Source organism: Methanococcoides alaskense (assembly GCF_027594145.1).
GTDB classification, from domain to species: Archaea; Halobacteriota; Methanosarcinia; order Methanosarcinales; family Methanosarcinaceae; genus Methanococcoides; species Methanococcoides alaskense.
This window is the reverse complement of the sequence record NZ_JAQFFK010000003.1, coordinates 1-57,671: the sequence shown is the minus strand read 5'-3', so window position 1 is coordinate 57,671 and position 57,671 is coordinate 1. Positions and strand designations below refer to the sequence as shown.

The window sequence follows — 57,671 nt, the reverse complement described above, 5'->3', positions numbered from 1 at the left end:
GAATAACAGTTCTTTCAAAACTGCTGGTACCATTTTAAGCATAGTCAGTTCATCACATGGCTCATCACTATTTTGCGTGAGTGAGCCAGACCATCTTGTGAATCTACCTTACTTCTATTTTTTCAGAATTCATGAACTGTTTTTTAATATTTGCCCTGTGAGAATTTTGAAAGAGAGCAAGATCAAATTTGAAATGTTTTGGTTTATTCATTCCAAAACATCTCATTCATCATCTAAAATAAACACATCTTCAATGGCTAAATCAAAAATCTTTGCAATGGTATAAGCTAATTTCAGGGAAGGGTTGTACTTTCCCTTTTCCAAGAACAAAATAGTTTCTCTCCTGACCCCTACTTTTTTCGCAAGCTCTTCCTGAGTAAGATCATATCTGGCCCGGAGTTCTTTGATCCTGGTTTTCATGGGTCTGTCTCATAGCCTTTTTTATCATAATACCATCTCAGAATGAGCCATGATCCCGTCGCGATAATAGCTAGAGGCGCACTCACATCTTTGTAAAGTACTTCGGTGAACCAGTTTGTTATTGTCAAGATCGAAATACATATTAAAAGTATCAAGAAGGCATGATAACCGGCTTTTTCATTAATTCTTACAGTTCTTTCGTCACGTATAAAATATTCCCGAGGTTTTGTAGCGGCGTGCAAGAATATTACCGTGAGCATTAAACCCATAAAAATCAATGATGCACCGCCCCCGTAGAATTGGAATTGCCACAAAACAAGACCTAAGACCAGCATTCCCAAAATTAGAGCCAAACCTCGCAAAGTGTATTTATCTTTTCTGATCTTCATACAAATTCTCCTTATAGTTCCTTTGAATTGTAGTAGCGACGAAAAGCTATTAGCGATATCAGTAAAGTGATAAATAATATTGAGATCGTTGCAGGCGTTCCCATTTTGAACAGATCGAAAATATCTCCATAACCGATCAAGGCCATTGCCAACATCAGCACAATAATAGTGTTATGTGCAGCTTTTCCTGCCACGTTTTCTGTCCTTTCATCCTGCTCAGGCTCTTCAGATCTTTTACGCTTCCTGTTGAGAATTAAATATCCTGTTGCTAATCCAATTAATATCGGTATGAATTCGATTATATCCACTGCCATTATGTCCCTCCATACGATTCAGGCAATTCAAATTTGGTATCGGAGATATCCTACGAAACAGAGGTACACTCACATTTTTATAAAGTACTTTGACGCATCTATCTATTTTTGATAAAATTGGAAGACACATTGCCAACATCCAGAAAGTATGCTTGCCTTTCCTAATTTCCATGCAAATCCCTCCTTAAAAGTCCTTTGAATTGTAATAGGTGACAAATCCCAGCATTGATAGCATCAAAACAGGAAACAGTATTGCCATCGTTTCGCGTGTTTCCAGTTTGAACAAACCAAAAAAATCTCCATAGAGAATCACGGCACAAGCAGCCATCAGCACAATAATCGTGCTTTTTGCAGCTTTTCCTGTCACTTTTTCTGTTCGTTCATCATGTTCAGGCTCTCCGATTTTTTTGTACCTGATGTCGTAAATGGTGGAAATTGAAAGTCCTATTGAAGCTCCAATGATCAGTAAAACCGGATATATTATCGCCAGTGCTTCGCATGTTTCTGATTTGAACAAACCGAAAGTGCCTTCACAGATGATCAAATCCCAGAGAAAAAGGTTAAATACCGACGTTAACACAAAAATCGTACATATTATGACTATTCCTCTCACTTTTTCTGTCCCTGTCCTTTCATCATGTTCATGATATCCGGTTCTTTTGCGCTTGATGCCGATTCTCCTACGCCTGATGTTGTAAATGGAATAAAGTAAAATTCCTGTTGAACCTCCAATAATTCCCGGTATATTCGCAAAAATATCCATTTCCATTGTCCAGTCTCCTAAAGTTATCTAATTCAAACTTAATATTAGATATACACAACATTCAATATTTATAGCTAATGCCATCTTGTTTTTTTAAGATGAAGTCGGAGAAAAGTAGAGGAGAAAACATGGAAGAAGACATTTCTTCAATGCCCCTCGAAAACCTGCTATCACTTCTTGCAATGCTATCTGTATTTGAATAGCGTCACTAAATGGAATAGCCAACAAAAGCTGCATTGAAATAAATAAAAGAAACAGTAGTTGAAACGAAATAGGAGCAATAAGAGATAAAACATATCAAGCAATTTTCAGAATCGAACAAAAACAGATAAATCAGATTCAAATTAACCAAAGTCCGCTTGAGCAACGCGAAACGGACTCGCGCTCAAGAAGCGTAATCTTGTGATGGGGCCGCTGAGATTTGAACTCAAGTCGCAAGACCCCCAGCCTTGCAGGATGGACCAGGCTACCCTACGGCCCCACGGGGTCGGTCAATAATAGGACTTTTCAGTATATCATTCTTTCTGAAAAAAGATGGGAAAATGGAGTGAAAACAAAGCTTTAAGCTTGCTCCCACTGCTCGTATGCGTCAACTATCTCCTGTCCTTCGAGGAAGACCAGGCCATGCAGTTTGGCATACTCTTTTGCGTCTTCTTTTGACAATGCTCTGCCATTGGAATCGTCCAGCATCTCACAGACCACCATTGCAGGGGTCACGTCTGCCATCTTTGCGATTGCAATGGAAAGTTCGGTCTGGCCTTTGCGGTCATGGACCAGACGGTCGGCTGCACGCAAAAGAGCGACATGTCCGGGTGTCCTGAACTCGGAACCAAAACTTACATCCTCGCCTTTCATGCACTTTTCCGTGATATTTGCGAGCTCGTTTATGGTCAGGGCCCTGTCGTTGTCAGGGATGCCTGTACGTGTTTTCCTGTGGTTCACCCAGATGGAAAATGAGGAACGGTTGTCATAAGCGAGGTCTCCGCCTTTCTCGACAGTGTTTCCAAGAGCAGGATTTGCCTTTGCTTCATCACGCAGAACATCGGATATGAATGGAAGACCAAGTTTTTGTGAATTTTCACTATCAATAGCCACGCAAATAAGTCCACCGCCATCTCTGCGCATCCAGCGCACGTCATCGGGAGTTACAGAAGAAGCAGTAATCACAAAATCGGTTTCACCCTCTCTGCTATCTGAATCGTAAATGAAGAACATTTCCCCATTCTGTGCAGCCTTTATCGCATTCTTGATATTATCAGTGTAATTTTCGTTTGTCATAGGATCACTCACATGCACTGCGGTCTTCGATCGTAATCTTCACTTCATCCCCGTCACTTAGTTCTAAGGTCTTACGAAGATGAACAGGGGATATTATCTCCAGCAGATCGTGGGGGTAATGGCTGCGTTCGGGGGTCACAACGGCTCCCCTCACTCCTTCTACCTCCACAAAATAACAATTACAGCCTCCAAAAGTGCGCTGTCCGTCAGTAAAACCGGATATCGAAATGATATTTTTCAGGCTTTTCCTTTTCAGTATGTCTGCACTGTGACTGGTAAGCCTGATATTGAGAGTACCCGGATAAGGCTTAAGATCCAGCTTTTCTTCGAACTGTGATCTGTAGCCATCCTGTGCAATGTAATATTGCCCTTCCCCAAGACCCGTTATCACATGCCCATAGAGCTCAATTTTATCTTCGTCGCCACAGAAGATGTGCTTATAATCACTGAACTCAGTCTCAAGCCACTTTCGCCCCTTTTCCGTAATGGATATCATCTGGCCTTCAGGAATGATCAGACGATCGATCAATCCCTCTTCCTCAAGCTGCTTTAGTATCCTTGCGGCTGTTTTAGAACCTGTGGAAGTATATCTGGTAAACTCACTTGATGATATCTTTACAGGTTTCTTAAGTGCGCCCAGAAGAGCCAGATGTTTCAAAGAGTTGATGCGATGCATTTTTGGTACCTTTTTGTTATCCTGCCTCAATTATGAGATGCATCTCAAATATGAGACGGAAAGAAAATAAAGCTTTTGATTAATATATGGTCAATATTCAGAATGATTTATATTATAATAGAGAGAATATTATTCCCAGGTTCCTACATAGTATACAATTCCGGAACATAAACTTATGATCTTGATATAGAGGATTGAATGATGAACAGATGGAACAGGGATTCGGAAAACCGTTCAGAATGTGAAGGGTGGCGTTCATACCTGTACAAATACATCTTCGAAGCCAGTACCCCTATTGGAAAATACTTTGACATAACCCTTATAATAACGATCGTTCTGAGCGTCATCGTCGTTATGCTGGACAGTGTTCATTCAATAAACTCAATTCATCATCAAAAGCTCTACATGGCGGAAATAATCTTCACCTTCCTTTTTACAATTGAATATTTACTGAGGATGGTATGTGTAAAAAGCAAAGTCCGCTATGCTACCAGCTTCTTTGGGATAATCGACCTTCTGGCCATCATACCAACCTATCTTAGTCTGTTCTTCCCAGGAAGCCAATACCTGCTGATAATCAGAGTGCTACGCTTGCTCAGGATATTCAGGGTGCTTAAACTTGTCCAGTACCTCTCAGAGGCTGATATGCTGGTACAGGCTCTTAAAGACAGCAGCAAAAAGATAACAGTTTTTACATTCACTGTCCTGAACCTTGTAATAATATTAGGTTCCCTGATGTATGTCATTGAAGGGGAGCATAACGGATTTACCAGTATCCCACGAAGTGTCTTTTGGGCTATAACAACACTGACAACTGTGGGATATGGGGATCTCGTGCCTGTTACGCCACTAGGGCAGGCAATGGCATCCGTTGTTATGTTACTCGGTTATTCCATAATAGCGGTTCCCACTGGCATCATCACCCATTCTATTATAAACACCAGCATGGCAGCCAGACCTATAATCATATCTGAAAAAACGAAGGACGTTGCCCTTAACATCGCCTGTCACAATTGCGGATTGCAGGGTCATGATACTGATGCTTTTTTCTGCAAGAGCTGTGGAGCAAAACTATAAGAATAATATTAAATTCAACCAGTGATAAAAATGGATATATTAATCACCACGATCATCGATAGTTTAATTGTCATCGGTCTTACCGCTGGCATTCTTTTTTTTGATATTCTCATACGAAAAAGTCTTAAGATGGACCTTTCAGGAGCCGCTCCAGATCTTACAATTGCCGCATTAGCAATTCAAATATCTGTTATAGCAGCACTTCTGATATCCGATGTCACACCCGACATTGCAGCCGATTCGATCATTCTTGTCTTTTTTGCTTTCCTTTGGGTAATGACAATGTGGCAAAGCTCAAAAAGAAGAACAATGAATCACAATCTTTCGTTCATAATTGGTTCAGTAGCATTTGCAGTCTCGGCATCCCATCTTATGAACCTTTATGACCCTATCATATTCAGTGTGGTCGTAGCAATTGCAACCGTTCTGGGATATGTGGCAGCAGCCATTACAAGGAACCTCTACAACGAAAAAATAGTACGTAGATTTGAAGAAATGATGGGAAAGATCACCTCATACGACCTTATCGAAGCTTCATCAAAACACAGTACCAGAGATGTCGATGATCCTCTTTCAGCTGCTGTTGACAGTATAAGATATGCAATTCGGAACAATGATGAGGACATCTTCAAAAAAGGATTATACAAGATAACCGTTACAGCAAAGAATCTCATGACAGGTGGCAGGGACACTACTGCCATTGCAAAACATATGAATTCCCATTTGCTCGAGATGGGCTTTATTGCGACCTCAAGAAACGAAACCGCGACAATATGTGTTGTTCGTTCGATCGGTGTTATCGGAAAGGCCGCTTCAAATCACGGAAGCCAGGATGGAGCTGTGCGATCATTAGGATCATTGACGTCCCTTTTCGATGTTGTAAAAAGAACAGCTTCAACACAGCTAAACCAACAATTTGTAAGCTCGATAGGGGATATTACAGAAGCTACTGCCGGATCTAGACAGGAAGAAGCGGTCGAAAAAGGGTTGTTGCTGCTCAAAGATATTGGCAACAATGCAACCTTTGCACAGGACACTTCAACCATGATAACCGTAATAAAACAGTTGCTGGAACTGGCGAGAATATCAACAAGATATGAGCGTGCAAATTACAGTCGTCTTATAGTTCTCACAATGCGGGATATCGGTATTCGTTTTATTCAAGAAAAAACTCAGGAAGGACAAGACGGTTTCAAAAAATTAGTGGGTTCTTTGCGTAGCATGGGAAAGTTCTTCGACCCTAAAGATGCACTGGAAGTCATCCGGACAATGCAGGACATTGGTGTGATAGCTGCACGTGATTATCGTGAAGAGGAATTGTTACATGTCATTCATGAACTGAACGATGTGGGCCTTGCTGCTCTTAAAAATGACTCTGAGGAACTGATGCAACAGACCGTTGTTTCAATGAAGGATATCTGTATTGCTGCAATGCGTTCAGAACTTGAGGGACCTGTAAAGGCCATTGCGAAACTTTTTTCCAAAATGGGAAAACAAGGACATTTTGCCGTTATTGTCTAGGATGCTGTCATGGATATAGGTGAACATCGCACTCATGACGATACATTCTACATCCTTTTTTTGCGAACATATGAAGGTACAGGGGAGTGAACTTTCTAAACAGAAGAGTATATGTATAATGCATTGCAAATATTTCTAATCCAAAGTGAAGTTGTTACTAATATATTTCTGTATTTATATGTAATATCTTCAAAAAGGAGAAAGCTGCATGAAAAAAATGATCACGTTGATACTAGTGTTTGTGATAGCAGTATTGAGTTCCGGATGTATGGATTCCGGAACCATGAGCAAATACGACATTTACATTCAATTGTACGACAATGATGTAGAAGAATATAATCCTGTTATAAATGAACTTATTGAAAAACAGGAAAACTACACTGCTGCATATGAGGCTAACATTAATACATCTGATAAGGACACGAAAGAAAATGAACTCGATGAAGCATTGGATCAATTGATAACTGCAGAGAATAATTACAGATCCGCTGCAAACAATATATATAGGCATCTTAACGAGTTTGAGTCCTTTGTAATATCCAATGAAGATACGCTTGAACGCAAAGGTGTTGACACAGTTCAGCTTAAAGTGGATATTCAAGATTGGAAAGAAGAGATCCGATACAACCTCAACCAGTTCCAGTTGAATTTGTGAAAATGTTAGCCATCATTATGGATGGATGGTAATTCTTTACAGGTTAACCAGATCCAAAGATCGTACTGTATTTTAATAGAAGGTCACTCTGGACATGCTCCACGTGGGAGATTCAGGACAGTTTGCCGTTATTGTCCAGGATGCTTTCATTGATATGGGTGAGCCTCAAACCCATGATGATAAATTCTACATCCTTTTTTTGCGAACCTATGAAGATACAGGGGAATGAATTTTTTAAATATCGAAAGATATATTAGTATGTTCCAACTAGTTTTGACAAGTAATCCAATATGGAGCTATAAACATGATAAAAAGCCCTTTAGCAGTTGATAACACCTACAAAATACGAGATAATCAATTATGGTACAACGACTTCAATTTTTTCGAAATGGTGAAGAATAAAGCAGCTATCGACGTGAATATCGAGGGTCTTGGCATTCGCACTCTTACACACTCTGCAATTGGAAAGGATGAGCGACCCACATGCTCCTATAAACTTCCCTCCCGTGAAGACTGAAAATGGTGGGAAGCACATCGTGGTGAGTTTGTTAAACTGGAGTTACTGAGTGTTGAAGAAAAAAGTTGAGGCTGCAAAAAATACTCCTTCTAACCAAAGGAAAAGAGACCTATCCACTTTTACCTCTATTGACTCCTGTTTGTTGTAGCACATAAATGAAGATGTGCTCGACAGACACTTGACACAATTCTTCCAAAAAAACATTGCTTAAAATTGTCCACAACTTCATAATCTTTGATACTGGAATGAAGAAAATATTTATTCAAATAAATCTATCATTGCATTCAAATAAGCTCTTTTTCAAATTAATTATTGCAAATCTACTATCTATCGCTATGGACACAACATATATGTATTGTAATTGTATTGTAATTCATACTAAAATTCAATCATGTAGGTGTTGTAATGGAACTAAATGGAGTAGAGATCGAAGATACATTTGCAGAGGCATTCCCAATCAAAATTTCACGAATACTGATCACAGCCGCAACAAAGCGCTGGGCAACTGTTGCAGCACAGGAAGCGACAGGATTCGGAACATCAGTCATTGGATGTCCTGCTGAAGCCGGTATTGAGAAGTACGCGGATGCAAGTGAGACACCAGATGGCAGACCAGGTGTTTACATACAGTTATGCACCTTCGGATTCAAGTCACTTGAAGGACAGCTTTTAGAGCGTGTCGGTCAGTGTATACTCACAGCACCAACAACCGCAGTGTTCAACGGCCTTCCAGATGCAGAGAAGCAGTTCGATACCGGACGCAAGCTCAAATACTTCGCAGATGGAACAGAGTCTGAAACAGAGGTTGGCGGTCGCAAGATGCACGTTATCCCAATGATGGAGGGTGACTTCCTTGTAGAGGACACACTCGGTGCAGTAACTGCTATTGCAGGTGGTAACTTCTTCATCTTCGGTGACACACAGATGACAACACTTACCGCAGCAGAGAACGCAGTCGATGCAATCGGAGCTGTTGATGGTACCATCACACCATTCCCAGGCGGAATCGTTGCAAGCGGTTCAAAGGCAGGCGCAAACAAGTACAAGTTCCTCAAAGCAACTGCAAACGAGAAGTTCTGCCCAAGCATCAAGGACAAGGTAGAAGGCTCAGAGATCCCTGCAGACGTTAACTGCGTCTATGAGATCGTTATCAATGGTCTTGACTTCGAATCCATTGCAAAAGCAACCGAGATGGGAATCAGAGCAGCTGTCGCTGTTCCTGGCATCAAGAAGATCACCGCAGGAAACTACGGCGGAAGTCTCGGGCCACACAAGTTCAACCTTCATGACCTTTTCTAAGGTCAACCATTTTTTATTTTCTTTTTTTAGGTCCTCGTTTGTCCATAATTCCCGTTCATAACGCTTTATAATATCTACTCTTACTGATATCAGGCTGTTAGTATGCAAGAATATCTACGCTCCACAGAGATGATCGACTGGGAACCCCCCCAAATTCAAAAGCTTGCAAAAAAGCTTGCATTGGGATCGGATGATCCTGTTGAGATCACAAAAAGGTGTTTTGAATGGGTAAGGGATAGTATCTATCACAGTCATGATCATTGTTTGAACCCTATCACCCTGAAAGCTTCCGATGTCCTGGAAGCAGGAACCGGTTATTGTTATGCTAAGAGTCACCTTCTGGCAGCTTTGCTCAGGGCAAATGGCATTCCCGCTGGATTATGCTATCAACGTCTTAGCAGGGATGAGAATGGAGAACCATTTTGCCTCCATGGCCTGAATGCTGTCTATCTGCCAAACATCGGTTGGTACCGTATAGATGCCAAGGGAAACAAAAAAAGTGTGAATGCACAATATGCTCCACCTGAAGAGATACTTGCCTATGAGATAAAAGTAGAAGGTGAAGCCGACCTGCCGGAGATATGGGCAGACCCACTACCTGTTATAGTCGATCTCCTGACAGTATATGACAGCTATGAAGATGTCTGGGAAAATCTGCCGGATATTCCATTGATAGAGCAGACAAAAAAATGAAGATAAATTAAAAAAAACAAAAAACGGTTGGATAGATCGAAAAATGATCTATCCTTAGACCTTTTACAAACCTATCACTGACAGACCTGCACTGATTATATCTCTTGGATCGAGACCTGTTATCTGTACCATCACATAGACACCAAGGAAGGTCCCTATGGTGCTTCCGACATTAGCAAGTGCGGCTACAAAGACAACTCTGAAGAAATTGTTCTTCTGAAGCTCTTTGAAGCTATCGAGTTTTACCATTTCCTTCAGATCAGCGGTAGTTGGACTCCTTTGTTTAGCTTCCATAAGACCTGCAAACCATCCGGCAGCCATCATTGGATTCAGGGAGGTCAACCATGCCACAAGAAATGCAGTAATAACTGAGTATGGATGACCTTTTGCAAGAGCAGCCCCTGTCGCACTGAGAACGCCGTTGATAATGAACCACCAGCCAAATGCCAAAAGCAAAAGCTCGATAGGTGTTCCTGACATGATGATCAAAATGAATGTTGCAAGGGCTATTCCCACTATTCCGATACCAATTATCTTCATGAAGCTGAACCGTTTTTGAGGCAATTCCGTCAGTGAAGAAATAGGAGGGAGGGACTTCGGGTTCTTAAGGTATCTTTCAACTCCCTGCTTGTGGCCTGCACCTAATACTGCTATTATCTTCTTGTTGCCACCATTGGCAAGTCTTAAAAGATTTCCTGCAATATAGGCATCCCTTTCATCAATGAGCACGGTAGCCGCATTCGGAGAAGCTTTGCGAAGCTCATTGATAAGACTCGTTACCATGTCCTGATCAGTAATATTATCAATATCGATATTCTTGGAACCGCCAATTCCCAGAGCTGAAGAAATAAGTGCAACTAGCATATTGAACTTTTCAAAGATGCTCATCTTGCTCCAGAAACGCTGCAAAGTAAGCTGTATATCACGGTCAACAAGCGCGACCTTGGCCCCATTGGCTTCTGCTACATCGATGGCAGTTATCATTTCAGCACCTGGCTGAACTCCCATCTCATTGCCGATCTTCTTCTGTACGTATGCCAAAAGCAGGTGCACCAGGAAGTAATAGACCTTTCCGCCACTCAGGATATCCTTTATGGGAAGGTCTGAATCTTTTACCTCCCCTTTAAGCGAATCATATCTGCCTTGGCAGAGCTCGACTGCCACAATATCCGGCTTTTCATTTTCAATAGCGCTTGTTACTTCATTGACGCTCTTCTCTGAAACATGGGCTGTACCCACGATTATTATTTCGGAAGGCTTTGCTTTGACAGGATCAACTCTTTCCGTTGAAACAAGGGAAGGTGTCTGTGAAAAAGTAGCACCTCCATTTCCGGAATAAGTTGAGCCTGAACCTATATCGTAATTATAACCAGAAGCAGCAGTACGGGAATCGGTCATCAACTGACTTTCCTTTAACTGTACTTCTTTATCTGTCGAACTTTCCATTGTTCACATCACTCGTTCAATAATGTCATAGTATGCATCAGATCGGTCCTGGAAAGAATACCTGCCACAGAACCATCTTCATCTATCACCAATACTCTGCCGATGTTGTTAAAACTCATCAGCTTGAAAGCATCGGAAGCAGTCGCTTCTAATGGAATCGTTACTACATTATGTGTCATTAGATCGGATACCAACACACTGTAACGTTCCAGAGGTATTACCCTGCGCACATCTGTAAACGTTATAATACCTTTTAAAGTATTATGTTCCATCACTGGATAGCCCATGTGTTTTTTTTCGAACATGAATTGTGTTAGTTCATCAATTGTCATGGAAGGTTCGACAGAAATAACCTCTTTTGACATAACATCCTTAACAGGTATTTTTTCAAGTGTGATCGTAACAGCTGTGGACCTGTCTTCTCCGGATGCACCCATGTAAACAAATATTGCAATAAATATAAGCCAGGGATTCCAGGGGCTCGAGACCAATCCCAGAAAACCGAGAAGTAAAGCAAACATCTTGCCTACAGATGCTGCTGTGTGAGTTGCCTTTATATAACTCATCTTTCTTGCAAACCATGCCCGAAGGATACGTCCTCCATCCATTGGAAATGCCGGTAGCAGATTGAATATACCAAGAACTATGTTGATAGAGCCGAGCATTTGTATGATCCTGAAAACAACATTATCTCCAAATGTAACGAACGTATCAGCCAGAACAAAATTGAGCAGGAGCAGTGATGTACCTATAATGAAACTTACAAGAGGACCTGCAAACGCCATTTTTGCTTCCTGAGAAGGATCCCTTGGGATCTCTTCCATTGAAGAGACACCACCTATCAGGAACAAAGTGATATCTGTTATCTTAACACCATATTTTTGTGCCAGATAGGAATGCCCCAACTCATGAAGGACCACACATACGAAAAGAAGAAGTGTTGTCACAAATGCAAGCAAGTATCCTAGCGATACCGGTTGAATATCACTAAAGCCAAAAGGTGCAGGATTGGACGCAAATATAAATGCAAAAACTGGCAGCACCAATAGGAATGTGATGTGGATTTTGATAGGAATACCAATAATAGTCCCAATTTTGAAAGAATTTTGCATGACTAAATTCTCATCTTTATGATATTTAGTACTATCTGGTTGTTTCATCGATTTCTATAATACTATTTCTGTTGATGTTTACCATTGAATTGTCTAAATTTGCCTTACAGAACACTTTCACCCCGCTTGGCTCAACTGTATATATGCTCAGATCATATTTAGTATCAGACACGGACCCGTTGATACACGTCTTTACAAGTTTCAAGGCTAGGTATCATCGGTTCATCCCCTCTCCGTGAAAAAATGAAAAACGATATTGAAAAACGATTATTTCAAATTTTTTTACTTAACCGCTTTTGCAAGGTCCTTCAAAAATAGTTCTATCGTTTCATTTTTGATGTGAGGCATTATAACGATCCTAAGAGCACGGGGGTCACGTGTAATAGATACATGCCATCCATGTTCATCAAGCAATTTTTTTCTCACAAGATCAGCTTCAGGAACATCCAATGCAACAATATTCAAAACCGGATCGATAACAGTACCTATACCTAATTTGTCTGCACCTTCGACCAATTTTTTTGTGACAGACATACAATCTGAAACAACTTTTTTGTAACCTTTTCTTCCAAGATGTTTCATGACAGCATAAGTTGAAGCCACTGCTCCACCACTTCGAGTTCCTGTTAGTGAATATTGTTTATTGACGCTTAAATAAGGTGTGTGTATCTCAAGACATTCAAAATATTCAGGTTCTTTGAACAAAAGGCCACCTGAAGGAATTGTGCTAAGAGCCATTTTATGAGGATCTATTGTCATTGAAGTTACGCCTTCAAGTTTAAAATCATAGGAATAATCAAGATCCATAAAAGGAATTACAAAACCACCAAATGCTGCATCAACGTGCAAAAAAATATTTTTTTCAATAGCTAGCTCTGATAATTCATCGATGGGATCAAGTTGGCCAAATTCTGTAGTACCTGCAATACCAACAAGACCAATTGTGTTTTCATCAATAAGTGATCTTACAGAATCCAAATCAACTTTAAGCAAATTATCAAGAGAAGCTTTCCTAATTTCGATCCCTGAAAGATTTGCAACTTTATCGAATGAAAAATGAGCTGATCGTGCTATTATAATGTTAGGCTTTGGTATATCATGCCGAAAATTTTTCATTGATCTTATTGCTTGTATATTAGATTCGGTTCCTCCGGTTGTAAGATAGCCAGCTTTTTCAGGACAATTTTTGTGATGTAACATTTTTCCAAACATAACAAGAACTTGTCTTTCAAGATCGAATGTACCAGGGAAAAGACCTGGATCTCCCATATTTGACTCTATGAATTGTGTATGTGCTAAAACTGCAATTTCATGTGGATAAGTACACATTGAACTTAGAACACGCTCATAATTTGTATCAGCTGCTTTGGCTTTTTTAAGAAATGCTAATATTTCTTCTTTTGTTTTGCCGTTTTCTTCCATGAATTCTCAAGCTAATTACATACAACCTGTTTAAAATGATTGTGTTTAAATTATCTGAAAATAGAGATAAATATAGTTAAATCATAGATGAAATTCTTAAAAATAAATTTTATCAGTTTGCTGTCATAAATATTTTGATACTATTAAACTTATGCTAAACAAAATAAAGAACACAAAAAAGTATTAAATTAAATTATGGAACAATATTTTTGGGAATACTTATGTGCTTATATTTTAATGTTTAATTTTTACAGAATTTAGCTGAATTTAAACTTGAGGAACTCTAGGGGTCACCCCATTGTTTCGACTGGAACATTTCAGTCAATTTTGGAAATTTTGTTCTTAACTACTGGAAAGGTTTATTAACTATTAATTATATCTTTACAACACCTTCTTTTTTTAGTATTATAAAAAATATATCTCTTATTTTTTTTCTGCACTCCAGTTGAAACCATGGGGTCACTGTCCTTTATATAGTTTCCAAGGGAAACAAAGGGGTGTATTTCCAAAAGAACTCTTTTTAATGTTTTTTGTTATAAAGTAATTTTTGGGACTAATTCGAAAATAATTCGCTTGACTTTTGTTTTAGCTTTATATATACATTTTTATAAAATGTTCCAGCCGAAACGAAGGGGTTCTAACCATAAATGTTAATAAGGTACACTTCCATTGCATCAACTGGAAATAATAATGTTCACAAATTTTGGATTTAAAATTTTAAAAGTAATTAATAATGTTCTGCAAAATGGTGTATAAAAATGAATGATTTAATATTCTACTATCATAAAAAAAATCTTTTTTTTTAACTATTTTTCTGCATTATTAATATGATTAGTCTGATTTTGAGTTCATTAAAAATTTTAAGATGTAAACGTATATATTGTCTTCGAAAATTTTTGTTTACAGTAACTGATTAAAATGTATATACATGAAAAATTTTGCTGTCACTGAATAATTGTATTGTTTATTATAATCTTGCCGTTAGAATAAATGTTGTTTCATAATCATTATTAATAAGTCTAAACTTATTGGAAGGTTCAAAATATGGAGAATAAATCATTAGGTGGATTATTTGAAGATTTATTACAGAGTGAATCACTATTTAAAAACAAGGAAGTTTTGAGACCTTCTTACACACCTGCTTCACTACCTCACAGAACCGAACAGGTAAACAATCTTGCTACTATCCTTGTTTCTGCACTTAGGGGAGATACTCCATCAAATATTTTGATTTACGGGAAAACAGGTACAGGTAAAACAGCTGTTGCACGATATGTTGGTATCGAACTAGAGAGGAAAAGTGAAGATCTGGATGTTCCATGTTCTGTACTCTATCTTAATTGTGAGGTTATCGATACACAATATAGGTTATTGGCAAATCTTGCTAAGCAGTTTGGTGAAGATATTCCAATGACAGGATGGCCTACCGATCAAGTATTTTCAAAATTCAAAGAAGCGATCGATTCTAAAAAGCAGGTTATAATGATCATTCTGGATGAGATCGATAAACTTGTGAAAAAGGGAGATGATGTTCTTTACAATCTTTCTCGTATAAACACTGATCTTAAAAATGCAAAGCTCAGTATGATAGGTATATCAAATGACCTCAAATTTACAGATTTTCTTGATCCAAGGGTAAAAAGTTCACTTGGAGAAGAAGAGATCATTTTCCCGCCATACGATGCTGAACAGATAAGTGATATCCTAAGGCAAAGAGCAGCTATTGCTTACAAAGATGATGTTCTTGATGAAATGGTCATTCCTTTGTGTTCTGCTTTTGCAGCACAGGAACATGGTGATGCAAGACGTGCACTGGATCTTCTAAGAGTTGCAGGTGAGCTTGCTGAACGTGAGAATCAGGATCATGTAGCAGAAGAGAATGTCAGGAGAGCTCAGGAAAAGATCGAGATCGATCGTGTCGTTGAAGTGGTCAGGACACTTCCGACACAATCAAAATTGTCACTTTATAGTGTAATGGTCCTAAGGGATAACGGACACAGAAATGTTACTACAGGAGAGGTCTACAACGTTTATCGTCAGTTATGTTTAAGTGTGGATATGGATATCCTGACACAAAGAAGGGTCACTGATCTTATATCTGAACTGGATATGCTTGGTATTCTCAATGCAGTCGTAGTCAGTAAAGGACGTTATGGAAGGACAAAGGAAATAGTATTGAGTGTTCCTATCGAAAGTACCAGGCGTGTTCTTCTGGAAGATTACAGGTTAGGAATGCTTGCAGACTTCAAACCGGTAATAACAGCACAGATGCATCTGTGATGCATCAATTTTTAATTTGTTGTAAAAAAAGTGAAAAATGTAAGGATATTTAGGATATGAGCAGTCTCAGATGACCCAGATATGGTATTCTAAACTGTGCTGTTCCTATTATCCATTCTTCTTTAATAGGTTTATTTTCGCTTATAGAACCTTGCTGATCAAAATAGATGTTCGTTCTTATATTGTCACCTTTTGTGATATAACCACTGTGAGGAGCAGCAGGACCGTTAATCCACATAGGTTCTCCCTCTTCTACATAGTACATAGCCCGATGTATGATAGGTGTAACTCCTTCCTGACCATAAGGACGGTATAGAATAACATCACCCTGCATTTTAAATGAAATATGTTCTGTAGAAGTATCCTGATTGGTTATTATCTGTGTCCGATCAATACTTTTTATGAAAATAATGTCACCGATCTGCATATGTGGTTCCATGCTGCCGGATTCTACCGCAACCATAGGTGTCCACATTCCAAATACGATCTGTGAGATCACTGCAAAAGCCAGTACAGCCAGAAGCACAGATGCGAGATCTCTTGTAATAGAGATCCAGAAATTCTCACTTGTTCTAAATGTGTGAAATGATTCTTGTAAGGTCATATTGATCCAAAAGAAGAAAGTATCTGATTGGTTAAAAGAATATTGTATTTAGCCCTTATCTATTATCTTTGTACGCAGCATTTTTATTTGTAGGAATGCTTTTGTTACCACGACTCAAATTTTGCTCAGTATATTCGTAATTTCGTCAACTTCGATCTGAGTTTTATTTTCAGTTCTATTATTTAAGTTCAGGCCATATTATGAAAGATATCAAGGTTCAGGAAGTCTTTTTGGAAGCAGGTTATCAGATAAGCCCTAGGGCTGTGGAAATGATCGCTTTACATAGTGCACCAAATGACCTTATTTCCTACATACTCGAAAATATCGATGAATCCCTTTTTGTCATTGAAGCTGAACATATTGATATTGAAAGTTTTGAAAAAGAATATCTGGACCTGCCAAAGGAATGTCTTGATGAGGTACCGTGTTCCAATGATACTTCAATATCTCAAGTATCCTTAGTTCCTTCGGCCCAATCTTCTGCACGGTCTTCAATATCTTCAACACCTTCTCCAACATCATCTTCAGTCACTTTACGAGATGAAAGATGTTTTAGTGATTCCAACGGGCAGATGAACAATATCAATATCATGTCTGACATTACAGATATGTCAACCTGTGTTGGTGAGTACATGGAATTTGTCCAGTATTTCAGGAACCGTTACACTAAATTGAGTAATATCATACGTGGAAGGGTCACTGCCCGACCTATTGAAAGCCTTAACAAGAACCGGAAACAAAGTAGCGGCATAAGGCGTGGAGGCGGTGGGGATTATAATGAGGCATCTATCATAGGGATGGTCTCTGAGATGAGGACCACTGCCAATGGTCACAAAATGCTACAATTGGAAGACCCCACAGGTTCATTTCCGGTGCTGGTGCATCAGGCGGAAAAGGACTTGTTCGAGGAAGCAAGCAAACTTATTTTGGATGAGGTTATCGGTATAACTGGTTCAATGACCAATGATGGTAGTCTTCTTATCGCTAAAAAGTTGGTATTTCCAGACCTTCCCAATATTCCAAATAGGAGAGAAGGTACCTGGGGCAAAGCGATCTTCACATCAGATATCCATGTAGGCAGCTCTACTTTTCTTGAAGAAGAGTGGTGTGGGTTTCTTGATTTTCTTAACGGCAAGACCGATAATGAGCAGCTGAAAAAGATATCAGAAGAAATACGTTTTCTTGTGGTTGCAGGCGATCTTGTTGATGGCATTGGTATATTTCCGGGACAGGAACATGAGCTTGATATACTTGATGTTTATGACCAATATAGAAAAGCTGCTGAGTATTTCGATTAGGTACCTGAACATATAAAGATAATTATTTCTCCCGGTAACCACGATGCCGTCAGGCAAGCAGAACCCCAACCACGTTTTCCAGAACGTATCACTTCCCTTTTCTCTGATAGGATAACGTTTGTGGGAAATCCTGCACTTGTAGATCTTGATGGTGTTAAGGTGCTTATGTATCATGGACGTTCGATAGATGATCTAGTAGCATCTGTTCCGGGAGTTTCATACCAAGAGCCTGAAAAAGCTATGGCGGAAATGGTAAAACGAAGACATCTTTCACCAATATATGGGAGCAGGGTTTCCATTGCACCGGAAAAACAGGATCACTTCGTAATTGACCCGGTACCCGACATACTACATTGTGGTCATGTACATACTGTTGGTATTGGTAATTATAAGAGTGTACTTCTTATAAATTCAGGCACATGGCAGTCTCAAACAGAGTTCCAGAAAAGGGTTAATTTAATGCCTACTCCTGCAAAAGTTCCGGTAGTGGATCTATCTACTCTCAGAACAACACTCCTTCAGTTCTAATGATTTTATCACAATGTATGGGGAAAAATTTAAGCTATTTTTTTATTTCCGATTACTATATATACTGCAAAAAAGAAGTATGTATCAAATGTCTTTAAAAGATAAGGGAGATCTGATGGTCCTTCCTGAAATAACTGATTTTGAATCTTTGCTAAAAAAGCAAAAGTACAGTCTTGCAGGCACTCATTCAGCTGTTAAGACATGTCTTTGGCTTAGCCGTTCAATAAAAGATCAAGGTGACTGCTATAAGTCAACGTTCTATGGCATAACCTCTCATTGTTGTTTACAGATGACACCCACACTGAGATGCAATCAGCGTTGTTTACATTGCTGGAGGCCTACTGAGTTCGAAGTACCTCTTCCAAATAGTTGGGATTCTCCAGTGGAAATAGTGGGGTCATCAATTAAGGCTCAACGAAAACTTATCACAGGGTTTGGACATTCAGCACCAAGAGAGCGCTGGATAGAAGCCAATGAACCAAAACATGTCGCTATCTCTCTTTCAGGTGAACCTACATTATATCCGTATCTTCCTGAACTTGTAGAAGAGTATGAAAGCCAGGGCTTTACTACTTTTGTCGTAAGTAATGGTACTGTCCCTGAAATGATGGAAAGGATAGAACCTTCACAGCTTTATATGAGCTTGGATGCACCTGATAAAGAGACGTATGAAAAGGTTTGTTTACCGAAATCTCCTGCACTGTGGGATAAGATCAACAGGTCTCTTGAGATCCTTGGTACGAAAAATAACAGAAAGGCTATTCGCATAACATTGATTAAAGGTTTGAACATTTTCGACGCTGCAGGTTATGCCCGACTTATCGAAAAGGCGGACCCGGATTACATTGAGATAAAAGCGTATATGCATCTGGGCTTTTCCAGAGGCCGTCTTCCACGTGAAGCCATGCCTGCACACGATGAGGTTCTGGAATTTGCAAAAGAGATCGCCGGTCATATTGGATACAGTGTTGCGGATGATGTGGAAATTAGCCGTATAGTTCTGCTCTCGAAAGATGGAAAAGTTTCGGATCTTGAGTGAACTACCACTCATTAAAATGGGTGGCTTCCTGCTTCATTGATTACCTACCGGAATCTCCACAAGCTTGAAATGGGGCAGTCCCTGCCCTACTATGTCTTCGTTCCTATCTCGATTCGGCTTTACGTGTTTCGAGCAAGAACGACACTTTATCCACGACCTTATTCGCCTTGTAGGTGGACATATCTTTCAGAGGTTGCTTGTTTCTCACAACCAGTGACTAATGTAAGATACGACTACGTACTATATACGCATACTTATAGACAGTATTCATTAAGTCATTTAAACAAAATAACAGCAATCCATCCACTAGTTAAAACGGGTGGTCTTATTGCTCATTTAACTATAAAATTTAGACAAAGGTTATGTAACCAGTCATAACCTATATTTATACCCTTGTTCACATAGGTACATCTGTATAGCTAATAGCATCAATGTTCAATGTAGAACATTATCATCAGGTTGCGTGATGCAACTATAATCCCAATTGATCCTAATTATGGAGTATTCCTACAATGGCTGAACAATCTTCACATCAGAAATACGAGTTTAAAAAGAAACTGGAATCTTTAAGGGGAAAAAAAGGTCGTGGTACCGAACTTATTTCTCTGTACATACCTCCTGATAAACAGATCTCAGATGTTGTATCACAGCTTAGGAACGAACATAGCCAGGCTTCCAATATCAAATCCAAGCTTACCAAGACCAATGTACAGGGAGCCATCGATTCTATTATGTCAAGGCTCAGGTATGGTACAGTTCCGGAGAATGGGATCGTATATTTTACTGGTGCAGTAGATGTTGGTGCGAACAAGACCAATATGGAGACCACCATTGTTGAGCCACCACAACCCATTATCACTTACAGATATCATTGCGATTCGTCTTTTTTCCTTTCCCCATTGGAAGATATGCTAAAGGAAGCAAAGACCTATGGTCTGCTTGTATTGGACAGGCGTGAAGCTACGGTTGGTCTTCTCACGGGTAAACAGATAGAAGCATTCCGTAAACTTACATCCACTGTACCCGGGAAACAGAGAAAGGGTGGTCAGAGTGCTCACAGGTTCCAGCAATTGCGACTTATTGCCATACATGATTTCTACAAACGTATCGGAGATGCTGCAAGTGAGGTCTTCCTTTCAGTAGACCAGAAAGATTTCGAAGGAGTGCTTATAGGTGGTCCGTCACCCACAAAGGAAGAGTTCGAATCAGGTAATTTCTTCCACCACGAGATCGAGAAGAAGGTCCTTGGGCTTTTCGATGTCGCATACACCGATGAATCCGGTCTTCCCGAACTCGTGAATGCTGCGGGTGAGAGACTTGAAGACCTTGATCTCATGGTCGAGAAGAAACTGATGCAACAGTTCTTCAGGGAATTGGTATCAGATTCCGGGAAAGCGACCTATGGTGAAGATAATGTCCGTGAGAACCTCATAATAGGTGCCGTGGATATATTGCTGATATCCGAGGATCTCAGAGCTGTAAGAGAAACAGTCAAATGTACTTCCTGTGATTATGAAAGGAAGACCAGCCGCGAATTCAAGCCCGGGGACAGCAGTTCTCCTACCGGTAACTGCCCTAAATGTGGTTCTTATCTTGAGATCACTGAAAAGGTGGATGTCGTTGATCAACTGTCTGAGATGTGTGACCAAATGGGCACAAGGGTGGAGTTCATATCCACTGATTTCGAGGAAGGTTCACAGCTTTTGAAAGCTTTTGGTGGCGTTGTAGCGGTATTGCGTTTCAACACAGGTATCTGAATTAATTAAAGGTGATCATCTTGTTTTTAGATTTTATAGATCAGGTTACAAGTATACTGAACGATGCTGTCAGGTCAGCAGGTTTTGAAGCGGAAGATATGGAGCTTGGTCCTTCACAGCATGCAGACCTGTCTTCAAGAATAGCATTCAGGTTAGCTTCTGTTGCAAAGCAGAGCCCGAAGGATGTTGCTGAGAAGATAGCAGGCGAAATTGTGATACCTAAAGGCTCTTTCATAGAGAAAGTTGAGGCATTGGGCCCCTATTTGAATATCTGGGCAAGCCGCAATTTCATTGAGGGCACAGTTCTGGCCATAAGGGAACAAAAGGAAGCCTTTGGGGGTAATTTCTCTGAGGGCAGGATATTGCTCGAGCACACTTCAGCCAATCCTAATGGTCCGCTCCATGTGGGTCACATAAGGAATTCGATAATCGGTGATACTCTTGGACGTATTCTCAAACGTGCAGGATATGATGTGGAACTTCACTATTACGTTAATGATATGGGTCGCCAGATAGCAATAGTTTCCTGGGCACTTGGCCACTTCGAGTTTGATGAGAGCTCCAAGCCTGACCATGCTATTGCAGATGTTTACATAAAAGCAAATGCGGAACTCAATGCTCATCCTGAAAAGGTCGCTGAGATCGACAAGCTCATGCAGCTTGTTGAAAAAGGGGATGCAGCTACCATCGAAACTTTCGATAAAGCGGTCGATCTCGCAGTTTCCGGTATCAAGGAAACGCTCAAGAAGATGAATGTGGCACATGACGAGTTCCCGAAGGAATCCAGTTTCATCAGGTCCGGCGATGTTTCAAGGATAGTTGAAGAGATAAAGGCCACAGGTCGCACAGAGATCGACAACGGTGCACTTGTTGTGAACCTTCAGGACTACGGCTTCGAAAAGACACTGGTGATACAGCGTACGGACGGCACATCCCTGTACACCACACGTGATCTTGCATACCATGAATGGAAAGGCGAACGTGCGGATAGGATCATCGATGTGTTCGGAGCAGACCATAAATTGATATCCGGTCAGCTAAAGGCCACACTCAATGCAATAGGCAAGAAAGAGCCTGAATTCGTTATCTTTGAATTCGTATCCCTTCCGGAAGGCTCAATGAGCACAAGAAGTGGCAAGTTCATCAGTGCTGATGACTTGCTGGACCAGATAAAGACACAGGCGTATGAAGAAGTGGACAAGCGTCGCCCGGAGATGCCTGATGATTTCAAGGCAAAGGTAGCTGAAATTGTGGGAATTGGGGCTGTCAGATATGATATTGTAAAAGTGTCACCTGAAAAATCCACAGTGTTCGACTGGAAAGAAGCCCTTGACTTTGAAAAACAGGGTGGACCATTTATTCAGTACTCACATGCACGTGCATGTAGCATTCTCCAGAAAGCCAGGGATGAAGGTCTCTGGAAGCCGGAAGAACCTATCAACACTGCTCTTCTTGTGGAAGGCTCTGAAGTATCTCTCATTAAGAAAATGGCAATGTTCGACAACATGCTCGATCAATGTGCAAAAGAGCTCAGACCTCACACGTTTGCTATCTATGCAAGAGAACTTGCTGATGCGTTCAACCAGTTCTACCGTTTTGTATCTGTCTTGAATGCAGAGGATGAACAATTACGTTCAACCCGTATTGCTCTGGTAGATTGTGCAAGAATGGTTCTTGCCAACACTCTGGACACTCTTGGACTAGGCGCACCTGAATCCATGTAAGTGTTTGCAGGAATAGATGTAAATTAACAGAAAAGAGTAATAGAAACGGAGAATGAAGAATGGAACTATATCTGTACATTCTCCTGTATCTGTTTTTAGTGAACACATACTCTTTCTGGCTCATGTTCTCTGACAAGAGAAAGGCTATCAAGGACAAGTACAGGATACCTGAAAAGAAGCTGTTCAGGTGGGCTATACTTGGAGGCAGTATTGGTTCTATCCTTGGTATGGAAGCCTTCAGGCACAAAACGAGACATCCGACCTTTAAGATAGGTATGCCTCTGATATTGATAGTGGAAGGTTACCTTTTTGTTGAGTATGTTCTTCCATTTTTGAAATGAGCCTCTGTGGTCCAAAAAGTGTTTTAAAAAAGAGTGCTTACTTTATTTGAATGCATATAAGGATAGAGACCCCCAAGTTCAGTTTTTTCAAGTACCACAAAGTGGGAGATGAATACAAAAGAGTGTTCTTTTCGCCTATACCCACGATATTCAATTATGGATTCATTGAAGGTACAGTAGGTGCTGATGGGATGGAGGAAGATGCCATCGTTCTTGGTCCACTTCTTGTTCAGGGCACTCTTGTGAGATTGGACAATGCGAATGGGGTTGTGAAATTCGTGGATGATTCTCTAAGAGATGATAAAAAACTGTTCTTTTCCGGCAGCGATACGTATTCTGCCATGCTTTTCAGGACATATTTCAGAACATACGCATTGTTCAAGCGTTTTCGCTATCTGATATTTGAAAGAAGGCTTGCAGAGTGCAGATTTGAAGGGATTGAACTGTTCGATAAGGTCTAAAGGCACTGATAATGCCGATCTGTAAAATGGCTAAAGACTGAATAACATATCGAAGTATAAAAAAGTGAAAGATTAAGGGAGCAAGTTTCCCCCTCAAAGAATATCGATGGTCTGAAGATTCTTGACCTTATTGCTAAAAGGTATACCTTCCTGCTTGAGATGCTTCTTTATCGTGGTCTCAACGATCTTCACAAGTTGTTCCTTTTCCACATTAGTAACTGCTGAGAGAAACTTCAATTTACAATCTTTGCTTTTTGTTTCAAAGAACTCTATGTTTGGTACACTCTCGGAAGATGTGATACTGGCTTTCATGAGTGTTTCGGGGTACTCCAGTGCCATCTTGATGTGACCTACAAAATCCGGATTGAGATCTTTGATCTGTTCGCCTATGGAAGTTAGAACATCGATGGCATATTTTTCTGCCTTTTGAGCTTCCAGTTCGCAGTCCTTGATGGTGAGTTCGCCGGAATAGGAGCTGACTTCGGAAGCTTCAATGGAATTTATGTTCTCCCTTACTTCCCTTTCTTTGCTCTGACCTGCCAGCAGGTCTATGAGCCTCTGGAACTTTTCATCGGCTTCCTTTGCAGAGAACTCGATAACTTCTGCCTCGGGATTGAGCCCTTCCAGGAATTTTCTGACCTCTGCAACCTTTTCTTTCTCTGCTATATCGACCTTGTTGATACAGAGGATATCAGCATCCTCTATCTGTGTCTGAATGAATTTTGGTGTCTGCTTTATCTCCGTATTGAACCTTGTTCCATCCACAATGTTGACGATAGGTGCAAAGCTTAGGTCATCGATCTTCATCAGTGCAATATCGTCCTTTATCTGTCTTGGGAAAGCGATACCTGTAGGCTCGATGATAATGACATCTGGATGGAATTCATCTGAAAGGTTGCTCAAAGTGTATTCCATGCTTATCTTGAGCGTACAGCAGATACACCCGCTTGTTAGTTCTTCCGTAACGATACCGGTACTTGAAAGGGTGTCACCGTCAAGTCCTATTTCGCCTATCTCGTTCACTATTATTGCTATCTTATGACCTGTATCGCTAAGATGTTTTCCAAGCTTCAACAGAGTAGTGGTTTTGCCGCTTCCGAGAAAGCCGCCTATTATCATTATTTTCAATTATTTCACCAGCGGGAGAATGATATTTTTAAAAGATAATTGTTTAAGATCAAGACTGAGTTTAAACTTGTGAGTCTTTCCTTATAAATCTTGCAGATATCTGGCTATACAAGAAACTTTTTCCATATTCTCATTTCGCTACTATTATAAATGATACTTACAGTAGAGTAGCTATGACAGACCTGATCTTTGATGATATTGGAAGTTTTCCGTTACCTGAAGGTGTAACGAAAGAGTGGATGGCAAACGCCTTCTCAAAAAGGGATAGTGATGAGCAGCTATTCAATATCATAGGATCAGCGTTCAAACAAAAATTAGATGCAGGTGTGGAGGTCGCAACATATCCGCAGTTCCAGGACATGAACGAACAGTTCCTGTCCATAATCAAGGACCCGGAATGTGTGGAAGAACCTTTCAAGGTCAAAGAGGAAAGTGCCTGCATCCTCGAGCTTGACATCCTGGAGAAGACCGCCGCACAATACAAAGAGGAAACAGGTGAAAAGCCGGATGTCCGTGTTTGTGTAACAGGTCCTCTTGAACTTTATCTCAAGGATTTCGGGGGAACCCAATATACCGACATCCTGGATACGCTTGCAGTCAGCATTGATCGTTTTATCAGTAAGGCCATCAAGTCCGCAAAGAACTTCAACATAAGAACGATCTCCATCGATGAGCCAAGTATAAGTATCAATCCACAGGTGATGTTCGAAGATGCTGAACTGGTGAAAGCTTTGAGCCTTTCTACCGCCTATGCAGGCAAACAGGATGTAGATGTGGAAATACATTTACATTCACCATTGCATTACAAGATCGCATGTGACACTCCGAGTATCAATGTAATAGGCGTGGAATCAGCAGCCAATCCTTCCTATCTTGACCTTATAGACAAAAAAGTGCTTGAAGACACGGATTCTTTCCTTCGTGTAGGTATCGCAAGGACCGATATTTTCAATCTTGCTTCGGTTCTGAATGAGAAATACAATACAAATGTCTGGAAAGACATCCAGTATCTGCCTGAGATCGTAACAGAAATGGAAACCCCAGGGGTCATTGCAAAAAGGCTTGAGAATGCCCATTCCATATTTGGGGACCGCATAAAATATGTTGGTCCGGACTGTGGAGTTGGCGCATGGCCGACACAGGAGATCGCCTGTCAATTACTGAGCAATGTTGAAGAAGGTATCAGTATTTTCCAGAACAAGCATTTGTCCTAAACGAAAAAAAGTGCAGGAGTATAGAGCTACCTGTAAAATTATTCATTTTTTTCATTAAAGGCAGTGTAGCGACAATTTGTATTTGTTTGATCAATTTATTGTAAACAGTAACTTATTAATGCAATTAAATAGTAACTTATTAAAGTAATTAAATAGTAATTTAGTTATTAATTAACAACGAGTTTAACATATTGACAATCTGGTTTATAATAGTTTATTATTAATTGGGGTTTATTAATGAGAATACCATCTGGAATTGAGGGTTTGGACGAAATAATTCAGGGCGGACTAGTCGCTAATCGTGTTTATCTTTTGACTGGCCCTCCTGGCGGTGGGAAAACTACTTTTGGCATGCAATTTCTTGCACAAGGAGCTACTTTTGGGGAAGTTGGACTTTATGTGACACTTCTCGAAAGCCCACAGAATGTCATTGATGATATGTCTAATTATGCAATGAACGTGGCAACTTTAATAAAAATGAAAAAGCTGCTTTTCGCTGACCTTGGCCCAAGTATGGAATACGGTTACATTGATGAGCTTCATGAGGTCATCAACTCGGACTATGAAGTAGGTTATTCATCAGTGGAAGGTGAAGCACCATCACCAGCCATGGTCTTCAAGGAAATTGCAGCATATGTTTCAGAGTACAATGTGAAGAGACTTGTAATAGATTCGGTGACAGCCATACGCTTTAGTACAAAGGATCATTCCTTGGAAGAAAAGGAAATGGGACGCTTCATCAGGAACCTTAAAGACCTTGGGTGTACGACGATCCTTCTTTCTGAAATGACCGATCCTAATGCCTATTCTACTGAACAGTTTGCAGCGCATGGTGTGTTATTCCTTCATAATTTCCTTTATGGAAAGAAAATGACCCGGGCATTACAGATCATTAAGATGCGTGGTACAAAACATCATTGTGATATGATGGAAGTTGAATTCACTGATAAGGGTCTGGCTGTAAGATCTGTTCTTGTGTAAAGAGTGCTGAAAATGGATCTTTTAAAGAATAGCAAAAACAAACTTACACTTGCTGAGCTTAAGAAAGCCGAGCTTGAAGCTAAATCCTTTAATCTTGGATTAGAGGTTGGCTATAACAAACATTCAGAGATCGGCTGGGTCAAGGAGAACCTGGTGAAGCTGGAAAACCTTTCAAAAAGCCTTGGTCTTGGAGATGTGATCTCTGCTCAATACCTTTATGGTAAACTGGAAGGGGCTCTTGCCAGAGAGAAAGGGCTTAAGATCGATGCTTTTCAGAAGGCAGAACAGAATGAAGGAACTTCTGTAACAATAGATCTGATAGCCGGACCAGAAAAAGAGGTTGATACAGGATTTCGTAACCATACTTCAAAAGATGAATTGTTCGCTCCTGTTGGCCGCCCGAAATTCCTTAGTTCTCCTGAATGTACTTCCTTGACAAAAGCTATTGACCGCCCTACGAGCATGGATGGTTTTAAGCCATTGAGGCCGAGAAAATAAAAATAGCAAAGATCTGACAAACTATGGCCCATCTTTCAGAAGAACTCATAGCTCCCTGTGGAATGAACTGTGGGACATGCATTGCTTTTTTTGGTCATACGATGAGCGGGAGCAAAAGAAAAAAGAGATGTCAAGGGTGCAGAGCAGAAAACAAAAGTTGTGCTTTTCTAAAAAAGAAATGTAAAAAATTAGATAAGAACGAAATAAATTATTGTTATGAGTGCGAGTCCTTCCCTTGCGAGCACCTCAAAATACTTGACGAGCATTACCGTAAAAGGTACAATATCAGCCTGATAGACAATCTCATCTCCATCAAAGAGAAAGGCATGGACTTTTTTTTAAGATCATAGGAGGACGAATGGAAATGTCTGGAATGTGGTGAAATAATGTGTTGTCATAATTACACATGTTTCAACTGCGGTTTCAAGAGACCAAAGAACTGAAATTGCGAATTAATGGAAAGAACAGTTGTTAAAAAAAGAAATGTGGTTTTAGGCTATGTAGCCATATCCCACAAATCTCTGTTTATCATCCAGATTACAGATTATGAACCTGTCAGATCCATTGTAAGCCAGTAATCTCGATCCTGAGAGAGTAAGCACACATTCAGCATCTGTTGCAGTCCTCTCAACTTCCTCTCCGTTGACGAGAATCTTTTCAATTCGCATTGGGGCTGACTGCAAACCTACGAAGATATGAGGTACATCCCCTACTGCAAAGCCCTTTGAGAAGGGTGTGAAATGACATTTGAGTGTAAGGTCCTCTGTAACTTCTTCCTTTTGTGAGAGTACAAAACCTCTCTCAACATCCTTTGATTGCACGTTCTTGAGTGCAAGTCCAACTCTTGCACCCGCTGGTGCACTCTTTGCATCTACATCATGCAGCTGAATGGAACGAATCTCTATCTGCTTATCACTTGGGAAAGCTATCAGTTTATCCTTTGCATTGATGGTTCCCTGGTCCACGACACCAAGAACGACACATCCGATACCGGTAACATTGAAGGTCTGGTCGACGACCACACGTGATGGAAGCTCGTTCAATTCTTCAAGCTCTTTATCGACAACCTCGCCAAGATCGAATATCATTTCCTTGAGCTCTTCCATTCCCTCAAAGGATGTTGTGGAAACAGAAATATATTCCCAGTTCTCAAGAGCTGTTCCTGTTGTTAATTTCGTTATCTTCTCTTTCAGTTCATCAATGGCAAAAGGATAGCTTGTATCTGATTTTGTCAGAACGATGATGCCGTGCTTATAGCCCAGAAGGTTGAGTGCAATGATACACTCTCCCGAATAAAGGTCAAGTCCTTCAGGAGGTATGCACAGAACTGCAATGTCCGAAAGGTTTAAACCAGCCATCATCGGCTTGATAGCTGTAGGATATCCTGTTGCATCGATAGTTGTCAGAACTTTTCCGCTCTTGGCAAAATCGTACATTGTAAAATCTGCTACGGTTCCCTTCTTCCCTAATTTTGCAGCAAGGGTTGTCTTTCCGCTTTTTTCGCTTCCGATGATAGTTATTTTTGTCATATATTATCACACTTTTTGTGTACACAAATACTTATTGTGATATATGCTTTTTTGAGCTTACCATGTTTCTCCCTTCCACATGGAAAGCGTCTTATCATTGGTACTCTTGTTCAGCTTCCTGATCTTGACAATAAATTCATCGCCTGCCACTTCCGGCTCACTGAAAATAGTTTCCATGCCTTGCCGTCTTAAATATTCCTTGAACTTTGAAACGGTTTCAAGGCTTGATACCCTCATCTGAACTTCATCGGCTACACGGGAGCCATTTCCTATATCGTTGATCGAATCTATCATGGGATAAAGTATACTTCTCCCAAGTTGCAGGCAGCGCTTGTCTATATCATCAGATGTCTCTTTCCATTCAACTGCTTGAAAACCTTCGCGCACTACCCTGGAGAACAGATAGTCCCTGCCGACATCATTGTAGAACTTGAAAGCATGCTTCAGGTCTGCACAATTGCTTTGCGAACAGGTATATTTTAAAGGTGCTATCTCCATCATAGGATCTTTGATAATAACACCTTCGTGTTCTATCTTACCAAGCTCCCTTATAATTTCCCTGATCTTCAAAGGAGCTTCTTCTTTTGAAAATTCACCAAAGAGTCTGACCTGTGTGAATCCGTATTCCTTTGCAAGCTGCCTTCGCTCATGAAGCGGAAGGGGAATGCCACTATGTTTATGTCTGATATCGAAAACGAAAAGTTCAAGGGATTCGACATTGTAGATCTTCTTTGGGATATAAGGATTGTCAGGACCTACCATCTCGCCGTGGAGTACAAGTTCCGGATGTTCTTCAAAAAGATCAATATCCAAAAACTTCTGTACTCTTTCAGTTGAATAGGGGCAGACGTAACCTCCACGGGTTATGGCAATGATCTTTCCGTCAACTGTAACGATACGTACATTAAAACCGTTCATCTTCTCTTCGACACAGACTGTCTCGACATCAGAAAAGTGAGCTTCTATAGCAGGTTTTAACAGCATGGCCCGCTGTATCTTTGGAAATCCTCTTATAAGTTCAAAACAGCCGTTCTTTTGCTGTAGAACTGATCCGCTGTCAATATGAGAAATAGATGTATCAAAACGAAAAAGATGCTGATGGTCTCCCCAGAGCTGCAAAAGCTCACGCTTTTGTAATAATTTCTGGAGTTTGGATACGGGCAGGTCCAGATAATCTGCAGCTGCCCTCACATCCAGTTGGATACCATCAACATCATCAGGTCTCATTCTTTCACTGTGCAAATGCACTAATGATGTTTCTTCTTGTAATGAAACCTACCATATCTCCTTCAAGGTTCACTACTGGCAAACCACCAATCTTTTCCTTGAGCATCATCGCTGTAACATCCGACATCAGAGTGTTGGATTGCACGGTCTTGACACCTCTCTTCATAATATCTTCTACAATGAGGTTCTTGATACGTGAATCTTGCTGATTTCCAGAAACAATATCCCTGAAAGCACGCATTGACTTAGCGATGTCCTGTTCAGTGACAATACCTACAAGTTTGCCATCCTCAACAACAGGGAACCTTCCAATATCTTCATCAAGGATTATGTGTCTGATATGGCTGACCCTGTCTCCTGGATGTACGGTTATAGGGTCCTTGTTCATTATCTCAGCAGCATAACCATCGATCTGACTATTGTTCAGCACTTCATTTGGTGTAACCCAACCGAGAATTTTCTCATTCTCGCTTACAATTATAATACCGCGGTTCTTTGCCATCAGGGTAAGTGCATCATCCACGTCCATATCAGGCATGACCTTTACGAAATTGTCTGAAACAGCGGTTGCTACATGGAGTGAAGATGCAGGTTTAGCTCCTTTCTTTCGTGTACCAAGTTCTTTAGTAAGACCTCTCATTGTAAGTATGCCGATAAGCTTGTCGTCATGCTTTACCAAAAGTCGGCGTGTCGCCTTCTTTTCCATAACATCAAGCGCATGGGATATCGTGTCTGCTTTATCAATAGATATCGGTTCTACCATTATGTCCTTAACTTGCATATTCTCACCTCTTTTATTTCGTGACGTCAGATTACTAATCTATCACTAATCTCTCAAATATCCATCAAGCTGCTTTCATGATATCTGTCCTGCTGACAATACCGACAATCTCATCATTTTCAGCAATAGGGATACCTGTAATGTTCCTATCTACCATGATCTTTGCAGCTTTTGTGATATCATCCCCAACATCCAGTACAGCAAATATGTCGCTCATTACATCCTCTGCCACAAGAGGGACAGTCTTGACATATCTGTATATTTTCTCACCACTGGGTTCAGATTTTCTTGCCATCTTTATGTTCTTTGAAGGAAGTCCTCCCTCATTATCTGCAAGTACCTGAAGTGCAAGTTCTCTTGTAGTTATAATTCCAACCGCTTCCCCGGAATCATCTGTAACAATAAGCTTGCTGATATTGTTACTTTCCATCTCATCGATCACGTGGTTGAGGGTGTGATGCCTGTGGACAAAAATGGGATCTGCTGTCATGATCTCGCCTAGATTTTTCTTAACAGGGAGCTCAGACATGTGGCGAATTACATCCACTCTTGTAACAATACCCACAAGTTCTTCATTGTTGAGCACAGGAATGTTATTGATATCATTATCGACCATCAATGCCGTTGCTTGAGGAACAGATGCATCTTTATAGATCGTAACAGGGTCTTCTGTCATTATCATCTTTACAGGAACCTTGTCAATAGGCCTTCGTCTCCACATTGGTTCTGCCTGGGCCAGGCGTCTTCCAAGATCGGATTTGGTAACGATACCTACCATCTTGTTGCCTTCCGCGACAACAATTGTGCTTATCTTATGTCTAAGCATCAATTTCCTTGCATGTGACACAGGCTCTTCCGGTTCCATTATATATACCGGGGAACTCATGATGTCTGATACATTCATATCTCATCCTCCTTTGTTTGTTAGTTATTCCTGTGGAAATAAAATTCATTCAGCTATTGCTCTTAGGATATCCCTCTCTGTGATTATACCACAAAGCTCTTCATTATCGATAACAGGCAGGGATCCAACACCATTTTTGAGCATGAGGCTGCTCGCTTCTCCGAGGTCTATATCAGAAGTTGTCCATACCACATCCTTTGAGACCAATGAACTGATAGGAACATCCATTGCTTCATGGAAATTACCGGTGACCAAATTCTCAAACACTTCTCCGTTCCCGAAAAAGTTCATAATGGCTGATGCATTGACAATTCCTATGATTATACCCTTCTTTACAACAGGAAGTCTCCTAAAGTTGTTCTTGACCATCACTTTAGCAGCATCTCCGATCTTCATATCAGCAGACGCCTTTTCCACATTTTTGCTCATGTGACCGGCAACTGACATATTAGTTGGAAGTCCGCTTGCAAACGTTAAGAAATCCTTCTCAGTGCATATCCCACAGACATGACCTGCACTATCAACGACAGGCAAGCTTCCTATGTTGTGCTTCAGCATGAGCTCAAAGGCTTCCTTGATATTGCCAGTACTATGAATGGACACTACATGGGGTTGCATTATCGAACTAATATTAGCGTTGATAGCAGCCAGCAAGTTCCCTTTATATTTATTCTCAATAAGTTGGTTCTTATCTCCCCCAAGGAAATCGATTATGTCAAAAGATGTAATGATACCTTCAATTTTGTTTGTGCCAGCGTTTGTTATAGGAATATGCCTGAACTTCCTTTCTGTCATTATCTTGATGGCATCGATGATCTTTGTTGTAGGCGGGATAGTAATAACATGTTTAGTTGCCACAGACATAATATCCCCTTCATGCTCTGATATCTTCGCATGGAAATCGAAAGCCTTCTTATCCATTGTTTCATTAGTAGCAAACTGAACAGGATCCTTTTTCTTGCTACCTACAGGGCCATTGTTTTGAAGTTTCATTTTATCCTCCTTATTTTTTTCCAATAATTAAGTATTCAATAGGCTGTACGAATTTTGGAATAAACAAAAAGCCATCCAAAAATATTGAAAGGTCTGTGGTTACAGTCCTAATTGTTTAATTTTTATTTCTTGATAGATCCGCCTCAGTTATGCTAGGTCATAAAGCGGGACCAACACTCATAAAGAAGCACGCAGTATATCGGTCCGGGCCACTATTCCTATTACCTTCTCCTCATTAACAACCGTCAATCTCCCGATATCATAATGGAGCATCTTTTCAATACACTCTTTTACACTGGTGTCAGAAGACACTGTATAGGCAGGAGTTGACATTATCTGTTCAACTGAAGGAACGTCTTTGGACTGTGTTTGATTTTTCTCACTAATGGCTGGCCTGACAAATCCGGATCTTATGATATCCCTTATGGTTATCATTCCCTGAAGTTCATCAGAATTGGTGACCACAGGTAGACCGGAACAATTCGATGAAAGTAGGATCGGCCATATTTTTGTAAGAATGTCCTGTGGGTTACAGCTAATAACATCAGTTGTCATGACATCAGCTGCAACTTTGGTATTTATTTTATGAGATCCGATATTTGCAAGAATATCTGAATTGCTTACTATTCCAACTATCTCTTTATCAGTTTCAGATGCCACTACTGGGCAGAGCCCGACATCTGATGCAATAATAAGTTTTGCAGCATCCATGATGTCTGTTTCTTGCGTTATAAGCGGACAATCATTCACGAATCCCTCAATGGTTACATTGGAACGCGTGGATGCGATGTTGAGAATATCCTTATTTTTAAGGATACCAACCATCTTTCCATTGGCATTGGTTACAGCAAGACCTCTAAGAAAATGGTCTCTAATTAACTGTCGTGCATATGTCATGTTGTCGTGCTCTTTAACACTAACAGCATCCTTGGACATAATTTCGTTGACTTTCATATAAAACCCCCGTTCATATGAATCAGACAAAGAGGCTTCATCTTCATCTTCTTATTCTTCTTCTTCTCTACAATCTTCGCATAGTATAAGACCGTTAAATTGATTCAGATCATCCACATGTGATCCACACCTTTGACATACCCCCCTTTCAATGTCAATAGTTCCAACTACATCCTGCTCTCTATTTATCTCTATAAGGTCTTCCAGAATTGTATTCAGACCCGGAGCTACTGCAAGGATGTCCCTGTCGGTAACAAGTCCTACGATCGCCTTCCCATCGGTGACCGCAAGCCTTCGAATATGGAATTTCACCATCATTTCAGATGCTTTAATGGCACCAGTGTTTGGTTTCACTGTTAGAATCGGTGATGACATTATTTCTTCAGCATTTACAGTGTGTGGCATGGCATCTTTTACCATTACCTTACATACCATATCTCTTTCAGTTATAATGCCTGTAGCTTCACCATATTTTGTTATGATGACGCTATCAATATTCTGTTCATCCATAGCCTTGGCTACTTCAAGAGCTGTGCTTGTCACATCAAGGATAAAGACGTCTTTAGTCATTATCTCATGAATGGTAACATCTTTCAGGGTCTCTTTGATAGACCCGTCCGCCGCAATGTTCCCTTTGGTCACCAGGACCATAAATATCACCCTCCTATGCTACTAATTGAATTCCCACATTCAATTACATAAAAGTTCTACTTTATAGCATATATAGGTGTTCATTTTTACTTGATTGTTACTCTTGTACGGTTTCCAGCACTTAGTTCTATATCCTCGTATCCGGATTTTGAGTATGCATCAATTATTTCGATGGGTGTCTCAATGTCCAGTTCATCTACAAGAAGGGCATGATCTCCCCACAGAGCAACTCGAATACGGCCGGTATCATCAGATACATAGATGTTTGAGACCATATTGCTGGTTCCGTCATCCTTCTCGAACTCTCTCAGTTCTCCAAGACCGGAAACAAATCCTTTTATTGAATAGGATTCGCCGGGTATGATGTCGGCTATAGGTGTGAAGCTCTCTTTGTACTCGACATTTGCTTCTGTCTTTCTGAGAACACCATGGTTTCCTATCTGTACCTCAACCTGCTGGCTGAAGTTATTTGTTCTTGCATATCCGTTGATTATCTCAACAGCATCATCAAGGTTCAGGGAAGTGGTGGAATCTACTTTTTCGTCCCACAGTGTCACGCGTATCTTTCCGGTTTCGTCACCTATCAGTATGTTCATGACGCGCCCAGGGTTCCCATCCTTTTTCTGGAAGTTCCTGACATCAGAGATATCCAGAAGTTTTCCTGAAATATTGATGTCTGACATACCGTCCTTTATATCAGCTATCTTTTGTGACTGCATGTTGACCTCTATTTTCTGGTCGGTCTGACGCATTAGGCCGTATTTGCCGATGTTTATTTCTGTTCCAGAATAGCCATCTTTTGCATAACCTGTGATCTCCAGGGAATCTCCAACCTCGACGCTTCCGTCCTTAATGATATCCGCACGGTCATCCCAGAGAGTGAGCTTTATGGAACCTGTTTCGTCTGCGACCTTAACAGTTCCCACTCTGCCAATGGTACCATCATTGCGATTGAATTCGCGTACATCAAGAATTGAAGTGACCTTTGCTACAAAGCTCACATTGCCTATCTCAGCAGTTATATCTTTTATTTTGATGATATCTTTTACAGTATCTGTGACCCCAAGATCATGAGCAACAAGCATTGCTGCTGTCTTCATATCACAAAGACCGCTCATTTGGTCTACTTTTTCATCGACCCTCTTTCTAAAATCGTCTTCGCTGATAATGCCTCCAAGCTTATTGTAGATCTCAGTTATCTCGTCCATTGATGACACCTGTAAATAGTATTAAAACGGGTCCATAAGAATTATCCAAAACTTATAGGAAAAAGATAGGCTGTTTCCTTGTTTTGTAATAGCGTAGGCCCCGGGTAAGTTTAGTTCGATATGATATAACCCTAACGAAAGGTAGGTTATACATCTTGCAGAAATCCGTTCTTATTTTCAATTATCCGCTTTCTGATTCGTGGATATAGATAAAGTTATATTAAGTATAAAATGCATTTGCATTTAGATAGCATGATTCGCAAGTGTAATGAGCATGGATACTTCAGGGGCGAGTTTTGTCCGGACTGTGGCGAGAGCGGAAGGTATGTACTGGACGATGAACGCGAAGAGCGTCTCGGAAGGTTCATCTCAGGCGCATTGAGGCACTTTCCCGATGATGTTGGGCTCACTATGGACGAACAGGGTTGGGTCAATATGGACCTGCTCTGTGACATAATGGACCGCCGCTACAAATGGGCGACAAGGGAACGGCTTATTTCTCTGATCGAATCCGATCTGAAAACTAGGTATGAGATAAAAGGTTCCAAGATAAGGGCAAGATACGGTCATTCCATTAATGTGGAATTGGACTATCTTGAAACTGAGCTTCCATATCTTTACTATGGTGTCAGTCAGGAAGAGGTTGAAATGCTTCTTGATACTGGTATTGCTCCCATGAGACAACGCTATGTACATCTTAGTACAAGTTATGGGAAGGCGATAGAATCAGCTTCGGTCCATACTGAGAATCCAGTAGTGCTTGAGGTCGATGTGGATGAGGCACAAAATGATGGATTGTATTTTATGTTGGTCAATGATGATATTGTGCTAACAGATGGTGTTCCACCGGAATATCTTAGCGTTGTGGAAACTGAGGAATAAGCTTTTTGAAGCTTATTGAATTGAAATTTTCACTATACCTTTTCTTTTTTCGGTTTTGAACTTTATATCAAGGAATTTTTCTGTGACCCAGATGTTGGTCCTTGTATGGGGTGATATTTCTTTTACAGTAAAAGAACCACCTTCAGCAAGTCCGAGATAGGGGATAAGCTGGTCTGCAAGATGAATGTCAACGGAAGAAGGGGTTAAAAGTTCATCCAGAAGAAATGTAGCAGCATCACTGCCTACCTTTTCTGATGTTATTTCTCTTTTACCGGGCACGAAAGAGCCTTTCATTCCACAATATAAAGTTATTCCACTACCGGTGGATTGAAAGTCAGTACGGCATGTTTCTATTGAACATTCATAGCCGGCATCTTCAAGAACGGCCTTTGCTTTGTCGGCCTGCCTCTGTGCAACATGGTCAGGCAGATTGGAGCAATGCGATATTCCACGAATGATCCCTCTTTCTTCTGAAAGCTCATGAGGCACTAAATGTGAAGGCTCGATCATTGCCTTAACACTACCTCCACCACGCGGGTAGTATCCTCTTTTTAAAATATCGATGTTGCATCGGTAACCCATTTTCGAGAGGGCATTGAGTGTGACATTATTAAGGTAATCGATACTTGGTGACCATGAAACATCAGTTCCTCCTTTTATCTCAAGTTTGACCTTAGTGTCAGAATAAGCAGCAATGGGCATTATGCATTGCAATAGTAAAGCTATACTTCCTGCAGTGCCGATATCAATAGTATATTTACCCCCCCTTATTTCCTGTGGAAAAAATGCAATATCCGTGGAGCCTATCTTAACTCCTTCTACTTTTGCATCACACAATAAGGCCGCTGTTCCTATTGCTTTTACATGTTGGGCTGAGAGTCCGGAGTTTGGCCGGTCTTTACGTATATTCTTTATGGATGTTGCTTTTCCCGTAACAGCAGAAAGTGCTATGGCGTTTCTGACTATCTGTCCGCCGCCTTCTCCATAGGACCCATCGATATCGATCATGTTCTTGCCTTTATTTTCCTGAAAGCATCTTTAATTGCATACATAAGGGGGTCCACAACGGTAGATACCGGTGGTGCGTAACAGGTTTCAATTGAAAGCATTTCTTCAATTGTGGCCTTCTTCTTTATCATGAAAGCAAGGCTGTCAATTCTTTCTTTTACACCGCTTTTTCCGATTATCTGTGCACCTGTAAGTCGATCATCACTGAAAATAAGCTTGATGTGGATATCACTGCTGCCTGGGAAGTAAGATGCTTTTGTCACTCCTGTAGCGTAACCTGTGATGACATCGATGTCTTCTGACCTTGCTCTTTTACTTGTAAGGCCCACCGAGCCTATCAGGAGATCACCTGCAACGTAGATACTGGGACCCAGAAGAGGTTTGAGTACGGTATCTTTCCCACAGATGTTGTTGGCCATTATCGTAGCCATATGTCTTGCAGCAGGAGCGAGTTGTACAAGTGTTCCTTTGTTGGTGATAAAATCTGTTATCTCACAACAATCTCCGCCTGCAAAGATGTCGGTTGAAAAATTGCCGTCCACAAATGCCTGAAGGTGTTCGTTCACGATAATACCTCCAAGTTCTCCTGTGGAAATACCTGCATTTTCTGCAAGCTCGACATCAGGTAATATTCCTGTGCTTATTATAACAATATCCGCTGGTATTCGTTCTCCTGAAATTAGAACGTTCTCCACCCTTTCTTTCCCTTCGATACTATCCGGTATATTTCCTGTAATGAGGTTTACACCTATGGACTTGAGGAATTCTGAAACGATTTCTGCCATATCAGGATCAATCAGACGTGAAAGAATTGCAGGGCCACGGTTGATCAGTGTAGTGTCTATCCCTCTTTTCGCTATGCCTGCTGCAGTTTCAACACCTATTGCACCTGCACCGATGATGACCATGGTCTTAGCAGAAAGAAGTGCACTTTCTATTTTCATGCCATCAGCAAGTGTTTGTATAGTAAATATGCCATCCATTCCGATATATTTCTGTAAGGGTTGAGGTATCCGTTGTTTTCCACCGGTAGCGATTACAAGCTTATCGAATAAGATATCACAGTTCTCAAGCTCAATTTTTCGATTGAGAATATCTATTGATAGGGCTTCGGTTTCAAGTTCTATGTCTATCCCCATTTTATCAAAGAAGTCAGGAGTTTTGACAATAAGAGAATCAAAATCATGTACTTTGCCTGCCAGCTTGAAAGGTATCCCACATTCACTGTACGATATGTGGGCATCCTTTGAAATGACTATGACGGAAAGGTCCTTACACCGTTTTACATGTGTAGCAGTAGTAAGTCCGGCAGCACCTCCGCCTATGATGGCAAGGTCGTATTTTCTAATATCTTTCATAAAGATAATTTCAAATGCATGTTATTAGGGTTTTGGCATTTGATGAGAGCCGTATCTGTTGAATAACCGAGGATAATAGAACAGTAAGATAATTGACGAGCGAGTTTGGGGAGTGGGGGGGGGTTATTGTAGTAAAAAATAATGTGTCCCGCTCGTCAGCGTCCCTATTATGTTATTATATTTAACCATGTTGGCATATAACGATATTTTGGCTCCACATCAGATAAATTTGGGTATGGTTGCCGTGTTTGATTTTAATGAATATACATCGATCATGGTGTGATTTTTATATTTTAAAGAGGATGCTGTGATGTATTTAATTACATCCATTTTATAATACCATAATGATCCTTAAAATACTTTTTCGAACACATTTTTGAAATCGTGGTGCAGAGGTATTTCAGAAAGATCCAAAACCACAAAGTTATTAAAGTGTAAGAACTAACTAGTCTGTTGTGATTGGAATAATATCACAATAATATTTAATTAATTTATCAAATATTCCATTGGGTGATTTATCCAATGGAAATAAACAGATTATCAAAATAAGATCTGGATCATTGTGGTTGCGCCCTCACTTAATGCGCACCATTATCACATATTACAAGCAGAAGGAGCAGTCGAGAGAGTCAGGCTTATTCATATTATAGGAATTGGACAAACGGCACTTTATAATTTGTGTCAATTGTCTATAGCTATTCAAAGGTTCGATATCAGCATGCAGAATTATTCGCATTAACAGATGACACATCCATGTGCAATTGATGCACGAGGGGATTTTGGGATGTCTTATATATATGTGGATTATCTGGAGAGTTGATGCCTTACTTGGTAGTTCAAACTATGGGGAATTTGTTTGAATTGATGGTCAATAGACAATATCTGACATAGTACATGCAGCCGAAAGATCTTCTTTCTTCTACTCTTAAGAGCCTATTTTGTAGTATGCATATTTGGTCCTATTTTGTTAGTCTGTTTAAACGTAGATCCTGCCTAATATGGCAACTACTGTATAAGAAGGAGATAATATGCAAAATACAGACACCACTAAATATATCATTCATTCAAAGATCAGCGCTGACGGAATAATTGAACGTCCTGATATTGTAGGAGCTATTTTTGGCCAGACAGAGGGTCTGCTCGGTTCAGACCTGGACCTGCGCGATCTTCAAAAGACCGGCCGTATCGGAAGGATAGAAGTTGCAGTAGGTGCAAAGGGCGGTAAGACCAAAGGTAATATCTTTATTCCATCCAGCCTCGATAGGGTTGAGACATCTATTCTTGCAGCATCCCTTGAGACCATTGACAGAGTAGGTCCATGTACGGCAAAGATCGAGATCACACAGATCGAGGATGTTCGTGCAACCAAAAGGAAACATATCATTGAGCGTGCAAAGTACATTCTTACTGACATGTTCGATGAGAACCTTCCGGAATCCCAGGAGATCGCAGACGAAGTTCGTCAGTCAGTACGCATTGAAGAGATGGAGTACTATGGAAAGAACAAGATCCCATGTGGTCCTAATGTGGTCGAATCCGATGCGATCGTTGTTGTTGAAGGTAGGGCAGATGTGCTGAACCTTTTGAGATATGGTATCAAGAACACTATCTGTGTAGGCGGCACCAATGTGCCACCTGAGGTTGCAGAGCTCACAAAGAAAAAGACCGTAACTGCATTCACAGACGGTGACCGTGGTGGAAAGCTCATCATAAAGGAGCTTCTACAGGTTGCAGACATTGATTACATTGCACGTGCTCCTGACGGAAAGAGTGTCGAAGACCTTGTTCAGAGGGAGATCGTACGCGCACTGAGGCAGAAGATCCCGGTCGAGCAGGCTCTTGAAAATTACTCTATCAAAACAGATGTTAAACCTGAACAGATAGAAAAACCTGCTAAGGGTAGCAGGGTCACACGCATTCCAAAGCGCAAGGAAAGGCCAACGAGTGAGGTCTCTGCACCTGTTGCTACCAAAGTGGCTAGCAAACCTTCCATGTCCGAAGAGAAACCGAGGGTATCAAGAGCAACGAGGGCGCCTAGGGAAACAACGGCATCTAGGGCAACAAGGGTACCAAGGGAAACAACAGCAACCAGGGAAACAACGGCATCTAGAGCAACAAGGGCACCCAGGGAAACAACAGCAACTAGGGAAACAACGGCATCTAGAGCAACAAGGGCACTCAGGGAAACAACAGCAACTAGAGAAACAACAGCACCCAGGGAAACAAGGGCGCCAAAAGAAGCAAAGCCCTCAGTGCTCTCTCCACAGGCACTTAGGTTCAAACCACACTCTGATGCACTGAATGGAACTCTTGGAGCAAGGCTTTTGGATTCAAAGGATGAGATCATTGAGGAAACTGCAGTTCGTGATCTGGTCAACACACTGAAAGAGAACGATGAAGGGATCAAGAGCGTTATTTTCGATGGTGTCGTAACTCAGCGTATCCTGGATATCGCATCTGACAAGGGTATTGAGAACCTTATTGGTGTGAAAAAGGGCAATATTGCAAAAAGCCCTGCAAGTGTCAATATTCTGACAGCATCTGATTTTTGATCCTCTAAGGATCAAATCTTTTCTCTTTTTCCCTCAATAGAGCATTATTAATCATAAAAAATAAATCAAAAAACATTTATATGATAAATAGGAATGGCTCGTCCGCGAATAATGGTTTTATTTGAGTCTTAAGTTTACTGTAATGCAACGCACACAAAATAGTGTGGTGTAAAGAAAACGGACTAAAACCATGCAAAAAGATGAATTGATTCAGTTGCATACATTATTAGCTCAGATAAAGAGACATCTGGAATCTCAGAGCAGTGATTATGATTTTTCTGAATATGGATCACTGTCAATAAGTCCTGTTCATATCCATCGCAGTAAAGCAGATCATAAACATGCCATATTTGTACTTGGAAACCATCTTGCTTCAATAATCTCAGAAGATGAGCTTTCTGGCATTGGCAGAACATCTGTAAGAATGCAGGAATTTGCAGAGCGCACTGGAAGGCACTCCCCTATCAGCAATAATTAAATATTGTCAGGCAATTGGAACTTGGTCTCAGGAAGTGAAGGCACTTCAAAAGAGATATTCTTGGAGTGATTGGTCTATGACCTTGGGGAAAGTTGTTTTTTCATAATGATTCCACTTTCTCCATCCGAATAATAATCGTGCTCTATCCAGCAAGCTATAAAATCCATTTTCCTGTACATCTGAATAGCTTTGTCGTTGCTGCTCCTGACCTCAAGGGTCGCAGATCTTATGCCCTCATCTTTGAACAGGTCCAGAATAGAATTAAGGAGCTTTTTTCCAACTCCCCTGTTCTGCCATTCCTTTTTTACTGCCAGGGAGAATATACGGCCTTCGTTCGTCTCAGACCGATAGCCCATGACGAAACCAATGACCTTATTGCCCGTGGTTGCAACAAGAAATCCTTCATCGTTCATCTCATAGAAGTTCATGTAAACGAAAGGATTGTGCTCTGTAAATGCTTCCATTTCAATGGTCAGAACCTGTTCAAAATCCTGAGGCATAAAATTTCTGACTATCATTGTCTTTTAGTAAGGTATCTCATTATAAAAAAGAATATTGAAAGAAGGACTAAGAAAAAAGGAAAAAGACCTCAAAAGCAAATTAATGCCTTAGTTAGCCTTTTTTACATGCCTGAGGTCCACAGCTACCCCTCGTGAAGACCCCACCATCTCTTCTCCACTCATCATAGCACGTCCGACACCTATTGCTTTACTTCCGGTGATCATAACCTCATCTCCGGGTCTGATATTCTTGTCAGCTGCAACAACGCCAGGTGCAAGCAATGAGCCTCTTGGGAGGAAATCATCTATGGTCACCGTATAACCTGAGTACTCTTCGGAATTTGAAAGTAATCGTATCCCTGCAACGGTAAGTGCGAGTGTACCATACTGTGGTATCATTGTAGCTATCTGCTCTTTGCCAATGAATACCTGATGTTTGGGGAATGGCGCCTTTATCTTTGCATCGTCAGGTACGACCAGCTTACCGGCACCTGAGCCGAACTGGTAGTCTGCAATAGCACGCATCATGTCGGTCCTTGATCTGCTCTGCTTATACTCCTTTTCTGATACTATCTCAGAAAGGGTCTTTTTCAGGTTATCAAGGGAATCGTATGAGGACACGTTCCCTGTACTTGTATAGATGAAATCGATGGAAAGTTGTTCTGAGACTATCTCACATATTTCCCTGTAAGCTCCTTCCAAATGTGCTACGACATGTGAATATTTGTGTTTTGAAAGATAATCCCTGAGGCAGGAGGAGACCCACTTTATTTCTTCAGCATCCCAGTATCCTGTCACAACAGTATCATAATGTGCTGCAGGATAGGTCATTTCAAGTTCCCTAGGTACGATACCGAGTGGGGAGGTAAGGATTACCTCATGTACGAATTTCCTGTACTTTCCAAGTGATTTTATGAACTTGTTATGGGAATTGGATATTGAATATGGTTTCTTTGCTGAACAGGGAAAAAGCACGAGTATTTCGGATTCTGGAGGCGTATATCTTTCCTGTATCCTTTTTGCAAACCTAACGACTTCAGGCCTTGTCATGGATTCAGAAGTTGTTGCAAGCATCTGGTTGGACCTGACAATAGGGGTTTGCTTTTCCATGTAGTCGTACTGGGTATCGGAAAGCCTCAAAAGTGCTGCAAGCCACGGTTCTGTTCTACACTGTCCTTCAATGTATTCACGAAGGTTACCGGAGCGTATCCTTTCCCTTGCTAGGACTATCTCTGCTTCTAGCATGTTGCGGTTATGTCTGCTGATCAGCTCTGCCCTATCAGCTTTAGGCATTGCTCTTAGTTCCTCGAGTGTAATAGGTGCGCATGCTTCACATCTGCATGGCAGCTCTGTCATCGAATCAAGGAAATATTTGCCGGCAGTTGTCATGTAGATATCGTTATATCCGGCTATTATTGCCTTTGTATCATCAACAATATCTATTCCAAGGTAAATAAGCATTGCAGCATTTACAGGGGTACAGAGGTTCGGCAGGTAAATAGCGGTATCAGGAGCAACACTATCTTTCAGATCGATAAGTCTCTCCAAGAACTTTCTCGCATTGCCTTCTAAAGAACCTGCACCTTCCATTACGTAAAGGTCAGCCTTTTTCACATCCACACCTTTGCGGAAGATGCGGCCTATGGGACCTGTGGATTCAACTTCGGTTCTCTCCGAGATCTTCAGTACCATATCTTCAGGTACTTCCAGGGTCAGGTCCTGATGAGGGAGTATGATAATAGTTTCATCCCCGACCTCTTCGCGAATCTTCCTGATCCTTTCTTCCGCTTCTTCAATAGAGATGTTCCAGATGGAGCCTGCATCTGTTATGGGGGAATGGGCATCTTTAAGGGATGCTGTATCAATTATATATGGTGTCCTTACTGGTGTTGGAAAGAGTATTTTTCCAATTCGGGCAGCACCATCCCGTTGTTCTACCTCAAAGTATGATGTCATGTTTCCCTAATATGCTTAAGTAGATGTAAATCTTTTCTACTGAACATAAGTACCCAAACGTTTATTTTTAAAAAGACTTTCAGGTTAAGATGATGCTCGCTAAAGAACTTGAGGAGATTCTCGGGAAAGAGAATGTTTCTACCCGAATGTCAGAGCTTTACTGTTATTCCTTTGATGCTTCCGGTGTGGAAGGGCTGCCGGAAGTTGTTGTAAGGCCTGCAACCACTGAACAGGTGGCTGATGTGGTGAAATTAGCGGACATGTCTAACACTCCTGTTGTTGCAAGGGGAGCAGGCTCAGGTCTTTGCGGCGGTGCGGTTGCTGTAGAAGGCGGCATTGTGCTTGATATGTGCTCAATGGACCGCATCCTTGACATTGATATTGACAATCTTCAGATCACGGTGGAATCCGGTGTTGTTCACGAAGAAATTAACAAGGCACTGGAACCGTATGGGTTTTTCTTCCCCCCTGATCCCGGAAGCACTGCCATGTGTACCATCGGCGGGCTCATGGCGAACAATGGAAGTGGGATGAGATGTGTGAAATACGGTACTACCAGGAACTATGTTCTCGATCTTGAGGTAGTGATGGCCGATGGCAGAATAGTGCACACCGGCTCGAAGACTTTGAAAACAGCTTCAGGGTATGATCTAACCGATCTGATGGTAGGTTCTGAAGGTACTCTTGGTATCATCACTAAGGCTGTGCTCAAGATTCATCCCCTGCCCCATGCCCGCAGTGTCATACTTGCATCCTTTGACAATACCACTCTTGCCGGTGAGGCCGTGGTGAAGGTGCTCTCATCCGGGATCATACCCTCTGCGTGTGAGATCCTTGACAGTACTGCCATCAAGGCGGTCAGGAGGTTCGACCCTTCCGTGGAACTTCCTGATGTGGGTGCTATTCTTATGATAGAAGTGGACGGGATGGAGAATGCGGTCAAGGAAGAAGCTGCTCTTGTGGGGAAAGCCTGTGAGGAGCTGGCTTCTGCCATAAAGGTCGCTGAGAGTGGAGCTGAAAGTGAGAATCTATGGAAGGCACGCAGGCTGGTAGGTGCTGCCATATCAAAGATCGATGTTAAGCGCACTCGTATCTATGTAGGAGAAGACATTGGGGTTCCAATAAAAGAACTACCCGGTATGCTCGAATACGTGCGTTCGCTTTCAGAAGAGTTCGATATTCACATCATGACCTATGGGCATATCGGCGATGGGAATCTCCATACCGGGATGGCCATCGATATGCTCAGTGAGGAAGAACTGGAAAGTGCGCATGCCGTAGCGGACAGGATATACAGGCGTGCGATCTCTGTGGGTGGTACTGTGAGTGCCGAGCATGGGGTGGGGAAGGCACGAGCGATGTATATGGAACTGGAACATCCAACTTCTCTTGAGGCGATGCGGCAGATAAAGAAGGCCCTTGATCCGAAAGGGATACTTAATCCGGGTAAAATGGGGCTTTGATATGCAGGAAGATAAGCAAAGGTCGATCCTCAAATGTGTCCGTTGCGGGACATGTCGCAGTATATGCCCGGTCTTTGAAGAACTTGGCTGGGAATCTTTCAGTACGAGAGGGCGTATGCTTCTTGCAAAGGGCATCTCAAAAGGGATGGATGTGGATGAAAGTATGATCGATAGCATCAATACCTGTACCATATGTGGGTTGTGTGAGCAGATGTGTCCTGCAGGAGCAAAGCCAACTGATGTCTTCGAAGAGTTACGTCGCGACCTTGTCAGGATGGGCAAGGTCAAAGGTTCACAATTAGAATTGTATAATAATACTCTTCTTACAGGAAATCCCCTTGGCGAAAAGAGGTCTGATACAAGTTTTATCCTGGGGCAAAGGGATGTTCCCAAGGTTGCAGACTATGTATATTTCGTAGGGTGCCTTGGTTCATATCGGTTCAGGGAAGCTGCTCTCAGGACATATGACCTTATCAGAGATATGGGGGTGACCGTACTTTCCGATGAGGTATGTTGTGGCTCTCCGCTACTCAGGACAGGATTCGATGCGGATGAGCTCATAAGACATAATCTTGAGCAGATCGAAAACACCGGTGCACATACCATAATAGCCAGTTGTGCAGGTTGTTATAATACGTTCAAGAATGACTATCCCGACAGGTTCAATGTCGTTCACATCACTGAGTTTTTGGTGGAACATATGGATGAGTTGGGGCTTGGAAGACTGGATCTCACGGTAACTTATCACGATCCGTGTCATCTTGGCAGAGCAAACAGGATATTTGATGCTCCCCGAAAACTGATAATGGCTGTCTGTGACCTTAAAGAGATGAGGACCAACAGGGAAAATGCCAGATGTTGTGGAGGTGGCGGGGGAGTTAGGAAAGGCTATCCTGACCTTTCGGCTTCAATTGCTAAAAAGAGGATAATGGATGTTCCCGATGGTGTGGACAATATTGTAACATGCTGTCCGTTGTGTAGGACGAATCTGGAACAGGCAAGTGATGTTCCAGTCATTGACCTGCTGGACCTCTTATATATGGCACAAAAAGAAGTGATGAAGGTCGTCTAAGTTCATTTATGTGCAGATGGGGCCTTTATCAACGAATACAGGCAATTTGACATAGATCTCGGTGCCCTGCTCTACTTCACTGTTTATCCCTATGGTGCCTCTATGCGCTTCGATTATCTTTTTACAGATGATCAGTCCATAATCCTGACTACAGTAACAGATATCACATTTAGTTTCTTCTTCAGGAGCTTCACTGAATATATGGGTTAGCATCTCTTTTGGAATGCCTTTACCTGTATCTTTTATGACGATGTGTATCTCCCCGTTCTCTTCTGAGGCAAGGATGGATATCTTCCTTCCTGATGGAGTATATTTGATAGCGTTGCCAAGCAGATGCATCAATACACTTTCTATGTATCTTGCGTTCCCGTGTACTGGTGAGAGCGAATCGGAAATGTCGGTAGTGACCTCGATCCCCTTCTGATCGATCTGGGGGGACATGTCTTTTTTGATTATTTCAAGTATTTTTCTGATATTAATAAGACTGAATGTATATTTTATCGTCTCGTTCTGCATTTCATTTACATAGAACAGTGATTCTATGAGATGTTGCAGGCGTTCTGAATTTCGGACCACCGATTCCATTGTCTTTTTTTGATGCTCGTTCAGGTCTCCCAGTCTTTCATTGTAGAGCAGGTCACTGAAACCTTTTATTGATATCAATGGTGTTCTTAGTTCATGGTTGATGTTTGCCAGGAATTCATCTTTCAACTTGTGGGAGATCTGGAGCTTTTCGTTAGCCTTTGAAAGTTCTTCTTCAATAATTTTTCTTTCAGTCGTGTCTTCTCCTGAACGAATTATCCCTGTGATGTTGCCTTCACTATCTTTTAATATCACATCATGCCAGAGGATCATGCATTCGGAAAACGTGCCATCCGCATTTTTAGTCACTACTAAACGTTCGTAATATTCAGGGGGTTCAACTTTGCCGCTCAAGGTGTCGAGAAGGTCTTGTTTTCGGCTTTCACATCCGTCTTCCGGAATAAAATCTATCCAGCTTTTACCGCTAATATCCTTTTTCTCCCAATCAAAGATATCACAGCTCTTCTGATTTGCGAATACTATTTCCGTGTCCGTGTTGATTATGACAATGATAGTGCCTGCTGCATCGAGATATTGATATGCCTGGTTCCTTTCCTGGATTATGTTTTCCTGCAAGTGTTTTATTTTTAAAAGGGATTGCACACGGCTTAATATTTCCATATGACTGATAGGTTTGTTAAGAAAATCGTCTGCACCTTCTTCAAGGCTTTTTATCTTTTCTTCCCTTTCTGCCAGTGAGGTCAGCATTAAGATAGGTATGAGCTTCGTGCGTTCATTATTCTTCAATGTCCTGCACAGCTCATGACCTGTAATGTCTGGAACCATGATGTCAAGTATGATCATATCAGGACTTTCGGCAATTGCGATCTCAAGACCCTTGCAACCGGAATATGCTTTTATGACCTCATAGTCGGAGCTGAGCATAGCTTCCAGCAGTTCAACATCATCATTTTCATTATCAATGATCAATATTTTCGATCTTTTTCGGGTCATGTTTATTCTATGAAATTATGGAATCTAGCCTATCGATTATCTTCATATTATAAAAATTTTCATCTTTTTGGTGCAAACACATTCTTGCCTTTTCGTGGTATCAGGCAATTCCAGGTACTTCCGACAAGGTCCTGTCGGTCTGCATTTTTTAATCCTTCGTAGATGAGGCTATGGTTTTTCGGGTCACGATAATGCATCATTGCTCTCTGGATGTTCTTTTCTCTACGAGAAGTGGCTACATAGACTGGTTTTCCTGTGAAGGGATCAAGTCCTGTGTGGAACATACAGGTTGATACGGTCATCGGGGTTGGTATGAAATCCTGTACCTGCTCGGTATATCTGTCAGTTGCTTTGATGTACTCTGCAAGTTCTATCATATCATCCATTGTACATGCAGGGTGACCTGACATAAGGAACGTTACAAGATACTGGTCTTTGTTCAGTCTCTTGTTAGTTTCCTTAAATATCTTGGCAAATTTTTCAAATACTTCTCTTCCTGGCTTTTTCATACAGTCCGTGACTGATTTTGAAAAGTGTTCAGGTGCAATTTTCAATTGACCGCTGACGTGATATTGGCAGAGCTCTGTGATATATTCAGGGTCTTGTAAGGCGAGGTCATATCGAACTCCATAACTTACAAAAACACGCTTTACTTCCGGCATTTCCCGAAGCTGGCGCAACATTTCGATATTTTCTTTGTGGGATGTGTCCATGGAGGGGCAGGGTTCAGGGTACAGACAAAGTTTATCCTTGCAGGCGCCTTTGTTCTCCCAGTTCTTGCATTTCATGGCATACATGTTAGCAGTTGGTCCGCCAACCCCTATTATGTTGCCTTTGAATTCTTTCATTCTTGTGAGAAGCTCAGCTTCATGCAGGATGGAGTCAATACTACGGCTTGTTATCATTCTTCCCTGATGTTGTGCGATGGCACAGAAAGAACAGCTTCCAAAACAGCCTCTGTGAGTTGCTATTGAGAATCTGACCGTTTCAAGAGCAGGTACTGGCTCTTTGTATGAGGGATGCTCCCGTCGGGTGTAAGGTAGATCATATACATGATCAAGTTCCTTTTGGGAAAGCGGTCTCATTGGGGGGTTCTGGACGATGGTCGTTTTTGGGTGGGGTTGGACAAGGGCAATACCTCTTACGGGGTCCTGTTGGTCATACATTAGCTTGAATGCTTTTGCATAGGTAGGCTTGTCCTTTGATACTTCATTGTAGGAAGGCATTTCCACGTAAGGGAAAGGTATCTGATCGTTCTCTTTCGCTTCCTTCCATTTTTTCACCTCAAGTTTCCATGTGGTCCCGGGAATATCATTTATGTTCCTGATATCTTCACCTGAATCGAGCCTTCGGGCGATCTCAGGTGTTTGCAGCTCTCCCATTCCATATACGAGAAGGTCTGCGGGCGCATCGGTGAGTATGGATTGTCTTACTTTGCCTGACCAGTGGTCGAATTCAGCAAAACGCCTGAGGGACGCTTCTATTCCGCCGATGACAATAGGTACGTCAGGATATGTTTGTTTTAGACGGTTGGAGTAGACAACGACTGCACGGCTGGGGCGAAGTCCTGGTTGGCCTCCAGGGGAGTACGTGTCCTTTGAACGTGGTTTTAGTGCAGGGGTATAGTTGCTGACCATTGAGTCAGTGTTCCCTGAAGTGACTGCGAAGAAAAGCCGGGGTTTTCCCAGTTTGGTGAAATCCTTTGTGTCTTCCCAGTTAGGTTGGGAGATTATCCCTACTTTGAATCCTGCATCTTCCAGGACGCGTCCTATGATGGTTGCACCAAAGCTGGGGTGGTCTACATAGGCGTCACCTGTTACAATGATTATGTCAAGTTGATCCCATCCGCGACTCTTGATATCTTTAATATCCATTGGGAGAAAGCGGGATGTATCTATCTTTTTCGGGTTACGTTTTTTCTGTGACATGTGTTTGTCCTTTTATCGGTATGCTCTTGACATCTGTAGTGATAAACGTATCTGCTTGTTCACGTCATCACTGGTAACTGGGCCGTGCCCTGGGTAGAGTGTAATTACGTCTAGTTCTGTTAGTTTTTCTATGGATGCTGAAAGCTTGTCCAATGAGCCGCCGGTAAAATCGGTGCGGCCAATTCCTCCGTTCGGGAATACAGTGTCACCGGAGAAAAGGCTTTTCGAAGATGGCTCGTAAAGTGATATTCCTCCAGGGGTGTGGCCGGGGGTGTGAATGACCTCCAGGGATTCGGTTTCGCTTATCTTTATTATGTCACCGTTCTCGTAGAGGATGTCCGGGTCGATGTCCGGGGCTGGTGCTGAGAAGAGTATGGATACACTTTCTTCTTTACTTTTCAGGGCCTGGGCATCATCTTTGTGTATGGCTATAGGGGCATTGCATATTTCTGCTACGGATTTAGCTGCGGCGCAGTGGTCGAAGTGAGAGTGGGTCAGTATTATCAGTTCGATATTTTCCGGTCGTGTGTGCTCTTTTATTTTTTGTATGAGCTGATCGGTATCCATTCCGGGATCGATGAGTATCTTTTCGTTTATGAGGTATGAGTTGGATGCGTATGGGGACGTGGTTATGCTGGTGATCTTCATTGTTTGACTCCGGGTGTGTTTTAGATACCAAATATCTTCTTCGTGTTCCTGAAGGTGGCGTTTGCAATGGTCTCAATATCTGTGCCTTTTGCTTCTGCTATTACTGAGAGGTTGTCCAGTACGAATGCGGGTTCGTTCCTTCCTTTGCGAGGGGATAGGTAGGGGCTATCGGTCTCAATGAGCATTTTGTCAAGGGGGACGTTCTCTGCTATTTTCTTATGGTGCTCTGAAAAACAGACTATTGTGGGGATGGATATGTAGTATCCTGCATCGGTTATCCTGGTGGCTGTTTCTATTGAGCCTCCATAGCAGTGGAAGACGACCTTGTCGAGTTCCTTTACCATTTCAAAACAGTCTTCTTCGGCTTCCCTTCCGTGAATTACGAGTGTCTTCTCATATTTTTCTGCTATCTCTATTACTTTACGGAAGTATTGTTTTTGGTGTTCTCTTTCCTTGTCTTCCTTATAGTAATGATAGTCAAGACCTGCTTCTCCTATACCTACTGCTTGCTCTGCATGTAGTTCTAGCTGGAGGAGGATCGAATTGGCGACTTCGTTGCCGTAGTGGGATACTACCAGAGGGCTTAGGCCAATTGTAGGATAGATAAAATCGTATTCGCTTGCAAGTGCGAGTGTTGCCTGGTTTGTTTTCAGGTCAATTCCCGAGTTGACCATTTTAACAACACCCGCATTGCGTGCTCTTTCTATTGTTTCATCACGGTCACGGTTGAACTTTGGGAAGTCAAGGTGACAATGTGAGTCTATGACCTTTAGCATGCTCCTTATGTTTTGAGGAGCATGTTAATAGCTGTTACGAGAGCTTCGACCGATGCGAGGACAATGTCAGCGTTTGCTGCGCGTGCGGTCACTATCCTGCCTTTGTCGTCCTGTACTCCGATCACCACTTCTGCAAGTGCATCAGATCCTCCTGTTACGGCTTCGATCTTAAAGTCGTGGATGGTCACCTTTGTGTGCTGTCCGATAAGGGTCTCAACTGCTTTTAGTGCAGCGTCAACTGGTCCCACACCTACATTGGATGTTACGCATTCTTTTCCGTTGACTAGTGCTTTGACAACTGCGGTGGATGTGGTTATGTTACCGGTCATGACACTGACCTCTTTCAGGTCTATAGGTGGCATTCCTTCAGGTCTTCCGAGGATATCTAATGCTATCGTGTAAAGGTCTGCATCGGTTATGCGTTTGCCTTTGTCTGCGAGCATTTTCACCTTTTTGATGATCGCATCGAGCTGAGCATCGGTTGGGTTGATGTTCGCAGATTGCAGTGATCTGAGAACAGCGTGCTTTCCTGCGTGTTTTCCGAGTACTATCCTTCGAGTGTGTCCGACCATTTCAGGTGTCATGATGCCTGGTTCGAATGTATCGGAATTTTCGAGGACACCGTGGGTATGTATGCCGGACTCATGGGCGAATGCGTTCTCTCCTACAATAGGCATGTGGGGAGGTATTTGAACGCCTGTGTAACGTTCGACCATTCGGGCGGTCTCTACGATATACTCGGTGCTGATGTTCGTCTTTGCACCGTATATAGAGTGCAAGCTCATTACTGTTTCCGCAAGATCGGCATTTCCGGCACGTTCTCCCAGTCCGTTGACAGTGACCTGTGCCTGACTTGCACCGGCTTCTATTGCCATGAGACTGTTTGCAACGGCAAGTCCGAAGTCATTGTGACAGTGGGTGTCTATCGGGATGTTCATCTCTTTGTCCAGTTTGCTGATAAGGCGGTACATACCGGAGGGTGCAATTATTCCCACTGTGTCGGGGACGTTGATGATGTCACATCCTGCGTCTTCAACTGCCTTGTATACTTCTATTAAGTAGTCAAGGTCTGTGCGGGTTGCATCCATTGCAGAGAACATGCAGCGCATGCCGTGGTCCTTTATGTACTGTACGGCATTTACTGACATCTCGACGACTTCTTCGCGACTCTTTTTGATGGTATGTATTCTCTGGATGTCAGATGTGGAGACAAAAGTATGTATCATTCCAACGCCTGCATCTATACATGTATCAAGGTCCTTTGTTAGTACGCGTGCAAGTCCACATATTTCCGATGTGAGGCCTGCATTTGCGATATTGCGAACGGATTCCATGTCTCCGGCGGAGGCTATGGGGAACCCTGCTTCGATGGTATCCACTCCAAGCTTGGAAAGCTGGTGAGCTATCTCGATCTTTTGCTCAGGAGTTAGGGATACGCCGGGGGTTTGTTCGCCGTCACGAAGGGTAGTGTCAAAAATGCTTATCTTTCGGTTTCGGATGGGTTCATCGACGTAAAAATCGATCCCTCAGTTGTGTATTTGTATCCATAATAATCATTAATACTACATTATTAATGGTATAAAAAGAAAACGATTTGAAGTAGTTCATTACATCGAATGGCTTATATTTTTCAATATACTAGTATTAGTAGAGTGTTCATATCTTTTTAATTGCTGATTTTTGTGAGCTTATGCCGGAGAGTTTCATATCTTCCGAAGTAGAAGACACCAATTAAGAAAGAAGTTATTCCTATTATGGTAAATTTGTTTGATATATCAAGGGTATATGTTCCTGCAACTATGATACTTCCAAATCTGCGAAAAACAACCTATTCCTTGCATACTTCAGATTTGTTCAATATGGTTTATAATTTTTCTTGTAACGTGGTGGATCATTTTGCATGGTTGCTGTAAATATATATTCCATGTCATGTGCTCACAAATAGATTTTATATAAACCCGTGTCAAACGTTATCACACTACATATAAATACGAGAGCGTAGTGTTAGGGGTGCTCTCATTGAGCTGATTGGTGCCATTTTTGGTACGATTAGGATGAGGGTTCAAAAACGTTTATGCTCTTCATGACTGGATTCACATTCTCAAAAAATGTGTTCATGCGTTCCGATTCGGAACGTATATATAGCATGGAGGAGTTTAAGGAACTCCGCACAATGTGTGGAATTTCAATCACCTTCAATTCAAGATCATTAGTGGAGACCGGAGCTTTTTCGGTCTGACGTTGAATTTGGCAGTTCGATTAATTCTGACTGATAGTGTAAATCTATCTATCGAGAACTAATCGAAATTGTGCATGAATAAGTAACTCTCTAATTCACTTTAGAGTGTTCTTTTCCGACAATTTTTAAGTTTAACTTCCATATTAAGTGTGCTTTAACAACAAACTCTGGTTGATCCTGCCAGAGGTTACTGCTATCGGTGTTCGACTAAGCCATGCGAGTCAAATGTTCTTCGTGAACATGGCGGACTGCTCAGTAACACGTGGATAACCTGCCCTTAGGTTTGGCATAACTCCGGGAAACTGGAGATAATTCCGAATAGGTCAAATATGCTGGAATGCTTTTTGGCCAAAAGACCTCGGTTGCCTAAGGATGGATCTGCGGTCTATCAGGTTGTAGTGGGTGTAACGTACCTACTAGCCTACGACGGATATGGGTTGTGAGAGCAAGAGCCCAGAGATGGATTCTGAGACATGAATCCAGGCCCTACGGGGCGCAGCAGGCGCGAAAACTTTACAATGCGGGAAACCGCGATAAGGGGACACCGAGTGCCAGCATTTATGTTGGCTGTCCACATGTGTAAACGGCATGTGTTAGCAAGGGCCGGGCAAGACCGGTGCCAGCCGCCGCGGTAACACCGGCGGCCCGAGTGGTAATCACTTTTATTGGGTCTAAAGGGTCCGTAGCCGGTTTGATCAGTTCTTCGGGAAATCTGACAGCTCAACTGTTAGGCTTCCGGGGAATACTGTCAGACTTGGGACCGGGAGAGGTAAGAGGTACTACAGGGGTAGGAGTGAAATCTTGTAATCCCTGTGGGACCACCAGTGGCGAAGGCGTCTTACCAGAACGGGTCCGACGGTGAGGGACGAAAGCTGGGGGCACGAACCGGATTAGATACCCGGGTAGTCCCAGCCGTAAACGATGTTCGCTAGGTGTCAGGGGCGGTGCGACCGCTTCTGGTGCCGTAGGGAAGCCGTGAAGCGAACCACCTGGGAAGTACGGCCGCAAGGCTGAAACTTAAAGGAATTGGCGGGGGAGCACTACAACGGGTGGAGCCTGCGGTTTAATTGGACTCAACGCCGGAAAACTCACCGGGGGCGACAGCAAAATGTAGGTCAAGCTAAAGACTTTACCTGAATCGCTGAGAGGAGGTGCATGGCCGTCGTCAGTTCGTACTGTGAAGCATCCTGTTAAGTCAGGCAACGAGCGAGACCCGTGCCCACTGTTGCCAGCATGTCCTTCGGGATGATGGGTACTCTGTGGGGACCGCTGGTGCTAAACCAGAGGAAGGTGCGGGCTACGGTAGGTCAGTATGCCCCGAATCTCCCGGGCTACACGCGGGCTACAATGGTTGGGACAATGGGTCCCTACACCGAAAGGTGATGGTAATCTCTTAAACCCAACCGTAGTTCGAATCGAGGACTGTAACTCGTCCTCGTGAAGCTGGAATCCGTAGTAATCGCGTTTCAACATAGCGCGGTGAATACGTCCCTGCTCCTTGCACACACCGCCCGTCAAACCACCCGAGTGAGGTATGGGTGAGGGCACGGACTTAGTGCCGTGTTCGAACCTAAATTTCGCAAGGGGGGTTAAGTCGTAACAAGGTAGCCGTAGGGGAATCTGCGGCTGGATCACCTCCTAAGCAAGATTCGCATAAAGCGGATCACCGCTATCAGTCAGAAATCGATAAACTGCCAAATTCAACAAACCACATTCAATGATTTATAATCATCAAGTGCACCAGGCAAGTAACGTTGCCCGGGAAGGATGGAAGTGCCTGATACCCCATATCAGGTACGATGAGATCATGTATACATATTACATATCAGACGCTCACTGGACAAAGTGAGATGGACTCTGGTAATTATGCCGTCAGGTGGATGGCTCGGCTCAAGCGCTGATGAAGGACGTGCCAAGCTGCGATAAGCCCAGGGTAGGTGCATGGAACCTATGAACCTGGGATTTCCTAATGAGACCTCTTAGCACATTTGTGCTGATCAGTAATGATCGGGAACGCCCCGAATTGAAACATCTTAGTAGGGGCAGGAAGAGAAATCGAAGAGATGCCGTTAGTAATGGCGAATGAACACGGCACAGTTCAAACTGAATCCCTCCAGTAATGTGAGGGAGATGTGGTGTTATAGGAACTTTCTAAGATTCCTATCTTTTCTTAGCTGAACTTTTCTGGAACGTTAGACCATAGAGTGTGATAGTCACGTAAGCAATGAAAAGAGGAATTGGAAATGTTCCTGAGTATCGTGTGTTGGAAATCACGCGAGAATTTGGGAGGCACCAACTTCCAAAACTAAATACGTCTTGAGACCGATAGCGAAATAGTAGGGTGACCGAAAACTGAAAAGTACCCCCAAAAGGGAGGTTAAAAGTGCCTGAAACCTGATGGTGATGGAGCGATATGGCATGAAAGGATCTTTGGATCGAAGGAATCAACCGCGAGGTTGTAGTACGAGTTCCAATGCCGATGTCATATCATACGTTTTGAAGAACGGGCCAGGGAGTGTAACTAAGTGGCGATGGCTAACCTTTTATCTGGGAAGCCGAAGCGAAAGCAACATGCGTGCAACCTTCGGGTGAGACGCGGCGTATACAAGTGCGTGGAGTCACTAAGTTACGACCCGAAGCCGGGTGATCTAGGCGTGGGCAGGTTGAAGCGTGGCGAAAGCTACGTGGAGGACCGCAAGCGGTATTGATCTGCAAATCATTCGTGTGACCTGCGTCTCGGAGTGAAAGGCTAATCTAACCCGGCATCAGCTGGTTCCTTCCGAAACATGTCGTAGCATGACCTAACTGGAGATAGTCGGTGGAGTAGAGCACTGATTGATGGTCCTGGGGGAGAAATCCCTCATCCGTCTGTCAAACTCCAAACCCACCGTCGTCGTAGAAAGTTGGAGTCCGGACTACTGGGGTAAGCCTGTAGTCCGTAAGGGAGACAACCCAGCCCGTGGTTAAGGTCCCTAAGTGTCGACTAAGTGTTAATACTAAAGGGCGTCCCAAGCCCTAGACAGCTGGAAGGTTAGCTTAGAAGCAGCTATCCTTTAAAGAGTGCGTAACAGCCCACCAGTCGAGGTTTGGGGCCCCGAAAATGGACGGGGCTCAAGTCGACCACCGATACCACGGAGTACCGTAAGGTAATCTCGTAGGAAGGCGTTGCGTTTGGGTAGAAGCAGGGCTGTGAAGTCCTGTGGACCGAGCGGAAACGAAAATCCTGGTAATAGTAGCAGCATAGTTAGGTGAGAATCCTAACCGCCGAAGGGGCTAGGTTTCCTCGGCAATGATCGTCAGCCGAGGGTTAGTCGGTCCTAAGTTGTACCGTAATTCGAGTACATCAAAAGGGAAACAGGTTAATATTCCTGTACTATTCAACAATAAAACTGACGTTTTGGGGCAGGCTGAGCGGCGCTGTCGCGCCGTTTAAGCATCTAAATCTGTGGAGAGCCGTAATGGCGAGAAGCGGACGAATATGTTATGACGAAAGTCGGCTGCACCCCGGAACCCGTGAAAAGGGAGTTGAATATCCGTACCGAGATCTGACACAGGTGCCCCTAGCTGAAAAGGCTTAGGCGTGTCGGAATAAT

53 protein-coding genes, 1 tRNA gene and 2 rRNA genes are annotated in these 57,671 nt (G+C 42.1%); 27 read left to right on the top strand and 29 right to left on the bottom strand.

What is annotated here, in order from left to right:
• Positions 1-222: 222 nt before the first annotated feature.
• The 7 genes from PBV53_RS03975 to PBV53_RS03945 all read right to left on the bottom strand — a co-directional run bounded on the left by PBV53_RS03975 (position 223) and on the right by PBV53_RS03945 (position 3,840).
• Entirely contained in the window at positions 223-420 is a 198-nt protein-coding gene (locus PBV53_RS03975) for a helix-turn-helix transcriptional regulator (protein WP_270095887.1), read from the bottom strand.
• Entirely contained in the window at positions 417-809 is a 393-nt protein-coding gene (locus tag PBV53_RS03970; RefSeq protein ID WP_270095886.1) for a DUF2178 domain-containing protein, read from the bottom strand. Before PBV53_RS03970 ends, PBV53_RS03975 begins: the two co-directional genes overlap by 4 nt.
• Before the next feature lie 11 nt (positions 810-820).
• Positions 821-1,123, bottom strand: coding sequence for a DUF2178 domain-containing protein (locus PBV53_RS03965; RefSeq protein WP_270095885.1), 303 nt, complete (start codon positions 1,121-1,123; stop codon positions 821-823).
• A gap of 184 nt (positions 1,124-1,307) precedes the next feature.
• Positions 1,308-1,892, bottom strand: a complete 585-nt coding sequence (locus PBV53_RS03960; protein WP_270095884.1) for a DUF2178 domain-containing protein — start codon at positions 1,890-1,892, stop codon at positions 1,308-1,310.
• Positions 1,893-2,292: 400 nt separating this feature from the next.
• A tRNA-Pro gene (locus PBV53_RS03955) sits at positions 2,293-2,367 on the bottom strand.
• A gap of 80 nt (positions 2,368-2,447) precedes the next feature.
• Positions 2,448-3,176 (bottom strand): 3,4-dihydroxy-2-butanone-4-phosphate synthase, encoded by a 729-nt coding sequence (gene ribB, locus PBV53_RS03950; RefSeq protein WP_374708536.1) that lies wholly within the window; start codon positions 3,174-3,176, stop codon positions 2,448-2,450.
• Complete coding sequence (locus tag PBV53_RS03945; RefSeq protein WP_270095882.1) at positions 3,169-3,840, bottom strand: winged helix-turn-helix domain-containing protein/riboflavin kinase; 672 nt, start codon at positions 3,838-3,840, stop codon at positions 3,169-3,171. Before PBV53_RS03945 ends, ribB begins: the two co-directional genes overlap by 8 nt.
• 198 nt (positions 3,841-4,038) lie before the next feature.
• Between PBV53_RS03945 and PBV53_RS03940 the strand changes: the two genes are divergently transcribed.
• The 7 genes from PBV53_RS03940 to PBV53_RS03910 all read left to right on the top strand — a co-directional run bounded on the left by PBV53_RS03940 (position 4,039) and on the right by PBV53_RS03910 (position 9,602).
• Positions 4,039-4,917 carry an ion transporter gene (locus PBV53_RS03940; protein ID WP_270095881.1) on the top strand — a complete coding sequence of 293 codons (879 nt, stop codon included), beginning with the start codon at positions 4,039-4,041 and terminating at the stop codon, positions 4,915-4,917.
• A gap of 30 nt (positions 4,918-4,947) precedes the next feature.
• Positions 4,948-6,438, top strand: a complete 1,491-nt coding sequence (locus PBV53_RS03935; protein WP_270095880.1) for a hypothetical protein — start codon at positions 4,948-4,950, stop codon at positions 6,436-6,438.
• A gap of 208 nt (positions 6,439-6,646) precedes the next feature.
• Complete coding sequence (locus PBV53_RS03930; protein ID WP_270095879.1) at positions 6,647-7,093, top strand: hypothetical protein; 447 nt, start codon at positions 6,647-6,649, stop codon at positions 7,091-7,093.
• A gap of 94 nt (positions 7,094-7,187) precedes the next feature.
• Positions 7,188-7,322: a hypothetical protein gene (locus PBV53_RS03925; protein WP_270095878.1), complete on the top strand. Its 135-nt coding sequence runs from the start codon at positions 7,188-7,190 to the stop codon at positions 7,320-7,322.
• A gap of 75 nt (positions 7,323-7,397) precedes the next feature.
• Positions 7,398-7,610 (top strand): hypothetical protein, encoded by a 213-nt coding sequence (locus PBV53_RS03920; protein WP_270095877.1) that lies wholly within the window; start codon positions 7,398-7,400, stop codon positions 7,608-7,610.
• Positions 7,611-8,015: 405 nt separating this feature from the next.
• The gene (gene fhcD / locus PBV53_RS03915; protein ID WP_270095876.1) at positions 8,016-8,909 is read left to right on the top strand and encodes a formylmethanofuran--tetrahydromethanopterin N-formyltransferase; all 894 of its coding nucleotides are present in this window, start codon (positions 8,016-8,018) and stop codon (positions 8,907-8,909) included.
• Positions 8,910-9,011: 102 nt separating this feature from the next.
• On the top strand, positions 9,012-9,602 hold the full coding sequence (locus PBV53_RS03910) for a transglutaminase-like domain-containing protein (protein ID WP_270095875.1): 591 nt from the start codon (positions 9,012-9,014) through the stop codon (positions 9,600-9,602).
• A gap of 63 nt (positions 9,603-9,665) precedes the next feature.
• On the opposite strand, the gene PBV53_RS03905 is transcribed toward PBV53_RS03910, so the two are convergent.
• The 3 genes from PBV53_RS03905 to mfnA all read right to left on the bottom strand — a co-directional run bounded on the left by PBV53_RS03905 (position 9,666) and on the right by mfnA (position 13,582).
• Entirely contained in the window at positions 9,666-11,048 is a 1,383-nt protein-coding gene (locus tag PBV53_RS03905) for a TraB/GumN family protein (protein ID WP_270095874.1), read from the bottom strand.
• Between the two features lie 8 nt (positions 11,049-11,056).
• Positions 11,057-12,160, bottom strand: coding sequence for a CBS domain-containing protein (locus PBV53_RS03900; protein ID WP_270095873.1), 1,104 nt, complete (start codon positions 12,158-12,160; stop codon positions 11,057-11,059).
• A gap of 282 nt (positions 12,161-12,442) precedes the next feature.
• Entirely contained in the window at positions 12,443-13,582 is a 1,140-nt protein-coding gene (mfnA, locus tag PBV53_RS03895; RefSeq protein WP_270095872.1) for a tyrosine decarboxylase MfnA, read from the bottom strand.
• Between the two features lie 1,044 nt (positions 13,583-14,626).
• Between mfnA and PBV53_RS03890 the strand changes: the two genes are divergently transcribed.
• A complete protein-coding gene (locus PBV53_RS03890) occupies positions 14,627-15,862 on the top strand; it encodes an ORC1-type DNA replication protein (RefSeq protein WP_270095871.1) in 1,236 nt (411 codons plus the stop codon).
• Between the two features lie 49 nt (positions 15,863-15,911).
• Here PBV53_RS03890 and PBV53_RS03885 read toward each other — a convergent pair whose 3' ends face one another.
• Positions 15,912-16,466 (bottom strand): signal peptidase I, encoded by a 555-nt coding sequence (locus PBV53_RS03885; RefSeq protein ID WP_270095870.1) that lies wholly within the window; start codon positions 16,464-16,466, stop codon positions 15,912-15,914.
• Positions 16,467-16,666: 200 nt separating this feature from the next.
• Here PBV53_RS03885 and PBV53_RS03880 point away from each other — a divergent pair, with 200 nt between their 5' ends.
• The 7 genes from PBV53_RS03880 to PBV53_RS03855 all read left to right on the top strand — a co-directional run bounded on the left by PBV53_RS03880 (position 16,667) and on the right by PBV53_RS03855 (position 23,614).
• Positions 16,667-17,764: a hypothetical protein gene (locus PBV53_RS03880; protein ID WP_309740364.1), complete on the top strand. Its 1,098-nt coding sequence runs from the start codon at positions 16,667-16,669 to the stop codon at positions 17,762-17,764.
• 12 nt (positions 17,765-17,776) lie between these two features.
• Positions 17,777-18,292 (top strand): metallophosphoesterase family protein, encoded by a 516-nt coding sequence (locus PBV53_RS09590; RefSeq protein ID WP_333482265.1) that lies wholly within the window; start codon positions 17,777-17,779, stop codon positions 18,290-18,292.
• Between the two features lie 88 nt (positions 18,293-18,380).
• Positions 18,381-19,331, top strand: coding sequence for a 4-demethylwyosine synthase TYW1 (gene twy1 / locus PBV53_RS03875; RefSeq protein ID WP_270095869.1), 951 nt, complete (start codon positions 18,381-18,383; stop codon positions 19,329-19,331).
• Positions 19,332-19,843: 512 nt separating this feature from the next.
• Positions 19,844-21,088: a peptide chain release factor aRF-1 gene (gene prf1, locus PBV53_RS03870; RefSeq protein WP_270095868.1), complete on the top strand. Its 1,245-nt coding sequence runs from the start codon at positions 19,844-19,846 to the stop codon at positions 21,086-21,088.
• Between the two features lie 20 nt (positions 21,089-21,108).
• Complete coding sequence (gene argS, locus PBV53_RS03865; protein ID WP_270095867.1) at positions 21,109-22,812, top strand: arginine--tRNA ligase; 1,704 nt, start codon at positions 21,109-21,111, stop codon at positions 22,810-22,812.
• Positions 22,813-22,871: 59 nt separating this feature from the next.
• A complete protein-coding gene (locus PBV53_RS03860) occupies positions 22,872-23,153 on the top strand; it encodes a DUF1294 domain-containing protein (protein WP_270095866.1) in 282 nt (93 codons plus the stop codon).
• A gap of 50 nt (positions 23,154-23,203) precedes the next feature.
• The gene (locus PBV53_RS03855; RefSeq protein WP_270095865.1) at positions 23,204-23,614 is read left to right on the top strand and encodes an inorganic diphosphatase; all 411 of its coding nucleotides are present in this window, start codon (positions 23,204-23,206) and stop codon (positions 23,612-23,614) included.
• Positions 23,615-23,707: 93 nt separating this feature from the next.
• Here the strand turns inward: PBV53_RS03855 and PBV53_RS03850 are convergent, their stop codons facing one another.
• Positions 23,708-24,733, bottom strand: a complete 1,026-nt coding sequence (locus PBV53_RS03850; RefSeq protein WP_270096652.1) for a CobW family GTP-binding protein — start codon at positions 24,731-24,733, stop codon at positions 23,708-23,710.
• 182 nt (positions 24,734-24,915) lie between these two features.
• Between PBV53_RS03850 and PBV53_RS03845 the strand changes: the two genes are divergently transcribed.
• The 4 genes from PBV53_RS03845 (at position 24,916) to PBV53_RS09645 (ending at position 27,785) form a co-directional block, all read left to right on the top strand.
• The gene (locus tag PBV53_RS03845; RefSeq protein WP_270095864.1) at positions 24,916-25,956 is read left to right on the top strand and encodes a methionine synthase; all 1,041 of its coding nucleotides are present in this window, start codon (positions 24,916-24,918) and stop codon (positions 25,954-25,956) included.
• Positions 25,957-26,193: 237 nt separating this feature from the next.
• Positions 26,194-26,937 carry an RAD55 family ATPase gene (locus PBV53_RS03840; RefSeq protein ID WP_270095863.1) on the top strand — a complete coding sequence of 248 codons (744 nt, stop codon included), beginning with the start codon at positions 26,194-26,196 and terminating at the stop codon, positions 26,935-26,937.
• A 12-nt stretch (positions 26,938-26,949) separates the two neighbouring features.
• Positions 26,950-27,435 (top strand): hypothetical protein, encoded by a 486-nt coding sequence (locus PBV53_RS03835; RefSeq protein WP_270095862.1) that lies wholly within the window; start codon positions 26,950-26,952, stop codon positions 27,433-27,435.
• A gap of 23 nt (positions 27,436-27,458) precedes the next feature.
• The gene (locus PBV53_RS09645; RefSeq protein ID WP_369123345.1) at positions 27,459-27,785 is read left to right on the top strand and encodes a DUF3795 domain-containing protein; all 327 of its coding nucleotides are present in this window, start codon (positions 27,459-27,461) and stop codon (positions 27,783-27,785) included.
• 141 nt (positions 27,786-27,926) lie between these two features.
• Here the strand turns inward: PBV53_RS09645 and PBV53_RS03830 are convergent, their stop codons facing one another.
• The 8 genes from PBV53_RS03830 to PBV53_RS03795 all read right to left on the bottom strand — a co-directional run bounded on the left by PBV53_RS03830 (position 27,927) and on the right by PBV53_RS03795 (position 35,682).
• Positions 27,927-28,964, bottom strand: coding sequence for an EF-Tu/IF-2/RF-3 family GTPase (locus tag PBV53_RS03830; RefSeq protein WP_270095861.1), 1,038 nt, complete (start codon positions 28,962-28,964; stop codon positions 27,927-27,929).
• 57 nt (positions 28,965-29,021) lie between these two features.
• A complete protein-coding gene (locus PBV53_RS03825; RefSeq protein WP_270095860.1) occupies positions 29,022-30,191 on the bottom strand; it encodes an RNA ligase in 1,170 nt (389 codons plus the stop codon).
• Between the two features lie 4 nt (positions 30,192-30,195).
• Positions 30,196-30,972, bottom strand: a complete 777-nt coding sequence (locus PBV53_RS03820; protein WP_270095859.1) for a CBS domain-containing protein — start codon at positions 30,970-30,972, stop codon at positions 30,196-30,198.
• 64 nt (positions 30,973-31,036) lie between these two features.
• Positions 31,037-31,876, bottom strand: coding sequence for a CBS domain-containing protein (locus tag PBV53_RS03815; protein ID WP_270095858.1), 840 nt, complete (start codon positions 31,874-31,876; stop codon positions 31,037-31,039).
• 45 nt (positions 31,877-31,921) lie between these two features.
• Complete coding sequence (locus tag PBV53_RS03810) at positions 31,922-32,869, bottom strand: CBS domain-containing protein (protein ID WP_270095857.1); 948 nt, start codon at positions 32,867-32,869, stop codon at positions 31,922-31,924.
• Between the two features lie 177 nt (positions 32,870-33,046).
• Positions 33,047-33,823: a CBS domain-containing protein gene (locus PBV53_RS03805; protein ID WP_270095856.1), complete on the bottom strand. Its 777-nt coding sequence runs from the start codon at positions 33,821-33,823 to the stop codon at positions 33,047-33,049.
• A 51-nt stretch (positions 33,824-33,874) separates the two neighbouring features.
• Positions 33,875-34,474 (bottom strand): CBS domain-containing protein, encoded by a 600-nt coding sequence (locus PBV53_RS03800; protein WP_270095855.1) that lies wholly within the window; start codon positions 34,472-34,474, stop codon positions 33,875-33,877.
• An 86-nt stretch (positions 34,475-34,560) separates the two neighbouring features.
• Entirely contained in the window at positions 34,561-35,682 is a 1,122-nt protein-coding gene (locus PBV53_RS03795; protein ID WP_270095854.1) for an OB-fold nucleic acid binding domain-containing protein, read from the bottom strand.
• 252 nt (positions 35,683-35,934) lie between these two features.
• On the opposite strand from PBV53_RS03795, the gene PBV53_RS03790 reads away from it, so the two are divergent.
• Positions 35,935-36,564, top strand: a complete 630-nt coding sequence (locus PBV53_RS03790) for an RNA 2'-phosphotransferase (RefSeq protein ID WP_270096651.1) — start codon at positions 35,935-35,937, stop codon at positions 36,562-36,564.
• Between the two features lie 12 nt (positions 36,565-36,576).
• Here PBV53_RS03790 and rtcA read toward each other — a convergent pair whose 3' ends face one another.
• Both rtcA and PBV53_RS03780 read right to left on the bottom strand, forming a co-directional pair.
• Positions 36,577-37,572: an RNA 3'-terminal phosphate cyclase gene (gene rtcA / locus PBV53_RS03785; RefSeq protein ID WP_270095853.1), complete on the bottom strand. Its 996-nt coding sequence runs from the start codon at positions 37,570-37,572 to the stop codon at positions 36,577-36,579.
• Positions 37,569-38,930 (bottom strand): NAD(P)/FAD-dependent oxidoreductase, encoded by a 1,362-nt coding sequence (locus tag PBV53_RS03780; protein WP_270095852.1) that lies wholly within the window; start codon positions 38,928-38,930, stop codon positions 37,569-37,571. Before PBV53_RS03780 ends, rtcA begins: the two co-directional genes overlap by 4 nt.
• Before the next feature lie 1,028 nt (positions 38,931-39,958).
• On the opposite strand from PBV53_RS03780, the gene dnaG reads away from it, so the two are divergent.
• Positions 39,959-41,482, top strand: a complete 1,524-nt coding sequence (dnaG, locus tag PBV53_RS03775) for a DNA primase DnaG (protein WP_270095851.1) — start codon at positions 39,959-39,961, stop codon at positions 41,480-41,482.
• Between the two features lie 190 nt (positions 41,483-41,672).
• Entirely contained in the window at positions 41,673-41,960 is a 288-nt protein-coding gene (locus PBV53_RS03770) for a UPF0058 family protein (protein ID WP_270095850.1), read from the top strand.
• Between the two features lie 74 nt (positions 41,961-42,034).
• On the opposite strand, the gene rimI is transcribed toward PBV53_RS03770, so the two are convergent.
• Both rimI and arcS read right to left on the bottom strand, forming a co-directional pair.
• Positions 42,035-42,478 (bottom strand): ribosomal protein S18-alanine N-acetyltransferase, encoded by a 444-nt coding sequence (gene rimI / locus PBV53_RS03765; protein WP_270095849.1) that lies wholly within the window; start codon positions 42,476-42,478, stop codon positions 42,035-42,037.
• A 90-nt stretch (positions 42,479-42,568) separates the two neighbouring features.
• On the bottom strand, positions 42,569-44,416 hold the full coding sequence (gene arcS, locus PBV53_RS03760) for an archaeosine synthase subunit alpha (RefSeq protein ID WP_270095848.1): 1,848 nt from the start codon (positions 44,414-44,416) through the stop codon (positions 42,569-42,571).
• 89 nt (positions 44,417-44,505) lie between these two features.
• Between arcS and PBV53_RS03755 the strand changes: the two genes are divergently transcribed.
• Both PBV53_RS03755 and PBV53_RS03750 read left to right on the top strand, forming a co-directional pair.
• Positions 44,506-45,879 carry an FAD-binding oxidoreductase gene (locus tag PBV53_RS03755; protein WP_270095847.1) on the top strand — a complete coding sequence of 458 codons (1,374 nt, stop codon included), beginning with the start codon at positions 44,506-44,508 and terminating at the stop codon, positions 45,877-45,879.
• A 1-nt stretch (position 45,880) separates the two neighbouring features.
• Positions 45,881-46,951: a (Fe-S)-binding protein gene (locus tag PBV53_RS03750; protein WP_270095846.1), complete on the top strand. Its 1,071-nt coding sequence runs from the start codon at positions 45,881-45,883 to the stop codon at positions 46,949-46,951.
• 6 nt (positions 46,952-46,957) lie between these two features.
• Here PBV53_RS03750 and PBV53_RS03745 read toward each other — a convergent pair whose 3' ends face one another.
• The 5 genes from PBV53_RS03745 to PBV53_RS03725 are packed head-to-tail and all read right to left on the bottom strand — an operon-like array spanning position 46,958 to position 53,338.
• A complete protein-coding gene (locus PBV53_RS03745) occupies positions 46,958-48,487 on the bottom strand; it encodes a hybrid sensor histidine kinase/response regulator (protein WP_270095845.1) in 1,530 nt (509 codons plus the stop codon).
• 59 nt (positions 48,488-48,546) lie between these two features.
• Positions 48,547-50,415, bottom strand: a complete 1,869-nt coding sequence (locus PBV53_RS03740) for a YgiQ family radical SAM protein (protein ID WP_270095844.1) — start codon at positions 50,413-50,415, stop codon at positions 48,547-48,549.
• 12 nt (positions 50,416-50,427) lie between these two features.
• Positions 50,428-51,063 carry an MBL fold metallo-hydrolase gene (locus PBV53_RS03735; protein WP_270095843.1) on the bottom strand — a complete coding sequence of 212 codons (636 nt, stop codon included), beginning with the start codon at positions 51,061-51,063 and terminating at the stop codon, positions 50,428-50,430.
• A gap of 20 nt (positions 51,064-51,083) precedes the next feature.
• The gene (locus PBV53_RS03730; RefSeq protein WP_270095842.1) at positions 51,084-51,839 is read right to left on the bottom strand and encodes a TatD family hydrolase; all 756 of its coding nucleotides are present in this window, start codon (positions 51,837-51,839) and stop codon (positions 51,084-51,086) included.
• A 5-nt stretch (positions 51,840-51,844) separates the two neighbouring features.
• A complete protein-coding gene (locus PBV53_RS03725; protein ID WP_270096650.1) occupies positions 51,845-53,338 on the bottom strand; it encodes a 2-isopropylmalate synthase in 1,494 nt (497 codons plus the stop codon).
• A gap of 584 nt (positions 53,339-53,922) precedes the next feature.
• Here PBV53_RS03725 and PBV53_RS03720 point away from each other — a divergent pair.
• The 3 genes from PBV53_RS03720 to PBV53_RS03710 all read left to right on the top strand — a co-directional run.
• A complete protein-coding gene (locus tag PBV53_RS03720) occupies positions 53,923-54,078 on the top strand; it encodes a hypothetical protein (RefSeq protein ID WP_270095841.1) in 156 nt (51 codons plus the stop codon).
• Positions 54,079-54,242: 164 nt separating this feature from the next.
• Positions 54,243-55,718: ribosomal RNA gene (locus tag PBV53_RS03715) — 16S ribosomal RNA — on the top strand.
• 212 nt (positions 55,719-55,930) lie between these two features.
• Positions 55,931-57,671, top strand: a 23S ribosomal RNA gene (locus PBV53_RS03710); the annotation flags it as partial.

Bases quoted from the DNA above. Each gene is read 5' to 3' on its own strand.
- PBV53_RS03975 (WP_270095887.1), bottom strand. From the start codon at position 420: ATGAAAACCAGGATCAAAGAACTCCGGGCCAGATATGATCTTACTCAG.
- PBV53_RS03970 (WP_270095886.1), bottom strand. From the start codon at position 809: ATGAAGATCAGAAAAGATAAATACACTTTGCGAGGTTTGGCTCTAATT.
- PBV53_RS03965 (WP_270095885.1), bottom strand. From the start codon at position 1,123: ATGGCAGTGGATATAATCGAATTCATACCGATATTAATTGGATTAGCA.
- PBV53_RS03960 (WP_270095884.1), bottom strand. From the start codon at position 1,892: ATGGAAATGGATATTTTTGCGAATATACCGGGAATTATTGGAGGTTCA.
- PBV53_RS03945 (WP_270095882.1), bottom strand. From the start codon at position 3,840: ATGCATCGCATCAACTCTTTGAAACATCTGGCTCTTCTGGGCGCACTT.
- PBV53_RS03940 (WP_270095881.1), top strand. From the start codon at position 4,039: ATGATGAACAGATGGAACAGGGATTCGGAAAACCGTTCAGAATGTGAA.
- PBV53_RS03935 (WP_270095880.1), top strand. From the start codon at position 4,948: ATGGATATATTAATCACCACGATCATCGATAGTTTAATTGTCATCGGT.
- PBV53_RS03930 (WP_270095879.1), top strand. From the start codon at position 6,647: ATGAAAAAAATGATCACGTTGATACTAGTGTTTGTGATAGCAGTATTG.
- PBV53_RS03925 (WP_270095878.1), top strand. From the start codon at position 7,188: ATGCTCCACGTGGGAGATTCAGGACAGTTTGCCGTTATTGTCCAGGAT.
- PBV53_RS03920 (WP_270095877.1), top strand. From the start codon at position 7,398: ATGATAAAAAGCCCTTTAGCAGTTGATAACACCTACAAAATACGAGAT.
- fhcD (WP_270095876.1), top strand. From the start codon at position 8,016: ATGGAACTAAATGGAGTAGAGATCGAAGATACATTTGCAGAGGCATTC.
- PBV53_RS03910 (WP_270095875.1), top strand. From the start codon at position 9,012: ATGCAAGAATATCTACGCTCCACAGAGATGATCGACTGGGAACCCCCC.
- PBV53_RS03905 (WP_270095874.1), bottom strand. From the start codon at position 11,048: ATGGAAAGTTCGACAGATAAAGAAGTACAGTTAAAGGAAAGTCAGTTG.
- PBV53_RS03900 (WP_270095873.1), bottom strand. From the start codon at position 12,160: ATGCAAAATTCTTTCAAAATTGGGACTATTATTGGTATTCCTATCAAA.
- mfnA (WP_270095872.1), bottom strand. From the start codon at position 13,582: ATGGAAGAAAACGGCAAAACAAAAGAAGAAATATTAGCATTTCTTAAA.
- PBV53_RS03890 (WP_270095871.1), top strand. From the start codon at position 14,627: ATGGAGAATAAATCATTAGGTGGATTATTTGAAGATTTATTACAGAGT.
- PBV53_RS03885 (WP_270095870.1), bottom strand. From the start codon at position 16,466: ATGACCTTACAAGAATCATTTCACACATTTAGAACAAGTGAGAATTTC.
- PBV53_RS03880 (WP_309740364.1), top strand. From the start codon at position 16,667: ATGAAAGATATCAAGGTTCAGGAAGTCTTTTTGGAAGCAGGTTATCAG.
- twy1 (WP_270095869.1), top strand. From the start codon at position 18,381: ATGTCTTTAAAAGATAAGGGAGATCTGATGGTCCTTCCTGAAATAACT.
- prf1 (WP_270095868.1), top strand. From the start codon at position 19,844: ATGGCTGAACAATCTTCACATCAGAAATACGAGTTTAAAAAGAAACTG.
- PBV53_RS03860 (WP_270095866.1), top strand. From the start codon at position 22,872: ATGGAACTATATCTGTACATTCTCCTGTATCTGTTTTTAGTGAACACA.
- PBV53_RS03855 (WP_270095865.1), top strand. From the start codon at position 23,204: ATGCATATAAGGATAGAGACCCCCAAGTTCAGTTTTTTCAAGTACCAC.
- PBV53_RS03850 (WP_270096652.1), bottom strand. From the start codon at position 24,733: ATGATAATAGGCGGCTTTCTCGGAAGCGGCAAAACCACTACTCTGTTG.
- PBV53_RS03845 (WP_270095864.1), top strand. From the start codon at position 24,916: ATGACAGACCTGATCTTTGATGATATTGGAAGTTTTCCGTTACCTGAA.
- PBV53_RS03840 (WP_270095863.1), top strand. From the start codon at position 26,194: ATGAGAATACCATCTGGAATTGAGGGTTTGGACGAAATAATTCAGGGC.
- PBV53_RS03835 (WP_270095862.1), top strand. From the start codon at position 26,950: ATGGATCTTTTAAAGAATAGCAAAAACAAACTTACACTTGCTGAGCTT.
- PBV53_RS09645 (WP_369123345.1), top strand. From the start codon at position 27,459: ATGGCCCATCTTTCAGAAGAACTCATAGCTCCCTGTGGAATGAACTGT.
- PBV53_RS03830 (WP_270095861.1), bottom strand. From the start codon at position 28,964: ATGACAAAAATAACTATCATCGGAAGCGAAAAAAGCGGAAAGACAACC.
- PBV53_RS03825 (WP_270095860.1), bottom strand. From the start codon at position 30,191: ATGAGACCTGATGATGTTGATGGTATCCAACTGGATGTGAGGGCAGCT.
- PBV53_RS03820 (WP_270095859.1), bottom strand. From the start codon at position 30,972: ATGCAAGTTAAGGACATAATGGTAGAACCGATATCTATTGATAAAGCA.
- PBV53_RS03815 (WP_270095858.1), bottom strand. From the start codon at position 31,876: ATGAATGTATCAGACATCATGAGTTCCCCGGTATATATAATGGAACCG.
- PBV53_RS03810 (WP_270095857.1), bottom strand. From the start codon at position 32,869: ATGAAACTTCAAAACAATGGCCCTGTAGGTAGCAAGAAAAAGGATCCT.
- PBV53_RS03805 (WP_270095856.1), bottom strand. From the start codon at position 33,823: ATGAAAGTCAACGAAATTATGTCCAAGGATGCTGTTAGTGTTAAAGAG.
- PBV53_RS03800 (WP_270095855.1), bottom strand. From the start codon at position 34,474: ATGGTCCTGGTGACCAAAGGGAACATTGCGGCGGACGGGTCTATCAAA.
- PBV53_RS03795 (WP_270095854.1), bottom strand. From the start codon at position 35,682: ATGGACGAGATAACTGAGATCTACAATAAGCTTGGAGGCATTATCAGC.
- PBV53_RS03790 (WP_270096651.1), top strand. From the start codon at position 35,935: ATGATTCGCAAGTGTAATGAGCATGGATACTTCAGGGGCGAGTTTTGT.
- rtcA (WP_270095853.1), bottom strand. From the start codon at position 37,572: ATGATCGATATCGATGGGTCCTATGGAGAAGGCGGCGGACAGATAGTC.
- PBV53_RS03780 (WP_270095852.1), bottom strand. From the start codon at position 38,930: ATGAAAGATATTAGAAAATACGACCTTGCCATCATAGGCGGAGGTGCT.
- dnaG (WP_270095851.1), top strand. From the start codon at position 39,959: ATGCAAAATACAGACACCACTAAATATATCATTCATTCAAAGATCAGC.
- PBV53_RS03770 (WP_270095850.1), top strand. From the start codon at position 41,673: ATGCAAAAAGATGAATTGATTCAGTTGCATACATTATTAGCTCAGATA.
- rimI (WP_270095849.1), bottom strand. From the start codon at position 42,478: ATGATAGTCAGAAATTTTATGCCTCAGGATTTTGAACAGGTTCTGACC.
- arcS (WP_270095848.1), bottom strand. From the start codon at position 44,416: ATGACATCATACTTTGAGGTAGAACAACGGGATGGTGCTGCCCGAATT.
- PBV53_RS03755 (WP_270095847.1), top strand. From the start codon at position 44,506: ATGATGCTCGCTAAAGAACTTGAGGAGATTCTCGGGAAAGAGAATGTT.
- PBV53_RS03750 (WP_270095846.1), top strand. From the start codon at position 45,881: ATGCAGGAAGATAAGCAAAGGTCGATCCTCAAATGTGTCCGTTGCGGG.
- PBV53_RS03745 (WP_270095845.1), bottom strand. From the start codon at position 48,487: ATGACCCGAAAAAGATCGAAAATATTGATCATTGATAATGAAAATGAT.
- PBV53_RS03740 (WP_270095844.1), bottom strand. From the start codon at position 50,415: ATGTCACAGAAAAAACGTAACCCGAAAAAGATAGATACATCCCGCTTT.
- PBV53_RS03735 (WP_270095843.1), bottom strand. From the start codon at position 51,063: ATGAAGATCACCAGCATAACCACGTCCCCATACGCATCCAACTCATAC.
- PBV53_RS03730 (WP_270095842.1), bottom strand. From the start codon at position 51,839: ATGCTAAAGGTCATAGACTCACATTGTCACCTTGACTTCCCAAAGTTC.
- PBV53_RS03720 (WP_270095841.1), top strand. From the start codon at position 53,923: ATGACTGGATTCACATTCTCAAAAAATGTGTTCATGCGTTCCGATTCG.